Annotated in this window: 39 protein-coding genes and 1 pseudogene; 14 read left to right on the top strand and 26 right to left on the bottom strand. The window is 68.4% G+C overall.

Translation table 11 applies throughout. The features are described 5' to 3' along the window. Positions 1 to 60: 60 nt before the first annotated feature. A complete protein-coding gene (locus QXH22_RS00005; RefSeq protein ID WP_306274636.1) occupies positions 61 to 8,091 on the top strand; it encodes a hypothetical protein in 8,031 nt (2,676 codons plus the stop codon). Positions 8,092 to 8,402: 311 nt separating this feature from the next. Here the strand turns inward: QXH22_RS00005 and QXH22_RS00010 are convergent, their stop codons facing one another. The 10 genes and pseudogenes from QXH22_RS00010 to QXH22_RS00055 form a co-directional block, all read right to left on the bottom strand. Beyond that, positions 8,403 to 8,537 (bottom strand): hypothetical protein, encoded by a 135-nt coding sequence (locus QXH22_RS00010; protein WP_306240723.1) that lies wholly within the window; start codon positions 8,535 to 8,537, stop codon positions 8,403 to 8,405. Positions 8,538 to 8,628: 91 nt separating this feature from the next. After that, positions 8,629 to 10,443 (bottom strand): PE family protein, encoded by a 1,815-nt coding sequence (locus QXH22_RS00015; RefSeq protein ID WP_306240724.1) that lies wholly within the window; start codon positions 10,441 to 10,443, stop codon positions 8,629 to 8,631. 151 nt (positions 10,444 to 10,594) lie between these two features. After that, entirely contained in the window at positions 10,595 to 13,138 is a 2,544-nt protein-coding gene (locus tag QXH22_RS00020) for a PE family protein (RefSeq protein WP_306240725.1), read from the bottom strand. Between the two features lie 1,311 nt (positions 13,139 to 14,449). After that, a pseudogene (locus QXH22_RS30430) lies at positions 14,450 to 14,743 on the bottom strand (PE family protein); the annotation flags it as partial. Positions 14,744 to 14,989: 246 nt separating this feature from the next. Then, positions 14,990 to 15,685: a GTP cyclohydrolase I gene (gene folE, locus QXH22_RS00030; protein ID WP_306274638.1), complete on the bottom strand. Its 696-nt coding sequence runs from the start codon at positions 15,683 to 15,685 to the stop codon at positions 14,990 to 14,992. Between the two features lie 151 nt (positions 15,686 to 15,836). After that, positions 15,837 to 18,323, bottom strand: coding sequence for a phenylalanine--tRNA ligase subunit beta (gene pheT / locus QXH22_RS00035; protein ID WP_306274639.1), 2,487 nt, complete (start codon positions 18,321 to 18,323; stop codon positions 15,837 to 15,839). Then, positions 18,323 to 19,366 carry a phenylalanine--tRNA ligase subunit alpha gene (gene pheS, locus QXH22_RS00040; protein WP_306274640.1) on the bottom strand — a complete coding sequence of 348 codons (1,044 nt, stop codon included), beginning with the start codon at positions 19,364 to 19,366 and terminating at the stop codon, positions 18,323 to 18,325. Before pheS ends, pheT begins: the two co-directional genes overlap by 1 nt. 162 nt (positions 19,367 to 19,528) lie before the next feature. Continuing rightward, on the bottom strand, positions 19,529 to 21,100 hold the full coding sequence (locus QXH22_RS00045; protein WP_306274641.1) for a PE domain-containing protein: 1,572 nt from the start codon (positions 21,098 to 21,100) through the stop codon (positions 19,529 to 19,531). A 199-nt stretch (positions 21,101 to 21,299) separates the two neighbouring features. Further along, on the bottom strand, positions 21,300 to 22,109 hold the full coding sequence (locus tag QXH22_RS00050) for a rhomboid-like protein (protein ID WP_306274642.1): 810 nt from the start codon (positions 22,107 to 22,109) through the stop codon (positions 21,300 to 21,302). Positions 22,110 to 22,118: 9 nt separating this feature from the next. Continuing rightward, the gene (locus tag QXH22_RS00055) at positions 22,119 to 23,033 is read right to left on the bottom strand and encodes an adenylate/guanylate cyclase domain-containing protein (RefSeq protein ID WP_306240732.1); all 915 of its coding nucleotides are present in this window, start codon (positions 23,031 to 23,033) and stop codon (positions 22,119 to 22,121) included. Between the two features lie 206 nt (positions 23,034 to 23,239). Here QXH22_RS00055 and QXH22_RS00060 point away from each other — a divergent pair, with 206 nt between their 5' ends. Continuing rightward, the gene (locus QXH22_RS00060) at positions 23,240 to 24,283 is read left to right on the top strand and encodes an oxygenase MpaB family protein (protein WP_306240733.1); all 1,044 of its coding nucleotides are present in this window, start codon (positions 23,240 to 23,242) and stop codon (positions 24,281 to 24,283) included. 61 nt (positions 24,284 to 24,344) lie between these two features. Here QXH22_RS00060 and QXH22_RS00065 read toward each other — a convergent pair whose 3' ends face one another. The 5 genes from QXH22_RS00065 to infC all read right to left on the bottom strand — a co-directional run bounded on the left by QXH22_RS00065 (position 24,345) and on the right by infC (position 27,416). Then, entirely contained in the window at positions 24,345 to 25,139 is a 795-nt protein-coding gene (locus QXH22_RS00065; RefSeq protein WP_306240734.1) for a PE family protein, read from the bottom strand. Positions 25,140 to 25,291: 152 nt separating this feature from the next. Beyond that, the gene (locus QXH22_RS00070) at positions 25,292 to 26,077 is read right to left on the bottom strand and encodes an RNA methyltransferase (protein WP_306274643.1); all 786 of its coding nucleotides are present in this window, start codon (positions 26,075 to 26,077) and stop codon (positions 25,292 to 25,294) included. Positions 26,078 to 26,098: 21 nt separating this feature from the next. Next, positions 26,099 to 26,488 (bottom strand): 50S ribosomal protein L20, encoded by a 390-nt coding sequence (gene rplT / locus QXH22_RS00075; protein WP_306240736.1) that lies wholly within the window; start codon positions 26,486 to 26,488, stop codon positions 26,099 to 26,101. A gap of 88 nt (positions 26,489 to 26,576) precedes the next feature. Then, positions 26,577 to 26,771, bottom strand: coding sequence for a 50S ribosomal protein L35 (rpmI, locus tag QXH22_RS00080; RefSeq protein ID WP_055579168.1), 195 nt, complete (start codon positions 26,769 to 26,771; stop codon positions 26,577 to 26,579). Between the two features lie 54 nt (positions 26,772 to 26,825). After that, a complete protein-coding gene (infC, locus tag QXH22_RS00085; RefSeq protein WP_306244226.1) occupies positions 26,826 to 27,416 on the bottom strand; it encodes a translation initiation factor IF-3 in 591 nt (196 codons plus the stop codon). A 462-nt stretch (positions 27,417 to 27,878) separates the two neighbouring features. Here infC and lysX point away from each other — a divergent pair, with 462 nt between their 5' ends. The 6 genes from lysX to QXH22_RS00115 all read left to right on the top strand — a co-directional run bounded on the left by lysX (position 27,879) and on the right by QXH22_RS00115 (position 35,614). After that, complete coding sequence (lysX, locus tag QXH22_RS00090; RefSeq protein ID WP_306240737.1) at positions 27,879 to 31,214, top strand: bifunctional lysylphosphatidylglycerol synthetase/lysine--tRNA ligase LysX; 3,336 nt, start codon at positions 27,879 to 27,881, stop codon at positions 31,212 to 31,214. Positions 31,215 to 31,271: 57 nt separating this feature from the next. Next, positions 31,272 to 32,780: an alpha/beta hydrolase family protein gene (locus QXH22_RS00095; RefSeq protein WP_306274644.1), complete on the top strand. Its 1,509-nt coding sequence runs from the start codon at positions 31,272 to 31,274 to the stop codon at positions 32,778 to 32,780. 4 nt (positions 32,781 to 32,784) lie between these two features. Beyond that, positions 32,785 to 33,222 (top strand): DUF6653 family protein, encoded by a 438-nt coding sequence (locus QXH22_RS00100; RefSeq protein WP_306240739.1) that lies wholly within the window; start codon positions 32,785 to 32,787, stop codon positions 33,220 to 33,222. A 10-nt stretch (positions 33,223 to 33,232) separates the two neighbouring features. Beyond that, entirely contained in the window at positions 33,233 to 33,463 is a 231-nt protein-coding gene (locus QXH22_RS00105) for a hypothetical protein (RefSeq protein ID WP_306240741.1), read from the top strand. Positions 33,464 to 33,525: 62 nt separating this feature from the next. Next, positions 33,526 to 34,692, top strand: a complete 1,167-nt coding sequence (locus QXH22_RS00110) for a winged helix DNA-binding domain-containing protein (protein ID WP_306274645.1) — start codon at positions 33,526 to 33,528, stop codon at positions 34,690 to 34,692. Between the two features lie 37 nt (positions 34,693 to 34,729). Continuing rightward, positions 34,730 to 35,614 (top strand): DMT family transporter, encoded by an 885-nt coding sequence (locus QXH22_RS00115; RefSeq protein ID WP_306240744.1) that lies wholly within the window; start codon positions 34,730 to 34,732, stop codon positions 35,612 to 35,614. 1 nt (position 35,615) lies between these two features. Here the strand turns inward: QXH22_RS00115 and QXH22_RS00120 are convergent, their stop codons facing one another. The 5 genes from QXH22_RS00120 to uvrA form a co-directional block, all read right to left on the bottom strand. Further along, complete coding sequence (locus QXH22_RS00120) at positions 35,616 to 35,987, bottom strand: YbaB/EbfC family nucleoid-associated protein (protein ID WP_306274646.1); 372 nt, start codon at positions 35,985 to 35,987, stop codon at positions 35,616 to 35,618. A gap of 6 nt (positions 35,988 to 35,993) precedes the next feature. Continuing rightward, entirely contained in the window at positions 35,994 to 36,473 is a 480-nt protein-coding gene (locus QXH22_RS00125) for an LppA family lipoprotein (protein WP_306274647.1), read from the bottom strand. A gap of 93 nt (positions 36,474 to 36,566) precedes the next feature. Beyond that, entirely contained in the window at positions 36,567 to 38,411 is a 1,845-nt protein-coding gene (locus QXH22_RS00130; RefSeq protein WP_306274648.1) for an alpha/beta hydrolase, read from the bottom strand. Between the two features lie 47 nt (positions 38,412 to 38,458). Next, complete coding sequence (locus QXH22_RS00135; protein ID WP_306240748.1) at positions 38,459 to 38,749, bottom strand: hypothetical protein; 291 nt, start codon at positions 38,747 to 38,749, stop codon at positions 38,459 to 38,461. A gap of 32 nt (positions 38,750 to 38,781) precedes the next feature. Continuing rightward, entirely contained in the window at positions 38,782 to 41,688 is a 2,907-nt protein-coding gene (gene uvrA, locus QXH22_RS00140) for an excinuclease ABC subunit UvrA (RefSeq protein WP_306240749.1), read from the bottom strand. Between the two features lie 140 nt (positions 41,689 to 41,828). Here uvrA and QXH22_RS00145 point away from each other — a divergent pair, with 140 nt between their 5' ends. From QXH22_RS00145 to QXH22_RS00155, 3 genes are all read left to right on the top strand, one after another. Beyond that, positions 41,829 to 42,515, top strand: coding sequence for an MBL fold metallo-hydrolase (locus tag QXH22_RS00145; RefSeq protein WP_306240750.1), 687 nt, complete (start codon positions 41,829 to 41,831; stop codon positions 42,513 to 42,515). A gap of 133 nt (positions 42,516 to 42,648) precedes the next feature. Then, positions 42,649 to 42,879, top strand: coding sequence for a hypothetical protein (locus tag QXH22_RS00150; protein ID WP_306240751.1), 231 nt, complete (start codon positions 42,649 to 42,651; stop codon positions 42,877 to 42,879). Between the two features lie 47 nt (positions 42,880 to 42,926). Beyond that, entirely contained in the window at positions 42,927 to 43,136 is a 210-nt protein-coding gene (locus tag QXH22_RS00155; RefSeq protein ID WP_306276041.1) for a hydrolase, read from the top strand. A gap of 11 nt (positions 43,137 to 43,147) precedes the next feature. Here QXH22_RS00155 and QXH22_RS00160 read toward each other — a convergent pair whose 3' ends face one another. Further along, positions 43,148 to 43,588: a universal stress protein gene (locus QXH22_RS00160; protein WP_306240752.1), complete on the bottom strand. Its 441-nt coding sequence runs from the start codon at positions 43,586 to 43,588 to the stop codon at positions 43,148 to 43,150. 123 nt (positions 43,589 to 43,711) lie between these two features. Here QXH22_RS00160 and QXH22_RS00165 point away from each other — a divergent pair, with 123 nt between their 5' ends. Then, entirely contained in the window at positions 43,712 to 45,289 is a 1,578-nt protein-coding gene (locus tag QXH22_RS00165; RefSeq protein ID WP_306274649.1) for a glycosyltransferase family 39 protein, read from the top strand. A 13-nt stretch (positions 45,290 to 45,302) separates the two neighbouring features. Here QXH22_RS00165 and QXH22_RS00170 read toward each other — a convergent pair whose 3' ends face one another. From QXH22_RS00170 to QXH22_RS00190, 5 genes are all read right to left on the bottom strand, one after another. Further along, complete coding sequence (locus QXH22_RS00170) at positions 45,303 to 46,709, bottom strand: MFS transporter (RefSeq protein WP_306240754.1); 1,407 nt, start codon at positions 46,707 to 46,709, stop codon at positions 45,303 to 45,305. A gap of 27 nt (positions 46,710 to 46,736) precedes the next feature. Beyond that, positions 46,737 to 48,161 carry an MFS transporter gene (locus tag QXH22_RS00175; RefSeq protein WP_306274650.1) on the bottom strand — a complete coding sequence of 475 codons (1,425 nt, stop codon included), beginning with the start codon at positions 48,159 to 48,161 and terminating at the stop codon, positions 46,737 to 46,739. Beyond that, on the bottom strand, positions 48,158 to 50,314 hold the full coding sequence (uvrB, locus tag QXH22_RS00180) for an excinuclease ABC subunit UvrB (protein WP_306240756.1): 2,157 nt from the start codon (positions 50,312 to 50,314) through the stop codon (positions 48,158 to 48,160). The genes QXH22_RS00175 and uvrB overlap by 4 nt, the downstream gene beginning before the upstream one ends. 84 nt (positions 50,315 to 50,398) lie before the next feature. After that, entirely contained in the window at positions 50,399 to 52,255 is a 1,857-nt protein-coding gene (locus QXH22_RS00185) for a PE family protein (protein WP_306274651.1), read from the bottom strand. Positions 52,256 to 52,435: 180 nt separating this feature from the next. Further along, positions 52,436 to 54,418, bottom strand: a complete 1,983-nt coding sequence (locus tag QXH22_RS00190; RefSeq protein WP_306274652.1) for a serine/threonine-protein kinase — start codon at positions 54,416 to 54,418, stop codon at positions 52,436 to 52,438. Between the two features lie 150 nt (positions 54,419 to 54,568). On the opposite strand from QXH22_RS00190, the gene QXH22_RS00195 reads away from it, so the two are divergent. Together QXH22_RS00195 and QXH22_RS00200 are read left to right on the top strand one after the other, a co-directional pair. After that, positions 54,569 to 57,118, top strand: coding sequence for an FHA domain-containing protein (locus tag QXH22_RS00195; protein ID WP_371934194.1), 2,550 nt, complete (start codon positions 54,569 to 54,571; stop codon positions 57,116 to 57,118). A gap of 87 nt (positions 57,119 to 57,205) precedes the next feature. Further along, positions 57,206 to 57,670: a DUF402 domain-containing protein gene (locus tag QXH22_RS00200; RefSeq protein ID WP_306240760.1), complete on the top strand. Its 465-nt coding sequence runs from the start codon at positions 57,206 to 57,208 to the stop codon at positions 57,668 to 57,670. Position 57,671 lies beyond the last annotated feature (1 nt).

Below are 57,671 nucleotides of genomic sequence, written 5' to 3' on the forward strand. Positions count from 1 at the left end.
GGCAGCCTGCCCGCGTTCCAGGCTTCCCTGGGCGCCCTGAACGGGGCGTTCCAGGCGGCCTTGAGCGCCGCGTTCGCCGGAGCACCCGCGCTGACGGGCGCCCTGAATGCGCTGGTCACGGCGGGCCAGAACCTCGCCGCCACCTTCGCTGGTGCCCTGCCGGCGTTGGCTGCCCAGCTCTCCGGGGCCTTCGGGGCGACCCTGCCGACCCTGTCGGCCGCGTTCACCGGGGCCATCAACGCCGCCCTGTCGGGCAGCCTGCCCGCCTTCCAAGCGAGCTTGGGTGCCCTGTCCGGGGCGTTCAACGCCGCCCTGTCCGCCGCGTTCGCCGGAGCCCCGGCCCTGCAAGCCGGCCTCAACGCCCTGCTCAACGCCGGAGCCAACCTGGCCGCCAGCTTCACCGGCGCCTTCCCCGCCCTGGCCGCTCAGTTGTCGGCCGCGTTCGGAGGGGCCCTGCCCGCGCTCAACGCCGCCTTCTCCGCCACCCTGAGCGCCGCACTCAGCGGCAGTCTGCCGGCCTTCCAGGCCTCCCTGGGCGCCCTGAACACCGCGTTCCAGGCCGCCCTGAACGCCGCCCTGGCCGGGGCCCCGGCCTTCCAAGCCGGCCTGAGTGCCCTGATCACCGCCGGGCAGAACCTGGCCGCGACCTTCGCCGGCGCCCTGCCGGCCCTCTCGGCCAGCTTCACCGCCTCCCTGCCCGCGCTCAACGCCGCCCTCTCCGCAGCACTGAACGCCGCCTTCTCCGGCAGCCTGCCCGCCTTCCAGGCCTCCCTGGCCGCCCTGTCCGGCGCCTTCAACGCCGCCCTGAACGCCGCCCTGTCCGGCGCACCAGCCCTGCAAGCCGGCCTCAACGCCCTGCTCAACGCCGGAGCCAACCTCGCCGCCAACCTCGCCGCCGCCTTCCCCAACCTCTCCGCCGCGTTGAACGCCATGATCAACATCAACCTCGACCTGGCCGGACTCTCGGCGGCCTTGTCCGGGGCGCTCTCGGGCAGCCTCAACGGCCTGTCCGCGGCACTGAACGCGGCGTTCTCCGGTGCCCTGCCGGCGTTCTCGGCCTCCCTGGGCGCGATCAACACCGCCTTCCAGGGCGCCCTGAACGCCGCCCTGTCGGGCAGCCTGCCCGCCTTCCAGGCCTCCCTGGGCGCCCTGAACGGGGCGTTGCAGGCCGCCTTGTCCGCCGCCCTCAGTGGGGCCCCGGCCCTGTCCGCCGGGTTCAACGCCCTGCTGGCCGCCAGCCAGAACCTCGCCGCCACCTTCGCTGGTGCCCTGCCGGCGTTGGCTGCCCAGCTCTCCGGGGCCTTCGGGGCGACCCTGCCGACCCTGTCGGCCGCGTTCACCGGGGCCATCAACGCCGCCCTGTCGGGCAGCCTGCCCGCCTTCCAAGCGAGCTTGGGTGCCCTGTCCGGGGCGTTCAACGCCGCCCTGTCCGCCGCGTTCGCCGGAGCCCCGGCCCTGCAAGCCGGCCTCAACGCCCTGCTCAACGCCGGAGCCAACCTGGCCGCCAGCTTCACCGGCGCCTTCCCCGCCCTGGCCGCTCAGTTGTCGGCCGCGTTCGGAGGGGCCCTGCCCGCGCTCAACGCCGCCTTCTCCGCCACCCTGAGCGCCGCACTCAGCGGCAGTCTGCCGGCCTTCCAGGCCTCCCTGGGCGCCCTGAACACCGCGTTCCAGGCCGCCCTGAACGCCGCCCTGGCCGGGGCCCCGGCCTTCCAAGCCGGCCTGAGTGCCCTGATCACCGCCGGGCAGAACCTGGCCGCGACCTTCGCCGGCGCCCTGCCGGCCCTCTCGGCCAGCTTCACCGCCTCCCTGCCCGCGCTCAACGCCGCCCTCTCCGCAGCACTGAACGCCGCCTTCTCCGGCAGCCTGCCCGCCTTCCAGGCCTCCCTGGCCGCCCTGTCCGGCGCCTTCAACGCCGCCCTGAACGCCGCCCTGTCCGGCGCACCAGCCCTGCAAGCCGGCCTCAACGCCCTGCTCAACGCCGGAGCCAACCTCGCCGCCAACCTCGCCGCCGCCTTCCCCAACCTCTCCGCCGCGTTGAACGCCATGATCAACATCAACCTCGACCTGGCCGGACTCTCGGCGGCCTTGTCCGGGGCGCTCTCGGGCAGCCTCAACGGCCTGTCCGCGGCACTGAACGCGGCGTTCTCCGGTGCCCTGCCGGCGTTCTCGGCCTCTCTGGGCGCGATCAACACCGCCTTCCAGGGCGCCCTGAACGCCGCCCTGTCGGGCAGCCTGCCCGCCTTCCAGGCTTCCCTGGGCGCCCTGAACGGGGCGTTGCAGGCCGCCTTGTCCGCCGCCCTCAGTGGGGCCCCGGCCCTGTCCGCCGGGTTCAACGCCCTGCTGGCCGCCAGCCAGAACCTCGCCGCCACCTTCGCTGGTGCCCTGCCGGCGTTGGCTGCCCAGCTCTCCGGGGCCTTCGGGGCGACCCTGCCGACCCTGTCGGCCGCGTTCACCGGGGCCATCAACGCCGCCCTGTCGGGCAGCCTGCCCGCCTTCCAAGCGAGCTTGGGTGCCCTGTCCGGGGCGTTCAACGCCGCCCTGTCCGCCGCGTTCGCCGGAGCCCCGGCCCTGCAAGCCGGCCTCAACGCCCTGCTCAACGCCGGAGCCAACCTGGCCGCCAGCTTCACCGGCGCCTTCCCCGCCCTGGCCGCTCAGTTGTCGGCCGCGTTCGGAGGGGCCCTGCCCGCGCTCAACGCCGCCTTCTCCGCCACCCTGAGCGCCGCACTCAGCGGCAGTCTGCCGGCCTTCCAGGCCTCCCTGGGCGCCCTGAACACCGCGTTCCAGGCCGCCCTGAACGCCGCCCTGGCCGGGGCCCCGGCCTTCCAAGCCGGCCTGAGTGCCCTGATCACCGCCGGGCAGAACCTGGCCGCGACCTTCGCCGGCGCCCTGCCGGCCCTCTCGGCCAGCTTCACCGCCTCCCTGCCCGCGCTCAACGCCGCCCTCTCCGCAGCACTGAACGCCGCCTTCTCCGGCAGCCTGCCCGCCTTCCAGGCCTCCCTGGCCGCCCTGTCCGGCGCCTTCAACGCCGCCCTGAACGCCGCCCTGTCCGGCGCACCAGCCCTGCAAGCCGGCCTCAACGCCCTGCTCAACGCCGGAGCCAACCTCGCCGCCAACCTCGCCGCCGCCTTCCCCAACCTCTCCGCCGCCCTCAACGCCGCCCTGAGCCTCAACCTGAATCTGGCTGGTTTGTCGGCAGCGTTGAACGCCGCCCTGGGAGGCAGCCTCAACGGCCTGTCCGCGGCACTGAACGCGGCGTTCTCCGGTGCCCTGCCGGCGTTCTCGGCCTCCCTGGGCGCGATCAACACCGCCTTCCAGGGCGCCCTGAACGCCGCCCTGTCGGGCAGCCTGCCCGCGTTCCAGGCTTCCCTGGGCGCCCTGAACGGGGCGTTGCAGGCCGCCTTGTCCGCCGCCCTCAGTGGGGCCCCGGCCCTGTCCGCCGGGTTCAACGCCCTGCTGGCCGCCAGCCAGAACCTCGCCGCCACCTTCGCTGGTGCCCTGCCGGCGTTGGCTGCCCAGCTCTCCGGGGCCTTCGGGGCGACCCTGCCGACCCTGTCGGCCGCGTTCACCGGGGCCATCAACGCCGCCCTGTCGGGCAGCCTGCCCGCCTTCCAAGCGAGCTTGGGTGCCCTGTCCGGGGCGTTCAACGCCGCCCTGTCCGCCGCGTTCGCCGGAGCCCCGGCCCTGCAAGCCGGCCTCAACGCCCTGCTCAACGCCGGAGCCAACCTGGCCGCCAGCTTCACCGGCGCCTTCCCCGCCCTGGCCGCTCAGTTGTCGGCCGCGTTCGGAGGGGCCCTGCCCGCGCTCAACGCCGCCTTCTCCGCCACCCTGAGCGCCGCACTCAGCGGCAGTCTGCCGGCCTTCCAGGCCTCCCTGGGCGCCCTGAACACCGCGTTCCAGGCCGCCCTGAACGCCGCCCTGGCCGGGGCCCCGGCCTTCCAAGCCGGCCTGAGTGCCCTGATCACCGCCGGGCAGAACCTGGCCGCGACCTTCGCCGGCGCCCTGCCGGCCCTCTCGGCCAGCTTCACCGCCTCCCTGCCCGCGCTCAACGCCGCCCTCTCCGCAGCACTGAACGCCGCCTTCTCCGGCAGCCTGCCCGCCTTCCAGGCCTCCCTGGCCGCCCTGTCCGGCGCCTTCAACGCCGCCCTGAACGCCGCCCTGTCCGGCGCACCAGCCCTGCAAGCCGGCCTCAACGCCCTGCTCAACGCCGGAGCCAACCTCGCCGCCAACCTCGCCGCCGCCTTCCCCAACCTCTCCGCCGCGTTGAACGCCATGATCAACATCAACCTCGACCTGGCCGGACTCTCGGCGGCCTTGTCCGGGGCGCTCTCGGGCAGCCTCAACGGCCTGTCCGCGGCACTGAACGCGGCGTTCTCCGGTGCCCTGCCGGCGTTCTCGGCCTCTCTGGGCGCGATCAACACCGCCTTCCAGGGCGCCCTGAACGCCGCCCTGTCGGGCAGCCTGCCCGCCTTCCAGGCTTCCCTGGGCGCCCTGAACGGGGCGTTGCAGGCCGCCTTGTCCGCCGCCCTCAGTGGGGCCCCGGCCCTGTCCGCCGGGTTCAACGCCCTGCTGGCCGCCAGCCAGAACCTCGCCGCCACCTTCGCTGGTGCCCTGCCGGCGTTGGCTGCCCAGCTCTCCGGGGCCTTCGGGGCGACCCTGCCGACCCTGTCGGCCGCGTTCACCGGGGCCATCAACGCCGCCCTGTCGGGCAGCCTGCCCGCCTTCCAAGCGAGCTTGGGTGCCCTGTCCGGGGCGTTCAACGCCGCCCTGTCCGCCGCGTTCGCCGGAGCCCCGGCCCTGCAAGCCGGCCTCAACGCCCTGCTCAACGCCGGAGCCAACCTGGCCGCCAGCTTCACCGGCGCCTTCCCCGCCCTGGCCGCTCAGTTGTCGGCCGCGTTCGGAGGGGCCCTGCCCGCGCTCAACGCCGCCTTCTCCGCCACCCTGAGCGCCGCACTCAGCGGCAGTCTGCCGGCCTTCCAGGCCTCCCTGGGCGCCCTGAACACCGCGTTCCAGGCCGCCCTGAACGCCGCCCTGGCCGGGGCCCCGGCCTTCCAAGCCGGCCTGAGTGCCCTGATCACCGCCGGGCAGAACCTGGCCGCGACCTTCGCCGGCGCCCTGCCGGCCCTCTCGGCCAGCTTCACCGCCTCCCTGCCCGCGCTCAACGCCGCCCTCTCCGCAGCACTGAACGCCGCCTTCTCCGGCAGCCTGCCCGCCTTCCAGGCCTCCCTGGCCGCCCTGTCCGGCGCCTTCAACGCCGCCCTGAACGCCGCCCTGTCCGGCGCACCAGCCCTGCAAGCCGGCCTCAACGCCCTGCTCAACGCCGGAGCCAACCTCGCCGCCAACCTCGCCGCCGCCTTCCCCAACCTCTCCGCCGCGTTGAACGCCATGATCAACATCAACCTCGACCTGGCCGGACTCTCGGCGGCCTTGTCCGGGGCGCTCTCGGGCAGCCTCAACGGCCTGTCCGCGGCACTGAACGCGGCGTTCTCCGGTGCCCTGCCGGCGTTCTCGGCCTCCCTGGGCGCGATCAACACCGCCTTCCAGGGCGCCCTGAACGCCGCCCTGTCGGGCAGCCTGCCCGCGTTCCAGGCCTCCCTGGGCGCCCTGAACGGGGCGTTGCAGGCCGCCTTGTCCGCCGCCCTCAGTGGGGCCCCGGCCCTGTCCGCCGGGTTCAACGCCCTGCTGGCCGCCAGCCAGAACCTCGCCGCCACCTTCGCTGGTGCCCTGCCGGCGTTGGCTGCCCAGCTCTCCGGGGCCTTCGGGGCGACCCTGCCGACCCTGTCGGCCGCGTTCACCGGGGCCATCAACGCCGCCCTGTCGGGCAGCCTGCCCGCCTTCCAAGCGAGCTTGGGTGCCCTGTCCGGGGCGTTCAACGCCGCCCTGTCCGCCGCGTTCGCCGGAGCCCCGGCCCTGCAAGCCGGCCTCAACGCCCTGCTCAACGCCGGAGCCAACCTGGCCGCCAGCTTCACCGGCGCCTTCCCCGCCCTGGCCGCTCAGTTGTCGGCCGCGTTCGGAGGGGCCCTGCCCGCGCTCAACGCCGCCTTCTCCGCCACCCTGAGCGCCGCACTCAGCGGCAGTCTGCCGGCCTTCCAGGCCTCCCTGGGCGCCCTGAACACCGCGTTCCAGGCCGCCCTGAACGCCGCCCTGGCCGGGGCCCCGGCCTTCCAAGCCGGCCTGAGTGCCCTGATCACCGCCGGACAGAACCTGGCCGCGACCTTCGCCGGCGCCCTGCCGGCCCTCTCGGCCAGCTTCACCGCCTCCCTGCCCGCGCTCAACGCCGCCCTCTCCGCAGCACTGAACGCCGCCTTCTCCGGCAGCCTGCCCGCCTTCCAGGCCTCCCTGGCCGCCCTGTCCGGCGCCTTCAACGCCGCCCTGAACGCCGCCCTGTCCGGGGCACCAGCCCTGCAAGCCGGCCTCAACGCCCTGCTCAACGCCGGAGCCAACCTCGCCGCCAACCTCGCCGCCGCCTTCCCCAACCTCTCCGCCGCGTTGAACGCCATGATCAACATCAACCTCGACCTGGCCGGACTCTCGGCGGCCTTGTCCGGGGCGCTCTCGGGCAGCCTCAACGGCCTGTCCGCGGCACTGAACGCGGCGTTCTCCGGTGCCCTGCCGGCGTTCTCGGCCTCCCTGGGCGCGATCAACACCGCCTTCCAGGGCGCCCTGAACGCCGCCCTGTCGGGCAGCCTGCCCGCCTTCCAGGCCTCCCTGGGCGCCCTGAACGGGGCGTTGCAGGCCGCCTTGTCCGCCGCCCTCAGTGGGGCCCCGGCCCTGTCCGCCGGGTTCAACGCCCTGCTGGCCGCCAGCCAGAACCTCGCCGCCACCTTCGCTGGTGCCCTGCCGGCGTTGGCTGCCCAGCTCTCCGGGGCCTTCGGGGCGACCCTGCCGACCCTGTCGGCCGCGTTCACCGGGGCCATCAACGCCGCCCTGTCGGGCAGCCTGCCCGCCTTCCAAGCGAGCTTGGGTGCCCTGTCCGGGGCGTTCAACGCCGCCCTGTCCGCCGCGTTCGCCGGAGCCCCGGCCCTGCAAGCCGGCCTCAACGCCCTGCTCAACGCCGGAGCCAACCTGGCCGCCAGCTTCACCGGCGCCTTCCCCGCCCTGGCCGCTCAGTTGTCGGCCGCGTTCGGAGGGGCCCTGCCCGCGCTCAACGCCGCCTTCTCCGCCACCCTGAGCGCCGCACTCAGCGGCAGTCTGCCGGCCTTCCAGGCCTCCCTGGGCGCCCTGAACACCGCGTTCCAGGCCGCCCTGAACGCCGCCCTGGCCGGGGCCCCGGCCTTCCAAGCCGGCCTGAGTGCCCTGATCACCGCCGGGCAGAACCTGGCCGCGACCTTCGCCGGCGCCCTGCCGGCCCTGTCCGCCAGCTTCACCGCCTCCCTGCCCGCGCTCAACGCCGCCCTCTCCGCAGCACTGAACGCCGCCTTCTCCGGCAGCCTGCCCGCCTTCCAGGCCTCCCTGGCCGCCCTGTCCGGCGCCTTCAACGCCGCCCTGAACGCCGCCCTGTCCGGCGCACCAGCCCTGCAAGCCGGCCTCAACGCCCTGCTCAACGCCGGAGCCAACCTCGCCGCCAACCTCGCCGCCGCCTTCCCCAACCTCTCCGCCGCGTTGAACGCCATGATCAACATCAACCTCGACCTGGCCGGACTCTCCGCCGCCCTCAACAGCGGCATCACCGGCCTGGTTAACGCGGGTGGAGCACTGTCGGCGGGCCTGGCCTCGAGCCTGTCCGGCTTGACCCAGACCGGCGCGGTGATCACCAACAACCTCCTGGCGGCGCTGACCGGCAGCGGCCAGACGGGTGCCACGGTGGCCGGCATCTGGCTCAACGCGCTCAACCAGGCGGCCGCGGTCTTCAACAACGCCCTGGGCGCCAGCTTCGGGGCCAGCCTGTCGGGATTCGGTCAGACCGGCGGAGCCCTTGTCGCGGGCTTCGAGAACGCCCTGGCGGGCCTCACGCAGACCGGCGGAACACTGCTGACGTCGCTCAACAACGCCGGGTTGGGCCTGAGCGCCTCGATTCGCGACATCCTGCTGAACCTGCAGCTGGCGCTGCAGGCCGCGCTGAACGCCAGCTTCGGCGTCTCGGTCGGCACCTAGAATCTGAGCCCCCGACGACGCGGCACCGGAAATCAGGCGGCAGCTTGACGTCCGGTGCCGCGTCCTTGGGTCGCAAGTCCAGACCGCTACACCGCGGCGGCGCGCCGGGAGTAGCGCTGCAACGCCGATCGCGCTCGAGCGACCACCTCGGCTCCGTCGCGTTCGGACTCACCGTGGGAGTCGACGCGCTCCATGCGCGGGCCTACTGCAGCGCAGTCAGTTGACCGGGTTGGAGCAGGATAATTTCCCCTTCGGTCTGCGGCCGGTGCAGGAACGCAACGTCATTCCCCGGCGCCGAGCCGAGCAAGCAATCACGTCACGTAGCGCAGGCTGAGCCACGGTTGGGTCCAGTCCCCTACTCGGCCCCAGTGATCCAGTACGTCGTCGAACAGTTGCGCCGCCGCAGCGGGATCACCGTGCACGGCACGAGCTGCGGCAGCCTCCATCGACGCGATGCCGGACCACCCGGAATTCTGTACATCCCCGGCCGGGCTCGCCGCCTCGTCGAAGAGGGCCCGTGCCCCCGCTTCGGAGGTATCAGGCCGCGGTGTTGGTGTACGCCATTGATTGGGCAACCTGCTGGGGCAACGTGTTCAGCAGGAACGGAATTATCCCGCCGAACTCGGTCCCACCAAGCGGCACGGTGATGTCCGGTAGACCCGGAATCGGCAGTATCTGACTCAATTCCGCCGTAGCCGTGATGCCGTGCGGCGGAACAAGAATGCCGGTGAAGGGCAGGTGAGCGGTAACCGGGATGGTGACGGGAAGGCCGAGCAGCGTCAGAGTCACCGGCAGCGGCTGATCGAGCAAAACCTCACCGTTGAGGAAACCGTTCAGGATAAATGCCGGGGTATTGCCTATCGCGTTAGCCGCTCCCCACAGGTTGCCGGTGGCCAGCGAGCCTGAGAAGGCGTAGGCACCCTCCGCCAGCCCGTTCAAACCGGCGAACGGCGGGCCCAGGATGGCGAAGCCGAGTTGCAACGGCAAACCGAAAATGGCCTCGCCGGTCAGACTCGGAGGCAGACCCAGCGTCAGCGCGAAGTCCGCCGAGACGCCTGCGTTGGTCAGCGTGTTGATTCCGTTGGCGATGTTCTGCGCCATCATCCCCGGTATCGAGCCCGCCGGGATCAGGCTGGCGGCTCCCTGTACCTGCTGGCCAAGCGCCGTCAGGATGGGCAGCAGAGCTCCGGCCGGACCTTCGACCCCGATCGGTCCCGAGATCACAACGGAAGGCGGCAGAGCCACGTCCACCGTGATCCCCAGACCGCTCGTGTCGAACCCGGTGATGAACAGGTCAACGAGCGAGCGCGCCCCGTACTGCACCGCCTGGGAATACTGGCCCTGCTGTATCGCCAGGCCGGCCAGGTTCAGGTCCCGCTGGAAGGTCGGGAACGTCTGCTGGATGCCCTGGCCGAACTCCGACAGTTGCGTGCCCAGCGTGGTGTAGAAGCCGGTGGTGCCGTTGACGAACGCCTGAACGCCGACCGCCGGGTTGATTCTCGAAGCTTCCTGCAGAGCGAGCTGGAAGTTCGCCGGCACATTGCCCGGGAAGCCCTGGAGGTTGAGGGCGAGCGCATTTCCGGCCAACTGCGCGTAGTGGGCCTGATTCACCGCGATCTGGTTCAGGATCGGGAACGGGCGATAGTTGGCTCCGAGGTCACTCAGATTCCGGACGGTGTTGTCGAAAAGGACCTGATACGGGTTGGGGTAGGCCGCTACGCCGGGGGTGGCGACCTGCGGGAACAGCAGATTCTGCAGAGAGGTTCCCAGGCCCCCGATGATCGGGCCCAGCTGTCCGGTCGCCCCACTGAGCTCGCCGAGAACCGACGTGAGGGTGGTGGGCGACAACAGCGACGGCACCGACGGCAGAACGAAGTTGATGCCGCCCAGGTTGAACCCCCCGGTGCCGCCGGTCAGCGGGCTCAGGAGACCACCGAGCAACCCTTGTCCACCAGTGGTGGTGGTTCCGCCGGTGATGCCACCGCCCAGCAGGCCGCCCAGCAGCCCGCTGAGGGGGTCGGTGGGTGCTGCCGTCGGCATACCGGACGTGCCACTCAGCAGAATCCGCTCGACGTTGGCGAGTTCGGCGTCGACGTAGGCTGCTGCCCCGCCGTTGAGGAGGCGGATGAACTCGGCATGAAACGCCGCCGCCTGGGAGTTGAGCGCCTGGAATTCCTGTCCATAGGTTCCGAACAGTCGCGAGATCGCTGCCGAGATTTCGTCTGCGGCCGCCTGGGCGATTCCCGTCGTCGGCGCAGCGGCTGCCTCCGCAGCCGAGCCGACCGACGAGCGAATTCCATCCAGCTGCCCGGCAGCCGCGGTCACGAGATCCGGCTCGATCACGAATGACATATTCAACCCCCGTCGAAGTACACCCGATGTAGCCGCGGAGGTACCCGATTCAGGGAGATCCCAAACCTCAGTTCAGCAGGTCAGAGTGAGGCACTGGTCACTGCGGTGAGACCGTCGAATTTGAATACAAACGGCGTTCGTGGAGCAGTGGTCACGCGATGGCGTTGGCGAGCTGCGCGGGCGCGTAGCTCAGCAACGCGGGGATGATGCCGCCGGCAGGTGTGCCGCCGAGGGTGATGGAAACCTTGCCGATGACCGGGGCGTCGACGACGGCAACCAGCGGCCGCAGAGGCGCCAGAATACCTCCGACGGGTATGTCGAGCGTCACCGGAATGCCCGCCGTGGCCGACAGCGGGAGCGCCAGCGGAAGCTCGGCCTCGCCGTTGAGGAAGCCGTTGACGATATTGGCTGGGGCACCGACCAGTGCGGTCGCCGCCGCCTGCACGTTTCCGGCCCGCAAAGCATCGGTGATGGTCGTGGCGCTGTCCGCGAACGCGAGTGCGGTGGTGATGGGAGACCCCACCGCGTTGAGAGTCATCGCGAGCGGCAGTCCGACGGTGGCTGACCCGGTGAATTCCGCAGTATCGATCGTGAAGGCGATATTGGTGTCCAGCACCGTTCTGACCACATTGGTGAAGTTCTGCGCGATGTTGCCCGGGATGGCCAACGGCGGGAACAGGTCTCCGATGGTGCCGAGCAGCTGAATGTTCGCGAAGTCACTGGCGTTGATGCCGCTGACGAACAGACCCACCAACGCACCCGCCACGTCGCCGGCCCGCAGGCTCGCAGGCACATTGGCCAGCCCAATCGTGAAGTCCCGGGTGGCACTGGTGAGCGCCGTAAAGGTCAGCGACGCGTAATTGAACTGGTTGGTGAGGAACTGGTTTAGGAATGGCACGGGATCGGCCAGCCACGTATCGCCGATGCTCTGCAGGTTGGCGCGCGTGTTGTTCAGCAGGTCTTGATATGGCCCCAGAGGCGAAGCGGTGCTCGCAGCGGAGTAGGACATCGCGGCCGCACCTGGTGAGCCGCCCGTGCCGAACAGCCCGTTGGTGCCGGGGTTGCCCGGAACTCCCGCGGCGCCTCCGCCCGGGGTTCCACCGGGACCGGCTGCGCCGCCGGCGCCGCCGGTACCGAATAACGTGGCATTACCGCCGTCACCGCCGTTGGCACCGGTCCCGCCTGATGCGCCAACGCTTCCGCGGGGTCCGCCGCCTCCACCGGCCCCGCCGTCACCGCCATTGCCGTACAGCAGTCCGCCATCGCCGCCGACGCCGGCGGTGCCGCCGGCACCGCCCTTACCGAGGGTGGAACCGCCTACTCCGCCGGTACCACCGGCCCCACCTGCGCCACCGTTGCCGACCAGCAAACCGGCGGTGCCGCCGTTACCACCCGCGCCGCCCGCGCCGCCGGCGAGGGCAAGGAAGCCGCTGCCGCCGGCACCGGCGGCGCCGCCGGTGCCACCGTTACCGAACAAGCCGGCATTACCGCCGGCACCACCGTCGCCGCCGGCGCCAGCTCCGCCGATACCGCCGGCCCCACCTGTGCCGCCGGCCCCACCGGCCCCGCCGTTACCACCGAAAAGTCCGCCGCTGCCACCGGCCCCACCGAAGCCACCACTGAGACCGATGACGTTGGCAACGGCAACGCCGGCGCCGCCGGCCGCGCCATTCCCGCCGGAGCCGTAGAGCCCGACGCTGCCGCCGCTACCGCCGGCCGCGCTGGCGGCGCCACCGGCCGCACCGCCATTGCCACCCTGGCCAATCATGGTGTTTCCGCCGGCACCACCCGCACCCGCAAGGCTCGAGCCGCCGTCGCCCCCGTCGCCGAAGAAGGCGTTACCGCCGGCACCGCCGGCCGCTGTGTCACTGGACGCGCCATTGCCGCCATTGCCGAACAGACCGCCGGCCGCACCCGCCTGCCCGGACCCTGCGCCGCCGTCACCACCGTTGCCGTAGAAGACTCCCGCACGGCCCGCGGTGCCGCCGGTCGGGCCACTGCCGCCGTTGCCACCGTCACCGAACAGCACGGCATTCCCGCCGGCACCGCCGGCTCCGGTCCCGGTCGCGCCGACGCCGCCGGCACCGCCAGCACCGCCATTGCCGAACAACAAACCACCGGTTCCCCCGGCGCCGCCGGCCCCGCCAGCCGCCGCTCCACCGCCGCCGGCCCCGCCGATGCCGCCGTTGCCGATCAACCCCGCGGCTCCACCGTTGCCGCCGGCGCCGCCCGAGGGCCCACCCGCACCGCCGTTGCCGCCATTGCCGTAGAGGAGCCCGCCCGGCGCCCCGTTGGTTCCCGCGTTCGACCCGGTCCCGTCCTGGCCGTTGGCGCCGTTGCCGATCAGCGGGCGACCCAACAGCGACTGGGTGGGCGCGTTCACGGCGTCGAGCACGGCCTGCAGCGGTGACGCATTGGCCGCCTCGGCCGCGGCGTAGGCCGCCGCACCGCCGTTCAGCAAACTCACGAATTCGGCGTGAAACGCTGTCGCCTGGCTGTTGAGCGCTTGGAACTGCTCGCCGTAACTGCCGAACAACTGCGAGATGGCCGCCGATATCTCATCGCCCGCAGCAACGGCCAGACTCGTCGTGGGACCCGCCGCGGCCGAGGCTGCCGCGCCCAGTGCCGTGCGAATCCCTGCCAGATTGTCCGCTGCGGCTGTAACCAGATCAGGCGTAGCAACCAAATACGACATAGCGGGCTCCCCTCGCTGCACTGCGGTGTTCACCTGACGGTCATCAGGGCACGAGGCAGCCTAAAGCCGACGCATATCGCTGCGTGGCAAAACCGACGGATTCACACCGGAACCTTCGACTGCTCATCAACAGGAGCGTCTTGGCGCACCCGATCACACCGGCGGCAGCGGCGGGATCACCGGCGCCGGACCACCGAGTGCAGCGGCAAGGCTTCGGGGCAGGAAGTCCAGCAGGCCCGGAATGAGGCCACCGATCGGCGTGCCGGTGACGGTCGAGTTGAAGGTCAGGCCCGGGACACCGAGAAGTCCGCTGGCGTCCACGAGCGCGGTGTACGGCGCGGCAGGAACGAGCAGCCCGCTCAACGGAAGATTGAGGGTGGTTGGGGCACCCAACGCCTCTATCGTGATCGGCAGGGTCAGCTGACCGTTGAGAAACCCATCCGCAAAAGCCGCGGGCGCGCCGAAGACCGCCGCCGCCGCCCCGAATGGGTTGCCGCTCTGAATTGCGGTCGTAAACGTTGTCGCGCTGACGGCCAACGCGTGGAGGCCGTTCGCCGGGGCACCCAGCGCCTCGATGCCCAGGGCCAGCGGCAGTCCCATGTGAGCGTCGATCGTGACCCCGAGACCGAACGGGCCGTTGGGGTCGACGATCAGTCCGACCGTCGAGGTGACACCGGTATCCGTCAGGGTGTTCACCACATTGGTCAGATGCTGCGACACCTGCGCCGGGATCGAGCCCGCCGGCAGCAAGTTGGTGAAGTCCTGCGCCATCTGACCGGGAATGGAGAAGATCGGCAACAGGTCGCCGACCGCGCCAGTCGGCGTCACGGCGATGACACCATCGGCGCCGGTGACGGTGTTGAAGCCCGAGAAGAACGGGTTGAGGAACCCCCCGCCGATGAGTTGCAGGCCACCGGTGACGTCGCCGACGGCGAAGGCCTGCGAAGCAGCCTGGAAGCTCGACGGCAGCGCGCTGAACCCGGCGACGACGTCGTTGCCGGCATTCTGCAGCGACCCGGCGACAACCTGCGCGAAACCGATCTGCTGGTCGACGATCCCCTGCACCGCCGCCAGCGGGTTGATCGTCGGAAGCGCGGACAAACCGGCCTGGATACTGGCCGGCGCATTCGCCAGACCGGTCAGAATCTGAGGCCCGTAACCCGACAGGTTCGCGGCCAGCTGGCTCAGAACCGGCGCGGGACTGGCGGCCAGCACGCCACCAAGAGCCTGCAGGTTCCCGGCTGTGTTCGCCAAGAGCGCCTGGTACGGCGCGGCCACCGCGTCCGCGAACCCCGCTATGCCCGAACCGACCAGCGGCTGCGCGCCGGCCGCCTCGGCATTCGCGTAGGCGCCCGCACCGGCATTCAGCAACCCCACGAACTCGTCGTGGAACGCCGTCGCCTGCGCGCTCATCGCCTGGAACTCCTGGCCGTGCGTTCCGAACAGTTGCGCGATCGCCGCCGAGACCTCGTCCGCACCGGCAGCCAGCACCGACGTCGTCGGACCCGCGGCTGCCGTCGTCGCCTCGCCCAGCGCCGAGCTGATTCCGGCCAAATTCTGCGCCGCTGCCGCAACCAACTCCGGCGCCGCCACCACATACGACATATCCATCTCCTCACTAGCCCGTTAGTGACCGGCGGTCATCCGCCGCCGCGAAGATGAATTTAAAGCGATATGAAACGCGTGTGCAAAAGCCTCAGCAGACTCGCAGTTTCCGGTAACCAGGCAGGCAGACAGCCGATATAGCCCAACCAGGGATGATCACATTCGGCGATGGTTTACATCTAAAATCGTCATGTCGACGGCCGGGTTCGCGCCGCAGTCCGGCCCGCGGAAATGTCTCGCCGGCAGCTACCTGTCACGGCGCAGCGTGCGCACCTCGGCGAGGAACTCGCGCCGGAGTTCGGCGTCCGAGAACTCGCCGCGCCAGACGGTCGTGGTGGTTCGCGAATGCTCGGCGACCCCCCGAACATGCGTGCACAGGTGTGCGGCTTCCAGGTGCACCGCCACGCCACGAGGCTCGATCAGCGCAGTCAGCCCGTCAGCCACCTGCTCGCCGAGGCGCTCCTGAACCGTGAACCGGCGCGCGAACAGCCGGACCAATCGCGTCAGCTTGGAGATACCGATGATCTGGTCGCCCGCGATGTAACCGATGAAGGCGGTCCCGAAAAACGGCAACGCGTGGTGTTCGCAGAGGCAGTTGAAATCGATGGGCCCCTCGATGATCTGTGAGGGCGCGGCCTCGACGGCGTAGCCGCGTTCGGCGGGAAAGCTCGTCGCGAGCTTGGGATCACCGTCGTAACCGGCAGTGATGTCATAGAGCGCCTTCAGGAACCTCTTCGGCGTGTCCCGGGTGCCCGGTGTCGCCAGGTCCAGGCCGAACGCGGTGAAGATCTCGGCGATCGAGGCCTCGAACCGCTCCCACTCAAACGGGGAGATCGAACGGGACGGACTGTCGAAGCACCGACTGGTCAGGTTTGCCGTCATCCCGGCGGCCGGACCCGCCATCTCGATGACATTGTCGGGTTGGCTGGCCACGTCCGTCATAAAGCCTCCTCGCCGGTGGCGCGGGACAGCAGGATGGAATCTGTCAGCAAACTGACGAGATAAACTTACGCAGCTGCCGACTGCAGACACAACCGTCTTAACTCAATAAAAGCAACGGGCTGGGTGACCGGATCGCCGATCGCCGGCCCAGTCAGCTACGCAGTTCGGCGCCGACCCGTTCGGCCGCGCAGCGCACCGCCGCGTCACGGGCCGCGGTGGCGTCGTCCTCGGTGAGGGTGCGGTCCGGGGCCCGGAACCGCAGGGCGAATGTCAGCGATTTGCGATTCTCGCCGATCTGCGCGCCGGCGAAGACGTCGAACAATTGCAGATGCTCGAGCAACTCGCCTGCTCCGTCGCGCACCGCGTCTTCGACGGCCTGAGCCGGAACATCGGCAGCCACCACCAGGCTCACGTCCTGGAACACCGCCGGGAAAGGCGACACGCGCGGCGCGGGGAGGACGCCGCCGAGGGGAATCGCCGCCAGGTCCAGTTCGATCGCGCAGGTCCCCTTCGGAAGCCCGGCCCGTTCGATGACGGCCGGGTGCAGCTGACCCGCGTGCCCGACGACGGTGCCGCCGGCGAGAACTTCCGCACACCGGCCCGGATGCCACGGCAGGTACTGGGCGGCTCGCAGCGTGACGTCCACGCCGCCGGCTCGCGCAATGATCCGCACCGCCTCGAACGCGTCCGCGGCTTCCACGGAACGGCCCGGTCCCCAGGGACCGCGCGGCTCGCGCAATCCCGCCAGGACCGCGGCGACGTGCTGCGGTTGGCGTGGCAACGATGCGTCCAGGGTGGCGATCTCGGCATCGGTGGGCCGCCGGTGGACCGGGATGAGGTCGACGGCGCGGGTCTGGTCGGTGGGCTGCACCACCTGCGCGATGGCGAACAGCGCCACGTCGCCGAGTCCCCGGGAGACATTGCGGTGCAACGCCTCCAGCAGGGCCGGCAACAACGTGGTGGCCAGCTGCGGCCGGTCGGCTTCCAGGGGGTTGACCACGTTGGTCGTGCTGCGCCGAGGGTCGTCGGCGGGCAATCCCCAGAGATCGAACACACCCGCCGGCAGGAAGGGCGTCGGAAGGATCTCGACGTAACCCGACAGGGCCAGCGATTTCCCGATCGCCCGGCGTCGCTGCTGGGTGGCGGTCAGCCCCCGGCCCGCGGGTGCCGACGGCAGGACCGACGGGATCGCCTCGAGACCCTCGAGCCGCAGCACCTCTTCCACGAGGTCTGCGGGTTGACGCAGGTCGGGACGCCAACTCGGCGGCGTGACCGTCAGGGTGTCACCGTCTTGCGCCACCTCCGCGCCGACCTGGCGGAGCCGCCGGGCGGTGGTGCCGGGCGGGTAAGCCACGCCGGCGATGCGGTCCGGCAGGTCGGCCAGGATCTCGACCGGCGGTGGCGACCAGTCGGTACGCGGTGGATCGCCCCGCCAGTCGGTGAGAGTGGGTTCGGCGACTCCCCCGGCGATGTCGACGAGCAGCCGGGCACACCGGTCCAGGACTGCCACCGAGATGGCCGGGTCAACGGCGCGTTCATACCGGCGCGCCGCTTCGCTGGGCAGATGCAGCCGTCGCTGGGTTCGCGATATCGCCGCGGGGTCCCAGACGGCTGCCTCGAGCAGCACCTCGGTGGAGGTGGCGCGAACCTCGGTGCTGTCCGCGCCCATCACACCGCCGATCGCCGCGGTCGCGACGTCATCGACGATCAGGACGTCGACCGGTTCCAGCTTGCGTTCGATGTCGTCCAGGGTGACGACGGTCTCGCCAGGCTGAGCGAAGCGCACCCGGAATCCGCCGGTGATGCGGGCGCGGTCGTGAGCATGCATGGGATGGCCGAGTTCAAGCATCACGTAGTTGGTGACGTCCACCGCCGGCGAGGTGGCACGGATGCCGCACAGCAGCAGTCGCCGCTGCAGCCACCACGGCGACACCGCCGCAGGGTCGATCCCGGTCACCGGGCGCAGCGCGAACCGTCGCACGCCCGTGGCAGAGTCCACCGTCAGTGGCCACGCTTCGCCCTGAGCCGGCAACGGCTCCACCGCCGCGGGATCGACGAAGTCCAGGTCGTAGGCGCACGCGATCTCGCGGGCCAGCCCCCGCACCGACAGGCCATAGCCGCGGTCCGGTGTGATCGCGAGGTGGAACACCACATCGTCGAGACCGAGCACCGCAGCCGCGTCGGCCCCGGGTTCCGCGGTACCCGCGGGCAGCACCAGGATCCCGGAATGATCCGCCCCCAAGCCGAGTTCGGCGGCCGAGCAGATCATCCCGTTGGAGTTGCGGCCGTAGGTCTTGCGCGCGGCAATGGTGAAATCGCCAGGCAGCGTCGCTCCGGGCAGCGCCACGACCACCAGGTCGCCCACGACGAAATTCGTCGCGCCGCAAACGATCTCCTGCGGCTCGGGGTTGCCGACGTCGACCAGGCAGGCCCGGATCGGCTTCTTGAAGCCGCTGAGCTCCTCGATCTCGGCCACCCGGCCCACGGCCAGCGGACCCTCGACCGGACCGAGTCCGGCGACGTCCTCCACCTCGTGACCGATCCGCACCAGCGCCTGCGCCAGCTCGGCAGCACCGACATCCCATCCCGGCGCGCCGGCTGAGACCATCTCGCGCAGCCAGCTGTACGGAACGCGCATCAGGCCCCCACCCCGAACGGCAGCGAGAACCGGATGTCGCCTTCCACCATGTCGCGCATGTCGGGTATCCCGTTGCGGAACTGCAGGGTTCGTTCCAGCCCCATCCCGAACGCGAAGCCGGAATAGACCTCAGGGTCGATACCGGCGGCGCGCAGGACGTTGGGGTGCACCATCCCGCAGCCACCCCACTCCACCCAGTCGGCGCCGCCCTTCTTGCCCTCGAACCAGACATCGACCTCGGCGGACGGTTCGGTGAACGGGAAGAAGTGGGGACGCATCCTGGTGCGCGCCAACGGGCCGAATTCGGCGCGGGCGAACGCGTCGAGAGTGCCGCGCAGATGGGCCATGGTCAGTCCACGGTCGACGGCCAATCCCTCCACCTGGTGGAACACCGGCGTGTGGGTGGCGTCGAGTTCGTCGGTGCGGAACGTCCGGCCGATCGAGATGACGTAGACGGGCAACTCGCGCTCCAGCAGGGTCCGTACCTGCACCGGGGACGTGTGGGTCCGCAGTAGTTGCCGCGAGTCCTCGGGCGCGATGTAGAAAGTGTCCTGTTCGCTGCGCGCCGGGTGATCGGGCGGGAAGTTGAGGGCGTCGAAGTTGAACTGCTCGGTTTCGACTTCGGGACCCTCGGCCAGCTCCCATCCCATCGCCACGAACGTGTCGGCGATGTGCTCGGCCAGCATGGTGATCGGGTGTCGTGCGCCGGTCGGCTGGCGGGTCGAAGGCAGCGTGACATCGATGCGCTCGGCGACGAGCACTGCCGCGTCGCGCTCGGCGCGCAGGACCGCCAGGCGCTCGTCGTAGCTGCGCTGGGCTTCAGTGCGGGCCACATTGACCCGCTTGCCCGCATCGGCACGCTGCTCCTTGGGCAGGCTGCCCAGCGCCTGTCGCGCCAGAGCCAGTGGCGAGCGGTCGCCGAGATACTCGGTCTTGGCGTTCGCGAGAGCGTCCAGCGTGCCGGCGGACGCGATGGCCTGCTGGGCAGCCTCGACCGCCTTGGCCAGAGCTTCCGGCGACAGGTCGACGGGTTGATCACCCACGCGGCGGCACTCTCCTTGCTGAGGCTGGTCGGGCTGCCCGGCCTCTACCCCGCGCAATGAGCTCCAGCGCGGCCCGCGTGGTCAGCGGGAGGGGTCACGGCACGGGTATGACGCAACTGCCGATCATAAGTCATCGTCAGTTGTGTCCCGGATCACGGAAGATCAGGAATCGAATTGTTCGAAGGTCTGGGAGAACTCCCAAGGGTTCTGCGCCACTCCACTGCTGACATTCGTCAGCACACCCAGCGGGCCCGGGAAGTCGCGGTTGGCCGACCATATGTGCAGTCCACCGATATTGTTCTGCTCGGCGAAGGTGGTGAGCTTCTGGGCGTCGGCCAGGGTGAAGATCTCGGCCGGATCGTCGTTGACTCCGATCATCGGGGTCACGTCAACCATCGACCAGATCTGCGCGCTAGTTTTCGACGGGTACAACGTCGTCAATTGATCATGGACGGCGGTGGCCGCCTGAATCGCGTAGTCGCCCATCTTCCCGGCGTACGGCAGGGTCGGGTCGTAGTAATCCATCGCCATGATGTTCACGTGGCTGATCTGCACGTTACTGTCGACGGCGATCTGAACGGCCCGCAGACCGTCGGCGGTCAGGCCCGTCGGCATCACCGGCAGCGTGAACGACACCTCGACCGGCCTGCCGGTGGCGACTCCGGTGGTCTGCAGTGCTGCGATCGCCTGCGAGCGGAGCTTGAGCGAGGCCGTGTCACCCAGGGCCGCACCTTCGATATCGAAATCCAGCTTGTGAATTCCGTAGGCGTTCATCACCGAGGTGTACTTCGCGGCCAGTTCGGCCGCTGTCCCGCCGGTCAGGGCGAGTTCCTGGTTCGCCGCGCCGCCGAAGGAGATGGTGGCGTTGATTCCTGCGGCGCGCATGGCGTCCATCTGACTGTTGATCTGGCCGAGCAGACTGCCGTTCGCGACGGCGCCGCCGTTGCCGATCGTGTACTCGGTGAATCCTCCCCAAGCCGGCTGGCCGGCGGCATTGGCGGTGATGAAGCCCAAAGTGACGTCCTCGATGCTGCCGATCCGGCTGGCACCGGTGAAGTCGAACTGGGGCCACAGCGTCATGTCGACGTACGGAGAGAACACACCCGTGCCGACCGGTGGCGGCGGCGTGACGCTGCCGGGCAGCCCGGCGATTCCGGGCCGGCCGAACAGCAGCCCGGCCCGCCCGCCGGCACCGCCGGGCGCTCCGGTGCCGCCGTTACCGCCGGCACCGCCGTTGCCGAATAGTCCGGCGTCGCCACCGGCACCGCCGGCCTGTCCGCCGGCACCGGCCGCCCCCCGGCCGCCATTTCCGATCAGCAGCCCCCCGTCGCCGCCACGGCCGCCGGCCACCGACGCGTCGGCACCGTCGCCGATCAAGGGCCGGCCCAGCAGCAGTTGGGTGGGCGCGTTGACAACTCTGAGCAGCTGCTCCTGCAGGGTCTGCACAATCGAGGCGTTGGCCGCCTCGGCAGTGGCGAAGGAGTCCGCGCTCGCGGCCAGGGCCTGCACGAATCGGGCGTGATAGGCCTCCACCTGAGAGCTGAGCGCGCGGTACTCCTGGCCGTAGGCTCCGAACATCCCCGCGACCGCCGCGGACACCTCGTCGGCGGCGGCCGGCGCGAGTCGTGTGGTCAGACCTGCCGTCGCCCCAGCGGACGCCACGGCGGAGCGGATGTCTTCCAGATCCGTCGCGGCGGCCAACAACATGCCCGGATCGGCGATCAGAAAACTCATGGCATCCTCCGGTCGGTTCGGCGCGCCCGGGTTACGTTGCCACGTGCCTCGGTGATTTTCAATCGTCGCGCCTCGTCCGGCTCGTTCGACATCACTAGATCAGCCGACAGAGCAGCCAATACGGCGAAATTTCAGACCTTGGTCCGCTGGTTCAGTCGAACAAACGCGAAGCGGATTCTAGTTTGCTATTCGGTGGCGTTCAGACCGTTACAGGCTGCACGCCGGCCGCCACCTCATCCAGAACGGCGTTCTCCGTCGCGCGCGAGCCGAATCGGTTGCTCACGACATGGGCGATGAGGGCCGCGGACGCGCCGAATGCAAGGCCGCCGGCCATCCCCCACATGCTGTGCGCCAGCATCAGGAAGCCGAAGCCCGCCGACCCCAGCAGCATCAGGCACCGCACGGGCGTCCAGTGGATCGGCGCCCGGAACCGCAGCGAGACCAGGACACCCAGCGTGACCGCGACGGCGTGCCCCGCGTTGGTGAACTCGCCGCCCATGACCGCGGCCGTCACACTCACCGTGATCCACCACGCGATCCATGCTGACCGGAACGACCGCGGGATCGTGGCGGTCAACGCGCCGAGCGCCGCCAGCGCGCCGTAGCTCATTCCGACGTCGCTGGCGTGGGTGATCGACCACGGCATCCAGCCCATCTTCACCGCCGTCGCCAGCGCTGCGGCGACAACCAGGGTGGCGCCGATGTGGCCGACCATAAACGCCACGAGCAGCCGGATGGTGCGCAGGTGCAGTTCCGCCAGGACCAGCAGGCAGGTCAGAAAGGGCAGCCAGAACCACAGCGGCCCCGCCTCGACCACGAAGGCACTGCCAACCAGGGTGCCGATCCGGCCGTGCGACAGGTTGTGCAGGTTCGTGCTGGCGTGTCGGATGACGCTGTCATGGGCCTGGGGGCTCAACATCAGCATTGTGGTGCTGACAGCGAACAGCGCCGCCACGTAGCCGACCGTGAAACGGACCCGCGACCGGCGGGTGAGAAAGGTAGAAAACATCACCTTCCACTATGCATGGACGTTTGTCTCATTTGTGTTATCGCTGGTTGACAACTCTTTGTGAGTTTTCAGGCGATAAATAGCCAAGTCGGGCGGAATGCCGGTGAGTTTGCTGGCGAACATCGGCCTGCGCGCCCGCTTGGCCGTGACACCCATCGCGTCCAGATCGCTCTGAGGAATCAGGTCCAGCGTCGGGCTCGAGATCATCACGCCGCCTTTGGTGGCACGCTCCATGACCCGGGCCGCGATGTTCACGTCGACGCCCAACCAGTCCGCACCCAGCCGCTGCGGCCGCCCGGTGTGGATACCAACCCGCATGCGTGGCCGATAACCCTGCACCTCAACGGATTTGATCGCCTCCTGAGCGGCGAGCACTGCCTTCACGGCGACGGCGGGACGACGAAAGACGGCCATGATGCCGTCACCCATTCGCTTGACGATGTGCCCGCCGGCGTCCAACATCGGGGACTCGACCGCCCGGGCGACCTGGCGCAGCAACGTGAGCGCGGCGTCGTCCCCGGCCTGCAGCGACCAGGTGGAAAAACCCACCAGGTCGGTGAAGACAAGCGTCACCTCGGGATTTGCCGGCTTGCGCGAAACGGCCTCGGTCATCGCCTGCCACACCTGTAACACACCAAGGCTGACCTCGCGCGATGCCGCGTCGCGGTCGCCCAGCAGCCGGTCGGCAGCGCGTGCGGCAGCCCGGGGACCGCCCTCTCCGGCCGTCGACAAGGGATCACCGAACTCGGGGTCGCCGGGCAGCAGCCGTCGCGCCCTCTTGACGAAGGCCACCACGTTCGGACTGTGATTGGTGCTGCGAAGCCACTTTCCGGGAGAACGACGGGGCGCGGCTTCCTGGTGGGCCACCGCAGTCGCGGTCTCGTCGGGCACGCCGGACTCCGCTTCGCCAGACCCGACCTCCACTCGGCAAGGGTAGGTGGTCCGGACTGAGGCAGGCAACGAGGCCCACGCCACTTGTGTCACACGTCGCAGCAAACGCCCTGATCACACGAGTGCGGCGGCGCTGTGGAGAGTCCGTAACACAGATGCGACGCATACGCCGATGTGCTAGACAACGTACGTTGTCACCGTTTATCGTGAGCCCACAATGAGGCGCTTTGGAGGCCGTGATGACTGTTCCTGCAACGACAGCGGCTGATCCCCTCGGGCCGGACTCGCTGACCTGGAAGTATTTCGGAGACCTGCGCACCGGCATGATGGGGATCTGGATCGGCGCGATCCAGAACATGTATCCGGAACTGGGCGCCGGGGTCGAGGAGCACTCCATCCTGCTGCGCGAACCTCTGCAGCGGGTGGCCAGGTCCGTCTACCCGATCATGGGGGTCGTCTATGACGGCGACCGGGCGGCCCAGACCGGCCAGCAGATCAAGAGCTACCACCGCACCATCAAAGGCACCGACGGCGCGGGCCGACGCTATCACGCGCTGAACCCCGAAACGTTCTACTGGGCCCACGCGACGTTCTTCATGCTCGTCATCAAGGTCGCGGAATACTTCTGCGGCGGGCTGACCGAGGCCGAGAAACGCCAACTGTTCGACGAGCATGTGCAGTGGTACCGAATGTACGGAATGAGCATGCGGCCGGTGCCCAAGTCGTGGGAGGACTTCCAGGAGTACTGGGAGCGGGTCGGGCGCGAGGAGCTGGAGATCAACCAGGCGGTGCTGGACATTTTCCAGATCCGGATCCCCAAGCCGAAATTCGTGCTGATCCCGACGCCGGTCTGGGACCAGATGTTCAAGCCGATGGTCGCCGGTCAGCGCTGGATAGCGGCCGGCCTTTTCGAGCCCGCAGTCCGGGAAAAAGCCGGCATGCGCTGGACACCCGGAGACGAAATCCTGCTGCGGTTGTTCGGCAAGCTGGTCGAACTGGCCTTCCTGGCGGTGCCCGACGAGATCCGGCTGCACCCGCGCGCGCTGGCGGCCTACCGTCGTGCGGAGGGTCGGACCCGCAGTGACGCACCGTTGGTGGAAGCGCCCGCGTTCATGGCGCCGCCGCGGGACCGCCGTGGACTGCCGATGCACTACTTTCCGCCCCGGCCCCGCTCCCCCCTCGAGCCGGCCCGGGTGATCATGGAGCGGGCCGGCGCGCTGGTGCACAGCACCCTGTCGATCGCCGGGCTGCGACCGGCGCGCGGGCGCAGCCGGGCCGCCTGAGCCTGCTGAGCCTGCCCGGCCTGCGGCCGGCGCGCGGGCGCAACCCGGCGGCCCGAGGCTGCTACGCCAGCCCGAGCGGCCGCAGGAACAGCGGGACGACGCCGAACTGGTTGCCCTGGAACCAGAACTCCCAGCCCAAAGCCGTAATCGACCCCCCGGTGATGGTGGGTACGGTTCCGTTCAGCGTGACCGCAGTGGGCCCGAACGGTGTCAAGCCACCCAACGACCCCGCGAAGCCGCCAGTCGGCGATACCAGCACATTGCCGTTGGCCGACATCCACGTCAGCGGGCCGAACGCGGTGTTCAGGGTTCCGGTTGCGTTGGCGACGAGCCCCAGATTTCCACCTGTGCTCGTCGGAAAAATCGGGGTGCCGCTGAGCGAGAACGACCCGATCTGGCCGAACGGCCCGTTGAGGATCGCGGACTGATAGAGGCCACCCAGGCCATAGCTCGAGGACAGCTGCAGCGGGCCGAGATTCGAGCTCTGACTGACGGTGGAGAGGCTGATGAGCGTGTCCAGTGGGCTGGCCTCGGCGACACCGGCACCACTCGAACTCGCCAAAGTTTGCTGCACATTGGCGAATTCGGCACTCACGTACTGCGCGGCACCGCCGTTCAACAGGCTGACGAAGGTGTCGTGATAAGCCGCGGTCTGCGCACTCAACGCCTGGAATTGCTGGCCGTGCTTACCCAGAAGGTTCGAGATCGCCACCGAGATTTCATCCAGGGCTGGTGCCGCGATTGCGGTCGTTCGCGCGGCCGCTGCCGCATTCGCAGTGCGTATGCCGTCGCCCATGGACTCCAGGCACCCACTGGCCGACTTCAGAATTTCCGGAACGACGTTCAAATATGACATAGCTGCCCCCTGCCCCGACAGTCTTGCGACATCACGCCGACTATTCGACGTGTGACAAATATTAACAGTCAGGAGTGAAATTTCCGCTAACCAATTTCACATGTCTTACCAAAGTGGGGATGTGCGAATGATTTGCTAGAGCGGCTGAACGGTCAGCGTGAGGCCCGTGCGCTCAGGTACAGGCAGATGGCCGCGGCCGCGGCAACGTTCAGGCTCTCCGCTCCCCCCGCCATCGGGATGCGCAACCGGCGGTCGGCCTGCGCGGCGACCTCAGCCGGGAGTCCCTGCGCCTCCGGCCCGAACAGCCAGGCCGTCGGCCGCGCGAGGATCGGGTCGGCGTCGTCGAGGGACGTCTCGCCGTCCACCGCGGTGGCCAGCACCTGCAGCCCGGCGCGCCGCAGCGAAGCGAGCACCAACTCGGTGTCGGGAGCGACCACGACGGGGATGGAGAAGATGCTGCCGGTCGATGCGCGCAGGCACTTGCCGTTGTACGGATCGACGCTGTGACCGGCCAGAACCACCGCCGCGACGCCCATCGCGTCGGCGATGCGGATGAGTGTGCCGGCATTGCCCGGCTCGCCGATGTCCACGGCAACCGCGATCAGGCTCGGCGAGTCCGGCAGCACATCGTCCAGATTCGTCGCCGGGATCTCGCACACCGCGACCAGACCGGTCGGCGTCACGGTGTCGGACAACGCTTTTGCGGCCCGCTCGGTCACCAGATGGACGGGCGTTGCCTGCCCGGAAACCAGCGCGTCATGCCGGAGCGCCGCGTCCTCGGTGACGAACAGGTCCCGGACCAGCCCACGCTGCAGGGCCCCCGCGACGAGATTGGGCCCTTCGGCGAGGAACAGTCCCGCGCGGCGCCGGCCGACGTGACGGTGCAGTTTGACCGCGGCAGCCACCCGGGCCGAGCGTTCGGTGAGCGCGGCCTTCATGGTGTGCGGACCCGGGTGGTGTTAGGCAGCCTCTCCCGAGGGTGCGTTGACATCCTCGGGCAGCGCGGCCCGAGCGACCTCGACCAGCGCGGTGAACGCCGCGGGATCGCTGATCGCGATGTCGGCCAGGTTCTTCCGGTCCACCTCGACGCCGGCGGCCTTGAGGCCCTGGATCAGGCGGTTGTAGGTGATGTCGTTGGCACGCGCGGCGGCGTTGATCCGCGAGATCCACAGTTTGCGGAACTCGCCCTTGCGGGCGCGACGGTCACGGTAAGCGTAATTGAGCGAATGCAGCTGCTGCTCTTTGGCTTTGCGGTAGAGCCGGGATCGCTGACCGCGATAACCCTTCGAAGCTTTCAGGACGCTGCGCCGCTTCTTGTGGGCGTTGACCGCCCGCTTCACGCGTGCCATGGGTGTTCCTACTCTCGTTCAAAATCGGTCGGGGGCTGCCGAAAGCCCGCTGTCGATGGGGGTTTCGTATGGGGGATGCGATGCGGCGCTAGCCGTTGAGCAGCGAGTTGACCCGCTTGGTGTCGTTGGCCGACACGACGGTGCGACCGTCTAGACGACGGGTGCGCTTGGTCGCCTTGTGCTCGAGCAGATGCCTGCGGTTGGCTTTCTGCCGGACGATCTTCCCGGTGCCGGTGCGCCGGAACCGCTTCGAAGCCCCGCTGTGGGTCTTGGCCTTGGGCATGTTTCCTCGATTTTCCTGGTTCTGTGAGCTGTTCTGGTGGTGCTGCGGGTATTGCTAGGACGGTTGGGCGTCGCCGGCCGAATCGGCCGGCCCTCCCGCACTCCCCGGGTGTTGCGCCCTGGCGCGCGTTTTCGCGCCACGGTGCGGTGCCAGCACCATCGTCATGTTGCGGCCATCCTGCTTGGCCGACGTTTCGACGAATCCGTACTCGGCGACGTCCGCGCCCAGCCGCTGGAGCAGTCGATAGCCCAACTCCGGCCGTGACTGCTCGCGGCCACGGAACATGATGGTGACCTTCACCTTCGACCCCGCTTCGAGGAAGCGGACCACGTGGCCCTTCTTGGTCTCGTAGTCGTGGTCGTCGATCTTGGGTCGCAGCTTCTGTTCCTTGACGACGGTCTGCTGCTGATTCCTGCGGGATTCACGCGCCTTCTGCGCCGCCTCGTATTTGTACTTGCCGTAGTCCATGATCTTGCAGACCGGCGGCCTGGCATTGGGAGCAACTTCGACAAGGTCGAGATCGGCGTCCGCGGCAACGCGGAGTGCGTCTTCGATACGCACGATGCCTACCTGCTCTCCCCCAGGGCCGATCAATCGAACTTCAGGCACGCGAATGCGCTCGTTGACGCGGGTCTCAGTGCTGATGGGGCCTCCCTCGTTGGCTTCTACTTCAGTACGACCCGTGGACGGGGCCGGAAACAGCCGAGGAGGCACACCAACCATCAGCAAGAAAGCCCTGCAGATGCAGGGCCCATTGCCGACCGATCGCGGCTTGACCTGGTCAAACCGCCTGCGCAATGCACAGAACAAGCATCGTGTCGATGCCTGTGACCGGACCGGATTGCCTTGAGATATCTCGTGGCAACCGGTGGGAGTGGGACTCCTCTTCACTGTCCCTGGCCTGACGCCGGGATGGTCGCAGCGCTCAGTCTAGCAGGCAGAACGCGTGACCCTGCCAACCCGCGTGCGGGCGTATCACGCTTCCAATTATTGCGGGCGTATCGCGCTTCCATTATCAAGCCAGTTATCAAGCCAGCCTTAGCAAGTCGGCGGCTCAGCATGCCTAAGCCGGGAATTTCCTAGCTGGAGGGCATATCCTCGCGGTCTGTGACAATCACTAAGCCGCGCCCGACGCGCAGGCCGACTTCCCGGTATCACTGGCTACCCGCGGTAGCCGGCTGGACCGTCGGCGTCATCGCGACGGTGTCGCTGCTGGCCAGCCTTTCTCCACTGATCCGGTGGCTCATCCACGAGCCGCGCGAATTCATCAACAGCTATCTGTTCAACTTCCCCGATACCAGCTTCGCGTGGTCATTCGTGCTGGCCCTGCTGGCGGCGGCGCTGGCGGCTCGCAAACGCATCGCCTGGTGGGTGCTGCTGGGCAACATGGTCGTAGCCGCGGTGATCAACGCCGCCGATATCGCCGCCGGCGGCAACACTCCCGCCGAGGCGTTCGGCGAGAACCTCGGGTTTGCCTTCCACGTCGTGACCATCGTGCTGCTGGTGCTGGGCTACCGGGAGTTCTGGGCCAAGGTCCGCCGCGGCGCGCTGTTCCGCGCGGCGGGTGTGTTGCTGATCGGCGGCGCCATCGGGATCCTGCTGTCCTGGGGTCTGGTGGAGATGTTCCCCGGGACGCTGGCGGCGCCCGACCGGTTGCCCTACGTGGCAAACCGCGTCGTCGGCTTCGGATTCGCCGATCCCGATTTGTTTACCGGCCGGCCGCACGTTTTCCTCAACGCGATCTTCGGGTTGTTCGGCGCGTTCGCACTGATCGCCGCCACTATCGTGCTGTTCCTGTCCCAGCGCGCCGACAACGCCCTGACTGGTGAGGACGAGTCAGCGATTCGTGGACTCGTCGAACTCTGGGGGAAGAACGATTCGCTGGCCTACTTCGCCACCCGCCGCGACAAGTCGGTGATCTTTGCCCCCAGCGGCCGCGCCGCGATCGCCTATCGGGTCGAACTCGGGGTCTGCCTGGCCAGTGGCGACCCGATCGGCGACCCGCGGGCGTGGCCGCAGGCAGTCGCAGCCTGGATGGACCTCTGCCAAACCTACGGCTGGTCGCCGGGGGTCATGGGCGCAAGCACGGAAGGTGCCCGCGTTTATCGGGAAGCCGGCCTGAACGCCTTGGTGCTCGGCGACGAGGCGATTCTGCGGCCGGCCGAGTTCAAGTTGTCCGGCCCGGAAATGCGAGGGGTGCGACAGGCCGTCACGCGCGCTCGCCGGGCCGGGCTGACGGTGCGTATCCGCCGGCACCGCGACATTCCCCGCGACGAGATGGCGCAGACCGTCGAGCGCGCGGACGCCTGGCGGGACACCGAAACCGAGCGGGGCTTCTCCATGGCGCTGGGCCGGCTCGGTGACCCGGCTGACGGTGACTGCCTTTTGGTGGAGGCAATCGGACCTGCCAACCAGGTGGTTGCCATGCTTTCGCTGGTGCCGTGGGGCAACACGGGTGCCTCGCTGGACGTAATGCGCCGCTCCCGGGAATCACCCAACGGCACCATCGAACTCATGGTCAGCGAACTTGCGCTGCACGCTGAAAGCCTTGGGATCAATCGCATTTCGCTGAATTTCGCAATGTTTCGCTCGGCGTTCGAGCAGGGCGAGCAATTGGGAGCGGGCCCGGTTGCGCGGCTGTGGCGGGGACTGTTGATCTTCTTCTCACGCTGGTGGCAGATCGAGACTCTGTATCGCTCGAATATGAAGTATCAGCCCGAATGGGTGCCGCGCTTTGCCTGCTACGACGACGCTCGGTTGATTCCCAAAGTCGGCGTCGCATCCGCGTTCGCCGAGGGCTTTCTGACGCTGCCCTTCACCCGGCGCGACAAGATTCACACGGGCCATCACCCGGCCGTGCCGCAGCAGCTGGTGGACAGCGGGCTGTTGCACCCCGACGGCACTGCGCCCGATGTCAGCGGACTGCAGGTGGCAGACCTGCCGGCGGGCGACGACATGCGGCGTCGTCAGCCCGAACAGGTGCGGGTCCGCTTAGCCAAGCTGAAGAAGCTGCAGGACGACGGTGTCGAGGCGTACCCGGTAGGCGAGCCGCCCAGTCACACCGTCGCACAGGCGCTCGCCGCCGAGGACGGGGCTCCTGTCTCGGTGGCCGGCCGCATCCTGCGGGTCCGCAATTACGGCGGCGTGCTGTTCGCGCACCTGCGCGACTGGTCGGGCGAGATGCAGGTGCTGCTGGACAACTCGCGCCTGCAGCAGGGCCGGGCGGCCGACTTCAACGCGGCGATCGATCTCGGCGACCTGGTGGAAGCCACCGGGCAGATGGGGTTCAGCGACAAGGGGACCCGATCGCTGCTCGTCACGCACTGGCGACTGATCGGCAAATGCCTGCGCCCGTTGCCGGACAAGTGGAAGGGACTCACCGACCCGGAAGCCCGGGTTCGGACCCGCTATGTCGACCTCGCCGTCAACGCGGACTCACGCCAGCTGATCACCGCCCGCAGCAGCGCCCTGCGGTCGATTCGCGAGACCTTGTTCGCCAAGGGGTTCATCGAAGTCGAAACACCCATGCTCCAGCAGGTCCACGGCGGTGCCACCGCTCGTCCGTTCGTGACCCACATCAACGCCTACGCGATGGACCTGTTTCTGCGGATCGCCCCGGAGTTGTACCTCAAGCGTTTGTGCGTCGGCGGCGTGGAGCGGGTCTTCGAACTCGGCCGGGCCTTCCGCAACGAGGGCGTCGACTTCAGCCACAACCCCGAGTTCACGCTGCTGGAGGCCTATCAGGCGCACGCCGATTACACGGTCTGGATCGACGGGTGCCGCGAACTGATCCAGAACGCCGCCGAAGCAGCCAACGGCGCCCAGATCGCGATGCGGCCCAGAACTCAGGATGATTCGATTAGCTACGGGGCGCGACTGGAGCCAGTCGACATCTCCGGTGTGTGGCCGGTGAAAACCGTCCACGACGCCGTCTCCGAGGCCCTCGGCGAGCACATCGACGCCGACACGAACTTGAAGACGCTGCGCAAGCTGTGCGACGCCGCCCGCATTCCGTACCGCGCTTATTGGGACGCCGGCGCCGTGGTGCTGGAGCTGTACGAGCACCTGGTCGAGGACCGCACCGAGCACCCGACGTTCTACATCGACTTCCCCACCTCGGTATCGCCGCTGACCAGGCCACATCGCAGTAAGCGGGGGGTGGCCGAACGCTGGGATCTGGTGGCCTGGGGTGTCGAGCTGGGCACCGCCTACAGCGAACTCACCGACCCGGTGGAACAGCGCCGCCGCCTCGAGGAGCAGTCGCTGCTGGCTGCGGGTGGCGACCCCGAAGCGATGGAACTCGACGAGGATTTCCTGCAGGCGATGGAGTACGCGATGCCACCCACCGGCGGCCTGGGAATGGGCGTCGACCGCGTCGTCATGCTGATCACCGGCCGCAGTATCCGCGAGACCCTGCCGTTCCCGCTCGCCAAACCGCATTAGCCCCTTCTTAGCTGACGCGCCCGGGTTCAGTTAACTCACAGGAAATAGTCCGGAAACATGATTCCGGATGGGAACCCGGCGAACGAGAATGAACCTGTGACCGCGTCGACGCCTCATGCTCTGGCGCCCGCTGCGTCGGCTGAAGGGTTCTCCACGCAGGCCTTCAGCCACACCTCCCTGATGCACGGGTGGGTGCCGATCACCGTTCAGATCGTGACGGGTGTTGCGTTGTTGCTGGCCATCGGCTGGCGGACGCGAACCTGGCGGCTGCGCTGGCTGCCCCTGGCGGCGCTGGCCGGGGCCGCGGCGGCCTACGGAACCCGCGCGTACGTCAGCCGGCTGTCCACCGAACCGGCCCCGGGTGCGCTGTGGGCCTGGGCCGGGTTGGCCGGAATGGCGGTCACGGTGCTGGTGCTCGGGTGGCGCAGCGCGCACTGGTGGCGGCGCGGCATCGCGCTGCTGGCCGTGCCGCTGTGCCTGTTCAGCACGGCGCTCACGCTCAATATGTGGGTCGGCTACTTCCCGACGGTGCAAGCCGCCTGGGGTCAGCTCACCTCCGGCCCGCTGCCCGACCAGACCGATCCCGCGACTGTCGCCGCGATGATGGGCAAGGGTGTCCGCCCGTCGCACGGCAGTGTCGTTCCCGTCGTGATTCCCTCCGACGCATCGCATTTCAAGCATCGCGGGGAACTCGTGTACCTGCCGCCGGCCTGGTTCGCCAGTACGCCGCCACCACGGTTGCCGACCGTGATGATGATCGGCGGTCAGTACAACACCCCCGCGGACTGGGTACGCGCCGGCAACGCCGTGCGGACCGCCGATGCCTTCGCCGCCGCCCATGAGGGCAACGCTCCGGTACTGGTGTTCGTGGACTCCGGCGGCGCCTTCAACAACGACACCGAGTGCGTGAACGGGCGACGCGGTAATGCCGCCGATCACCTGACCAAAGATGTTGTGCCATTTATGGTTTCAAACTTCGCGTCCAGCTCCGAACAGTCCAGTTGGGGAATCGTCGGCTGGTCGATGGGCGGGACCTGCGCGGTGGATCTGGCCGTCATGCACCCCGGGATGTTCAGCTCGTTCGTCGACATCGCGGGCGACCTGTACCCCAACGCGGGAAACAAGCAGGAGACCATCTCGAGGCTGTTCGGCGGCAACGCTGAGGCCTGGGCCGCCTTCGACCCGACCACCGTGATCACCCGGCATGGCCCGTACACCGGCATAACCGGCTGGTTCGCCATCCCCGCGCACCGCGAACTGCCGATCGCCGATACCGCTGCCATGCGGCTGGCCGGCCGCGACGCGGCAGCCAATCCCAGTGACCAGACGGCGGCCGCCAACGCCTTGTGTGCGCTGGGCCGCTCCTACGACATCGACTGCGCGGTGGTTCCGCAACCAGGCAAACATGACTGGCCGTTCGCCGACCAGGCCTTTGCCAGGTCGCTGCCCTGGCTGGCCGGTCGGCTGGGCACCCCTGGCGTGCCGCCAATCCCACTGCCGGGCACCGCCACTCCCCCGGCGCCCGCCACACCGTCGAACGCGCAAGTCGTCGCAGCCGGACGGTAACCGGGTGCTTTCGGTCGCCGGGGTCCGCCGCGCCATCTTCGCGCGGCACTGCCATCCCTGGAGCGCGTGGACCCGCTGGGCGAGTACACCCCTGATCCTGATTCCGGTCTGGACCCGGCGGCGACGGGATGCGGCGCTAGTCGGGGCGTGGCTGGCGATCAATCCCTTCGTATTCGGCAAGCCGCGCGACCACCGCGCCTGGGCGACGCGGGCAATGCTCGGCGAGGAATTGTGGATCACCCGCCGCCCACGGGATGCCGCCCTGGCGGTCAGCGCGGTGACGTCGGTGGCCGCGGCGGTGGGGGTGGTCTCCGCGCGCCGCCGTCGACTGCGTCCGGCGGTGATCGCCGTGGCGGCCCAGATGGCACTGACGATGCTCTATTGGCACCAAATGGTGCGCTACCTCGAGCGGCAGGACGGTATCGGCGGCGGGCAGCAGTAACGTGGCGGTCATGCCCGACCAACCGTCCCCTCCCGACCCCGGATATGACGACTCAGGTGTGCCGACGTTCGACTCGGTGCGCGAGAAGATCGAAACGCGGTTCGGCGCAGCCCAGGGCGCCGAAGAACTCGCCGCCGAGACCGCCGAAGGCAAATCCGTCGAGGAGCAGTACGAGGAGCGGCAGCGGGCGGCCGCCGAGCGCCTGGCCAGAATTCGGGAGTCCATGCGCGCCGATGACTGACAGTCTGCCGCACCCGGCCGCGATACGGTCGGTGTCACCCGGCGCGCGGCAGCTGATGCACCGTGCGTAAGTTCAGCATCGCGGAGCGCCGGAACCGGTTGGCGCGCAGGCATTTCCTGTCCGGTGCAGGGTCAGTGTCCCGGGTCACCGCCGGTTTGATCGGGCTGCACGCGACCGATCCCGCGACCCCGTATCTGTCGCTGTGGTCGCGCTGCCGCGGCTTCTGCACCGCCGACCTGGACCGGGTGCTGTACGAAAAGCGTTCGGCGCTCAAGTATCTGGCGATGCGCAGGACGTTGTGGGTGGTGAACTCCGGTGACGTGACGCTGGTGCAGGCGGCGGCCAGCAGCCAGGTGGCCGACACCGAGCGGCGCCGGCTGATCGCGGACCTGCACAAGGCCGGGGTCACCACGGACGGCGAACAATGGCTGACCCAGGCGTCCGACGCGGTGATACGCCATTTAGCCGAGCACGGACCGGCCAGCAGCACCGAACTGCGGACCGCGCTGCCCGAACTGGCCGGCAGCTACGATCCGGCGCCCGGAAAGCGTTGGGGCGGTCTGGTTCCGGTAGCCCCGCGGGTACTGACCGTGTTAGCCGCATGCGGCGAGATCGTCCGCGGCCCCAATGACGGAAGCTGGACGGCGTCGCGTCCCCGGTGGAGCGCCACGACGGAGTGGCTGGCCGAGCGCGGCGAACCGGTACCCGAAGCCGCCGCCCGGGCGGAGTTGATCCGCCGCTGGCTGCAGACGTTCGGGCCGGCGACGATCACCGATATCAAGTGGTGGTTCGGCACCACATTGACGGCGGTGCGCGCGGCGCTGGCCACCATCGGGGCCGTGGAGGTGGACCTGCACGGCGGCGCCGGCTATGCACTGGCCAACGACCTGGCCGTCGAACCGGAGGTGCCGCCGTGGGGCGCGCTGCTCCCGGGTCTGGACTGCACCACGATGGGCTGGTCGGAGCGGGACTGGTACCTGGGCGAGCACCGCGGACAGGTCTTCGACAGCAACGGCAACGCCGGTCCCACGGCGTGGTGGAACGGGCGGGTGGTCGGCGGCTGGTGCCAGGATGACGAGGCCCGCGTCCACCTGCAGTTGCTGGAGGACGCCGGCGCCGAGGCGCAGCGGGCGTTGCAGCAACGGGCCGATCAACTCACCGAGTGGCTGAACGGGGTCCGGATCAACGCGCGCTTCCCGTCACCGTTGTCGAAGTCGGGCCTTCGGTGAGTGACATCGAAGCACGAGATATGAGGATGTCTGAGCCATGGATTGGGTGACGTCACACGCTTTAGCGATCGGCTCGGCGTTGCTGGCATCGTTCGTCGCGGCGGTGGGCATCGTCGTCCGGCAGACCGCCCTGCAGAATCCCGCGGTCGAAAGTGGAACCGCGGGTGCCGTCACCGTTCTGCGTGACCGGCTGTGGTGGGCGGGCACGGCGGCAGCCGTCGCCGCCTACGGGTTCCAGGCTGTGGCCCTGGCGCACGGATCTTTGCTGTTGGTGCAACCGATGCTGGTCTCCTCGCTGCTGTTCGTGCTGCCGCTCAGCGCAGTGCGATTGGGGAATCGGGTGCCGGGGTCCGAATGGGGATGGGCGACGCTGCTGACGGCCGCGCTCGCGGTGTTCGTGCTGGTCGGGCGGCCGCGGGAGGGACACTATCGGCCTGAGACGCCGGCGTGGACGCTGGCGCTCGGCCTGGTGGTGCCGGTGGTTGTCGCGGTGGTGGCCGCCCGGCACAGTGCGGGCAGAGTCCGGGCCACGTGGCTGGGGGTCGCCGTGGCGCTGTTGCTCGGGATGATCGCGGTGTTGACCAAGACCTGCACGCACCGTTACGCGGTGGGAGGCTGGCACGCCCTGTTCACCTCGCCGGCACCGTACGTGCTGGTTACCTTGGCGGTCGCGGCGACGGTGCTGCAGCAGTGGGCGTTTCGGGCCGGAGCCCTGCAGGCCTCCGTGCCGATCATGCTGGTCGGCGAGCCGGTCGTCGCCGTTTTGCTCGGCTCCGTCGTGCTGGGCGAACACCTGGCGGCGCATGGCATCGGGGTTGTAGCGCTGCCGGCAGCGATCGCGGCGATGCTGGCGGCCACCATCGCGCTGGCCCGTGGGGAGGGTGCTCAAATCGAAGAGGCGGCATCAACGCTGCGGCGGTGACTCAGCGATCGCGCCAGCCCCGCCGGAACCGGTCGTCGTAGTACGTGTCGTCGTCGTCCTCGCTCGCGGACCGCGCGCATTCGGCGTGCAGGCGGGCCGAATTGGCTTCGACGAAAGTGGACATCGCCTCGACGCGAGGATCGGCGCGGACCTCACGCATCGCTTGCTCGATCAAGGGGCGTACGTCGTCCACTGCCGCGTTGTAGGCGGCCAGGATGGCCTCCTCGTCCGGTGCCGTCACCGACAGCAATCGGTTCTCGGCATCGACGACTACCCGGATACCGTTGGCCGTACCGACGCCGCGGGCGTGCTCCAGCCCGTGCTGAGCCCGCTGCACCTTGCGACCAAGCTCCTCGAAGTCATTGCTTGCCACCACCGCTCACCCCGCCTTCTTGTCCCGCGGCAGCCGGCAGCCGGTGTAGCCCGCCACTCCGAGATTGCCGGCGTATCCGATCTTGATGGAGATACCGGTCGGCCCGGTGAACCAGACGTCGTGATTCCCCGGCTGGTCCTTCATGACCTGGATATCGGTGGCGCCGATCTTGGCAGCGGAATCCTTGGCCACCCTGAGGATGGCCGCCCACTTCTCCTCGGACAGCGCCACATTCTCCGCGACGCGGTGCGGCAGGATGTACCGCTGCCCGTCCGTCTGTTCGTAGGGGCGCTCACAATTGCCGCTGGATCCCTCATGGGGCGTTTGCCACGTGATCGAGGGAACCAGCGTGCTTGCGGCGGCGGTGATCTCGTCCATCGCCCGCTGCACCTGGGCCGTGGTGTCTTCGAGCGAGGGCAGGCCCTGAAGTTCGCGCAGGGCCTGGGTGGCCTCCGACGGCGGAGTGGGTTCATACGGTTGCTTCACGTGGCATCCTGTTAGCGCGAGGAGGGCTGCGAACACCGCCACCCACAGCGTGGTGTGGCGACGCGCATCGATGTGAGCTCTCATGTGATGGTTTCAGCTCCCGGGGATCGCCTGGCCGCTCAGGCCGGCCACAACGGCAGCGATGTTGTAGCCCGTCGTGCGCGGCAGGCCGTTGCCACCCTGGCGAGGGTAGTCGCTGTGGCCGTGTGCACCCTCGAGATTGAGGGTGCCGCCGTGGCCGTCCGCGATGGCGGACGGACCGGTGCCCAGGCGGGTGAACTCGGGGTTGGTGGCTGGATTGGGCCCGAAGTGACCGGCTCCGGACGCGTCCAGCACCGACAACCCGCCCAGCGCGCCGACGTTGAACGGGAATGGCAGCAGCGGCGCGCCGGCATGGACGAGCGGCGGGGTGTCGTAGGTCAGCTGAATCGGGTCGTCAGGGGTTTCCATGGCAAATACATGCCCGGGCTGCAGCTGCAACCGCTGCGGGGTCGAGGCTTCAATGCCCGGGGAGCCGTAGAACAGTGCATCGCTGACTCCGTGGTTACCGGGCTCCTGCAGGGCCAACCCCGTGGTCAGCGAGCCGTACGAATGTCCGATCGCTGTCAGATGGGCAGGGTCACCGTCATGGGCGGCGCCGATACCGTCGTAAAAACGGGCCAGATTGTGTGCTCCCACTCGGGCCATGTCGTCGTGGCTGACTCCCCAGGCACCGGCCAGCGACCTGCCCGTCTCGTCCAACCCCGGAATCTGGGGCGCGTCATAGCCGATCCAGGCAATGGTCGACACCGTGTCATGGAGATGCCCAGGCGTGTTGCCCAGTTGACGCAGGGCTTCGTCTCTGACCTGCCAGGCCTCTTCCGACATGCCGACGATCGCGCCGTGGACGGTGGTGTTGAGTCCCGGGGCGGTCACCGAGACGTGGGTGGCGGTGTCGGGATCCCCGATAGCGACGGCGGCATGTGCCTGAGCTCCGTTCTGCGTGTCGAGCAGCAGCAGCTTGCGGTCGGGCTTGCCACCGACCGCCTTGTCGACAGCTTGCAGGTCCGGCAGGTTCTTCGTTCCGGCCAGCGCGGCATCGTAGCGACGCTGCCATGCCTCATAGGCGAGGCGGTCATCGAAGATCGCCCCGGGTTCGTTGGGTGACGGGATATTGCGGCCCGCCGCCCAGTCGGGATGCTGGGCTTGGAGGGCGTCGGCCTGCGCTGCGGCGGAGTGCGCCCTGGCCAACTCGTCGCTCAGGTTCTCCCGGTTGTAGTAGTCCCGATCCACGGCGGGCATGCCGTCACGGTTTCCTATGTAGTGGTCGCGCCCATAGAGCACGTCCTTCTCGGCGGGGGTTAAGCCCTCCCAGAAGTCGTGGAACTGCTTGGGATCGGCGGGCGGCTGGGCACTGCCGTCGAGGATGGCCTGTACGTGCGGGCGGAACGGCGCGCCGTCCGGACGCTGCCGGTAACCGGCCAGGTCCTGAAGACCAGTCGAGATCGCTTGTGCCGCTTTATTTTCACCGTCTTCGAACTCAGTCAGCAGATCCTTGACGCGAGCCTGGAAATCGGCCGCCTGGCTGTCGAGCTGCGCTTGCAACAGATACGCGAGCAAGTCGCCAGAACGAGCGCCGGGCACGTGTGGGGCCTTGACATTGCCCACGTCGTCCACGGTCATGCCGGCAGCGGGAATGTCGCCGTCGACGATGCTCAGCAGCGCGGCGCGGCAGGCGCCCAACTGCGCGCCGTAGGTGTTGAACGTGTCCGCCAGCGTGATGACGGTGGAGCCGATGTGATTGGCGGCCAGCTTCTCCGACAGCGCGCGGACCGAGGTGGCGCTCGCGGCCTCGCCCTTCCAGCTGTCCATCGCGGTGTCCACGTCGCGGTTCACCTGGTCGACCCGCGCATTGAACGTATTGCTTTGCGCGCTCAGGTCTTTCGCGAAGCCGGTCATCGACTCCGGCTTACAGCCGCGAACGTGACTGATCGTGGTCACTGCGACTAGCGACCGCCGGCGTACTGACGTCGCTGGTCGGCGAACCCCCGGTCGACCGCCTCGTAGGTGGTCGCCGCATTCGTCGAGAAATCGGCCATCCGGCGGACACCGGCACCGACCACACCGAATCCCTTGATGACGGCGTCGTTGACCTGAGCGGAAGCCTCCTGCACCGGCGAACCCGGCATCTCCACCGCGGCGGTGATCTGCAATGCGGCTATTGCGTCTGCGTGCCCGGCCAGGGTGGCGCCGAGCCTGTGCAAGTTGTCCAGATCAACCTGAAACAGATCGCCCATCGCGCGAATTTTACCGGCACCGCGGCGCTGAACTACGCACTGACTTTGCGGCGCTTGGGGTTCGCACTCCGGGCGGCCGGCGGTGCGACGACTTCGGCCAGGAATTTGCCGGTGTAGCTTTCCGGCACCGCCGCCACGTCCTCCGGAGTGCCTTGCGCCACAACGGTTCCGCCGCCTGCTCCACCTTCGGGTCCCATGTCGACGATCCAGTCCGAGGTCTTGATCACGTCCAGGTTGTGTTCGATGACGATCACCGTGTTGCCCTTGTCGACAAGGCCGTTGATCACCTTCAGCAGCTTGCGGATGTCGTCGAAATGCAGCCCGGTGGTGGGTTCGTCGAGGATGTAGATCGTCCGCCCGGTCGAACGCTTCTGCAATTCGGAGGCCAACTTCACCCGCTGGGCCTCCCCTCCGGACAGCGTCGGCGCGGGTTGTCCCAGCCGCACATACCCGAGCCCGACGTCGACCAGGGTGCGCAGATAGCGATGGATGCCGCTGATCGGCTCGAAGAACTCCGCGGCCTCCTCGATCGACATGTCCAGCACCTCGGAGATGGTCTTGCCCTTGTAGTGCACCTCGAGGGTCTCCCGGTTGTAGCGGGCACCCTGGCAGACCTCACACGGCACATACACGTCGGGCAGGAAGTTCATCTCGATCTTGATCGTGCCGTCACCGGTACAGGCTTCGCAGCGCCCACCCTTGACGTTGAACGAGAACCGGCCGGGTTGGTAGCCGCGGACTTTCGCTTCGGTGGTCGCGGCGAACAGGGTGCGGATCTTGTCGAACACCCCGGTGTAGGTGGCCGGGTTGGACCGCGGGGTGCGGCCGATCGGCGACTGGTCGACCCGGACGAGCTTGTCCAGGTGGTCCAAGCCGGTGACGCGGGTGTGCCGGCCGGGCACCTGCCGCGCGCCGTTGAGGCGGTTGGCCAGCACGGCGGCCAGAATGTCGTTCACCAGCGTCGATTTACCCGATCCGGATACGCCGGTCACCGACGTCAAGACCCCGAGCGGGAACGAGACGTCGATGCCGCGCAGGTTGTGTTCACGGGCGCCGACCACGGTGATCTGGCGCTTGCGGTCGGTGGGCCGCCGCAGGGCGGGCATCTCGATGCTTTCGCGCCCGGACAGGTAGGCGCCGGTGATCGAGTCCTTGTTGGTCAGCAGTTCTTTGTAGGGACCGCTGTGCACGATGAGGCCGCCGTGTTCACCGGCTCGGGGCCCGATGTCGACGACCCAGTCGGCGTGCTCGATGGTGTCCTCGTCATGCTCGACAACGATCAGCGTGTTACCCAAATCCCTTAGCCGCGTAAGGGTTTCGATAAGGCGGCGGTTGTCGCGCTGGTGCAGGCCGATGGACGGCTCGTCGAGCACGTAGAGCACACCGACCAACCCCGAGCCGATCTGGGTGGCAAGCCGGATCCGCTGGGCTTCACCGCCGGACAGCGTGGCCGCCGCCCGCGACAGCGACAGGTATTCAAGTCCGACGTCGAGCAGGAACCCCAGCCGCGACTGGATCTCCTTGAGCACCTGCCCGGCGATCGCGGCCTCGCGGGTGCCCAGGGTCAGTGCGTTCAGGAAGTCCGAGCAGTCCGCTATCGACAGTTCACACACTTCGGCGATGGACTTCGGGCCGTACTCCCCCGCCGTCAGCATCACCGCCAGGATTTCCGGCTTGAGCCGCGTGCCGTTGCATACCGGGCACGGGATGTCCCGCATGAAGCCCTCGTAGCGTTCCTTCATCTGCTCGGACTCGGTCTGAGCCATCTTGCGTTGCAGGAACGCCAGAACGCCTTCGAACTCCGCGTAGTAGGACCGGGTGCGCCCGTACCGGTTGCGGTACCGCACATGCACCTGTTCGTCGGCGCCCTCGAGAATCGCCTTGCGGGCTTTGGCGGGAAGTTTTCGCCACGGGGTGTTGACGTCGAAACCGAGGGCGTCGCCCAGGCCGGCCATCATCCGGGTGAAGTACTCGGCGGTGTGACCCGACGACCACGGCGCCACCGCGCCGTCGGCCAGGGTCAGATCGGGATCGGGCACCACCAGGTCCGGATCGACTTCCTTGCGGATGCCCAGACCGACGCACTCGGGGCAGGCGCCGTACGGCGAGTTGAAGGAAAAGGAGCGCGGCTCCAGGTCGTCCACCGCCAGGGCGTGCCCGTTCGGGCAGGCCAGCTTCTCGGAGAAGCGCTGCTCGCGGGGGTGATCGTGTTCGTCCCGGTCGTCCGGGAATTCCAGCACCACGATGCCGTCGGCCAGATTCAGCGCGGTCTCGACTGAGTCGGTGAGCCGCTGTTTGGCGCTGGCTTTGACAGTGAGGCGGTCCACCACCACCTCGATGTCGTGTTTCTCCTGCTTTTTGAGTTTCGGCGGCTCGGTCAGGGGGTGCACCACACCGTCGACCCGAACCCGGCTGTAACCCTGCGCGTTGAGCTTGTCGAAGAGGTCGGCGAACTCCCCTTTCCGGGTGCGCACCACCGGGGCGAGCACCAGGAAGCGAATACCCTCCTCCATCGCCAGCACCTGGTCCACGATTTGCTGGGGCGTCTGCCGCGCGATCCGCTCACCACAGATCGGGCAGTGCGGAGTGCCGGCCCGGGCGTACAGCAACCGCAGGTAGTCGTACACCTCGGTGATGGTGCCGACCGTCGAGCGCGGATTGCGGTTGGTCGACTTCTGGTCGATGGACACTGCCGGGGAGAGACCCTCGATGAAGTCGACGTCCGGCTTGTCCATCTGTCCGAGGAACTGCCGGGCGTAGGCCGACAGCGATTCCACGTAGCGGCGCTGACCCTCGGCGAAGATGGTGTCGAACGCGAGCGACGACTTGCCCGACCCCGACAACCCGGTGAAAACGATCAGGGCGTCCCGGGGTAGATCAAGGTCGACGCTGCGCAGGTTGTGCTCGCGCGCACCCTTGACGATGAGGCGGTCAGCCACGCTGTCCCTTTCAGCTGAAACGTGTGCGGCCCTGGCGTTGAACGATCAGAGCGGGGGCCGCATTCCATGCTAGGTGTCCCTACCGACAGGAAGTCGGCCAAGCCGCTCGAGCCAGCCGTAACCAAGTAGCGTGCATGGGTATGACCGCTCCCAACGAGCTCAGCGACGACTACACCGGACACGTCGACCCGGGTACGGCGGCCCGACGCACGCTGCCCGGAGCGACGATCGTAAAGGCCTCGGTAGGCCCGATGGACAACAACGCATACCTGGTCACTTGTTCCGAGACCGGCAAAACGCTGCTGATCGACGCCGCGAACGACGCCGAAGTCCTGATCGACTTGATTCGACGGTACGCGCCGACGTTATCGCTGATTCTGACCAGTCACCAACACTTCGACCATTGGCAGGCCCTGGAAGCCGTGGTCGAGGCGACCGGAGCGCCGACGGCGGCCCACGAAATCGACGCGGAGCCGCTGCCGGTGCAGCCGGACCGTTTGCTGGCGCACGGCGACACAGTGCAGATCGGTGAGCTGACGTTCGACGTGATCCATTTGCGCGGGCACACCCCGGGATCGGTCGCGCTGGCACTGGACGGCGCTGCAACCGGCGGCGTGACCCATCTTTTCACCGGCGACTGCCTGTTCCCCGGTGGTGTGGGCAAGACCTGGCAGCCCGGCGACTTCGAGCAGCTGCTCGATGACGTGACCACCCGGGTCTTCGACGTCTACGACGACTCCACCGTGATCTATCCCGGCCACGGCGACGACACGGTACTGGGCGCCGAACGCCCGCACATTCAGGAATGGCGCGAGCGCGGGTGGTGATTCCCTCGCTCTAGGGTTTCTGTCTGCCAGACGGCGATCCCCGCACTGCAAGCGCATCGTCCGAACTCACGCGCCACGCGCCGGGACGTTCGACCCTATGCCCGCCACGGCCCGGAGCGAACGATGAGAAGCCATGAAGCGCGACATTCTCAAGTTCCTGTCGGGCATGTTTGCCGGGTTCGCGATCGAACATGCGGTCCTCGCCGTATACCTGTCAGCAGGCGTTTTCAACCTGCCTCAGTTCATGGGCAGGCATTGGCCCGATTGGTCTCCATGGCTGGGGGCTGCTCTCTACGCGGCCATTAGTGTCTGGCTCGGTTACTTCGGCTGGCGGAAAAAGGGCTCTGCGCATCATGAAGCGTGATGCGTACACGTTCCTATCGGGATCAGCGTTCGCGCTGGCATATGCGCATGCCGCCTACGCGGTGGCCGCGTCCAAGGGTTCCCGGGTGGTGTGGGCAGGAGCGGCCCGGCGACGCCGAGCAGCTGCTCGCCAACATCACCACCCGGGTCTTCGGCGTCTGCGACGACTCCACCGTGATCTGTCCAGGCCACGGCGATGACACGGTGTTAGGCGCCGAACGCCCGCACATTCAGGAATGGCGCGAGCGCGGCTGGTAAGTCTCCTGGTCTCAGGTGGTGTGCACGATCAGCACGTCGACCTTGGCCTTGCGCGAGACGTTGGCCGGAACCGAACCCAGGAGCCGACCCGCGATCGTGCTCAACCCGACGTTGCCGACCACCAGCAGGTCCGCTTTCTCCGACTCGGCCAGGTGCACCAATGCGTCCACGGGGGCACCCTCGATGGCTCGCTCCTCGACGTTCTTGGCGCCGGCGTTGTGCGCCCGCTCCTTGGCGTCGTGCAGGATCTCGTAAATCGGACCGGTGCCGGTGACCTTGTAACTTTCGCTCTTCAGGGCGTCGACGGCGCGAGCGTCCTCGTGCTGCGGCAAATACGCCGACGCGATGATCAGTTTGGCGTCCGACCCCGCGATCGCAGCTGCCCTGTCTACCGCGCGCAACGACGAGTCTGAGCCGTCAGTCCCTACGACCACGGTTTGATAGGCGCTCATTTACCCTCCCAGGTGTCGGTTTCCGCCAACCCAAGACCCTATCGCGTTGCTGGACGTAGACGGGAGAGGTTTGCGGCGCGGGTCACGTCCGGACCGCCCGTGCACATAAAGTTGAAACCAATCATGTCTGTGTCAATCGTCGAAAATCCCGTGGCCGACGACGCCGAGCCGGCCGCCGCGGCACACCCGAGGGGCCGCTTTCTGGACCCCTGGGCCATCGCGGCCCTGACCATGGTCATCAGCGCCGCCTGGGCGGGCCGACCGTCGCTGTGGTTCGACGAGGGCGCGACCATCACCGCGTCGGCCAGCCGCACGCTGCCGGAACTGTGGAAGTTGCTGGGCCACATCGACGCCGTGCACGGCTTCTACTACCTGCTGATGCACGGCTGGTTCGCCATCTTCCCGCCGACCGAGTTCTGGTCGCGGGTCCCCAGCACGCTGGCCGTGGGAGCCGCCGCGGCCGGCGTCGTGGTTTTCGCCAAGCAGTTCTCGGGGCGCACCACCGCGCTGACCGCGGGCACCGTCTTCGCCATCCTCCCGAGGGTGACCTGGGCCGGTATCGAGGCGCGCTCGTCGGCGCTGGTGGTGGCGGTGGCAGCCTGGCTGACGGTGCTGGTGGTGGCCGCGGCCCGGCGGAACCGGGCCGGGCTCTGGGTGTCCTACTCGCTGCTGTTGATGGTGGCCGTCCTGGTCAACGTCAACATGGTGCTGTTGGTATTGGTCTACGCCGCGATACTGCCGTTCACAGCGAGGGGGCCGGCCCCCGAAGGGGCGCGCAAGTGGCCCGCCATCTGGCTCGCCGTGGCATCGGTAGTTGCTCTCGGCGCCATGACGCCGTTCATGCTGTTTGCCCACAAACAGGTGTGGCAGGTCGGATGGATCAACGGACTCAACCGAAATCTCTTCCTCGACGTCGTGCACCGGCAGTACTTCGACCACAGTGTCCCGTTCGCGATCCTGACGGGGGTTCTCCTGCTGACCGCGGCGGGCTTGCGTGTCGCCGGCAAAGCCCGCGCCGAGAACGGCCGGCTGTTGCTCATCAGCGCCCTTTGGGTGGTGATTCCCACTGCTACCGTCCTGATCTACTCAGCCGTCAGCGAGCCGATCTACTATCCGCGCTACCTGATCTTCACCACCCCGGGCGCCGCGGTCGTCCTGGCCGTCTGCATCGTCGCCATCGCCCGCAAGCGCTGGCAGGTGGTCGGCCTCCTGGTGCTCCTGGCCATTGCGGCCTTTCCCAACTATTTCTTCACGCAGCGGGGACCGTATGCCAAGGAGGGCTGGGACTACAGCCAGGTCGCCGATGTCATCAGCGCGCACGCCTCTCCCGGCGACTGCCTGCTGGTGGACAACACGGTGCCATGGCGTCCCGGCCCGATTCGTGCCCTGCTGGCGACCCGGCCGGCGGCCTTCCGGTCGCTGATCGACGTCGAGCGGGGTTTCTACGGCCCCAAGGTCGGGGCACTGTGGGACGGCCACGTCGCGGTGTGGCTGACGACGGCGAAGATCAACAAGTGTCCCGCGTTGTGGACGATCACCAACCGGGACACGTCACTGCCCGACCATCAGGTGGGACAGGCGTTACCGCCGGGCACGGCGTTCGGGCGGGCCCCGGTCTACCAGTTCCCGAGCTACCTCGGTTTCCACATCGTGGAGCGCTGGCAGTTCCACTACTCCCAGGTCGTCAAGTCGACGCGCTGACGAAGCACCGCGGTCAGCCCGTGGCCCGGCGGTCGCGGTGGGTGGCCTGGTAGGACGCAACGAAGCCGAGCGCCGCCAGCGCCGTGAAGACCGAGAACAACCAGCGTGCGGAGGTCACCTCACCGCCGGGCGCGGTGTTGACCACCACACCGGCCAGTCCGGCCCCAAAGGCTCCGGCACTGAGCTGGATGATGTTGATCGCCGCGGCCGCCGCGCTGCTCTCCGCCTCGTCGTCAACGGCGGTCATGGCCCGCACGGCCAGGTGCGGCCACGCGATTCCGATGCCCGCCCCGGTGATGAGCAGGGCGAGCGCCCAGATCGCGACGATGCCGAGGGGCGCGTAGGGGCGCTGGGTGACGGCACCCAGGGCCAGCCCGGTCGCCATGATCAGCGGCGCGACCGCAACGACGTGCCCGATCACCTGGCGATTGGTCAGTGACGCACTGGCGATTTCGCCAATGGTCCAACCGGTGGCCAGAGCTGCTCCCAGGAATCCCGACTCCACCGGGCTCAGGTCGGCCAGTTGCTGGCCGAACAGCGGCACATAGGTGTTGGCCATCGCCGCGATCATCTGCACGGCCATCGTCAGGTAAATCCACTTCAACGGCCCGCGGCCGAACACGCTGCGCGGCAACACCGCGACGTGCATCCGCCAGTCAACCACCAGGAAGACGACCACCAACAGCACCGCGGCGGCCAGCAGGCCCAGCGTCTGCACCAGGTAATGCGGCAGAGCCGCGACGCTGACGGCCAGAGCGGCGGCCCCCATCAACAGCAGCGACCAGATGGGCACCGCGCGGTTGGGCTTTTCTTCCTCTTCCATGCCCGCCCGAGCCGTCACGACCCTCGCCACCAGCACGGCCATCAGCGCGGCGGCCAGTCCCATCACGACGAAAGCCCAGCGCCACCAACCGAATTGAGCGAAAATCCCGCCCGCGGTGGGCCCGATCAATGTCGCGACACCCCACATGGTCGACACCAGCGCCGAGCCACGGGTCCACAGGTGACGCGGCAATGCACGGTTGATCAGCGCGTATCCGAGACCGGCCAGCAGGCCGCCGGCCACGCCCTGCAGCATTCGTCCGGCCACCAGCACTTCCATCGTCGGCGCCAGCGCGGAGACGAGGCCGGCGAGGCCGAATACGGTGAGGCCCATCAGGTATGACAACCGCGCCCCGACGCGCAGCAACATGGGATTGACGGTGGTGGCTGCGACCACCGAACCAATCAGATAAAGCGTTGTCGCCCAGGAGAAGAGGCGGTCGCCGCCGATGTCGGCGACGACGCTCGGCAACATGCTGACGGTCAGAAATTCGTTGGTGGCGTACAGCGCAACGCCCCCGGCCAGCACGGTACAGGTGCCCAGGTGCTGACCGAGCAGCTCACGCCAGCTGCCGGTCTCGCTGACCGTCTCCGTCACCATTCCACCGTAAGAGGTCCGGCGGCGTTACGGCCGCAACCCCGCTGCGGCCGGACGTGCCGTTCGACGGGTCGCGCGGTAGGACGCCAGCACACCGAGTGCGGCCAGCACGGTGAACACGGCATACAGCCAGCGGGCCTCCATCAGCTCGCCGCCGGTTGCGGAGTTCACCACCACACCCGCCAGCCCCGCGCCGAAGGACGCGGAGATGAGTTGCACGGTGTTGATCGCCGCGGCCGCCGCGCCGCTCTCGGCAGGATCGTCGACGGAGTCCATCGCCCGCGCCGACAGATGCGGCCAGGCCATTCCGATGCCGGTGCCGGCGATCAGCAGCGCCAGGGCCCATACCGCGATCAGACCGGGCGATGCGTCGGCACGCTGGGTGAGGGCGCTGAATGCCAGCCCGGCAGCCATCAGCAGCGGCGCGACCAGGACGACGCGGTTGATCACCCGAGGGTTGCTGAGCGAGGCGCTGACGATCTCGCTGAAGGTCCAGCCGACCGCGAGTGAAGCACCGAGGAATCCGGCCGCGACCGGCGTCAGGTGTCCCAACCGCTGGCCGAACAACGGCACGTAGGTGTCCACCATGACGGCCATCATCAGCACCGCGAGTGTCAGGTATATCCATTTGAGGGGCCCGGTTCCAAACACACTGGGCGGCAGGACGGTTGCGCGGCTACGGCGATCGACGACGACGAATCCCGCGATCAACAGCAGGGCGACCGCGAGTAGGCCCGCGATCGCCATGGCATTGTGCGGCAACTGCGCGACGCTGACCGCCAGCGCGGCCGCGCCGACCAACAGCAGCGACCCAACCGGCACCCGAAGCGCAGGGGCCGCTGAGTCGTCCTGGTGGGTCGCGCTCGCCGCCAGGACCGCCGGGACCAGCACGGCAAGCAGCGCGGCAAGGACGGCCATCGCACCGAAAGCCCAACGCCACAAACCGAATTGCGCGAACAGGCCACCCATCGCCGGGCCTACCACCGTTGCGACGCCCCACATCGCAGAGACCAGGGCCGAGCCTCGGGTCCACAGTTCTCGCGGCAACGCGGCGTTGATCAGCGCGTAGCCCAGCCCTGCCAGGGTGCCGCCGGCGACTCCCTGCAGCGCGCGGCCCGCGATCAGCACCTCCATCGTCGGAGCGACCGCGCACGCGACGCTGGCCACTCCGAAAACGGCCAGACCCAGCAAGAACGACGAGCGCGCCCCGAACCGGCGCAGGATGGTGTTGACGGTAGTCGCCGCGACCACCGATCCGACCAGGTAGAGGGTGACCACCCAGGCGTACAGGCGGTCGCCGCCGATGTCGGCGATGGTGCTCGGTAACAGGCTGACCGTCAGGAACTCGTTCGTGGCGTACATGGCGACACCGCCCGCCAGCACCGTGGCCGTGCCCAGGTGCTGACCGAGTAGTTGCCGCCAGCTTCCGGTCTCGCTCGTCGTCTGCGTCACTTGAGACCGGCGGCGTCCATCCCGCGCAACTCCTTCTTGAGGTCGGCGATCTCGTCGCGGAACCGGGCGGCCAGTTCGAACTGCAGGTCGCGCGCGGCGGCCATCATCTGCGCGGTCAGGTCCTTGATCAGGTCCGCCAGCTCGGCGCGCGGCATCGTGGAGGTGTCGCGGCCCTCGATCACGCCGGCGCTCACAGCCCGGCCTGCTTCACCCTGCGCGCGCCGGCCGCGGGAGGCGTTGCGTCCGGATCCGCCGATCTCGACGTCCGTGTCGTCGGCCTCGCGGTAGACCTGGTCGAGGATGTCGGCGATCTTCTTGCGCAGCGGCTGCGGGTCGATTCCATTCGCCTCGTTGTAGGCGATCTGCTTGGCGCGGCGGCGTTCGGTCTCGTCGATCGCCTCTTTCATCGAGTCGGTGATCTTATCGGCGTACATGTGCACTTCGCCCGAGACGTTTCGCGCCGCACGGCCGATGGTCTGGATCAGGCTGCGCACCGAGCGCAGGAAGCCCTCCTTGTCGGCGTCGAGGATCGACACCAACGACACTTCGGGAAGGTCGAGACCTTCGCGCAGCAGGTTGATGCCGACCAGAACGTCGTACTCGCCGAGCCGCAGTTGCCGCAACAACTCGACGCGGCGCAGGGTGTCGACCTCGGAATGCAAGTAGCGGACCCGGATGCCCATCTCCAGCAGGTAGTCGGTGAGGTCCTCGGCCATCTTCTTGGTGAGCGTGGTGACCAGCACCCGTTCGTCGCGCTCGGTGCGCTTGCGGATCTCACCGATGAGGTCGTCGATCTGGCCCTTGGTCGGCTTGACCACGACCTGCGGGTCGACGAGGCCGGTCGGGCGGATCACCTGCTCGACGAACTCCCCGCCGGTCTGGCTTAGCTCATAGGGCCCCGGCGTGGCGGACAGGTACACCGTCTGCCCAATTCGGTCGGCGAACTCCTCCCACGTCAGGGGGCGGTTGTCGACCGCCGACGGCAACCGGAACCCGTATTCGACGAGGTTACGTTTGCGGGACATGTCGCCCTCGTACATGCCGCCGATCTGCGGCACGGTGACGTGCGACTCGTCGATGACCATCAGAAAGTCTTCGGGGAAGTAGTCCAGCAGTGTGGCAGGTGCGGACCCGGCCGGCCTCCCGTCTATGTGGCGCGAGTAGTTCTCGATGCCGGAGCAGAACCCGACCTGTCGCATCATCTCGATGTCGTAGTTGGTGCGCATCCGCAGCCGCTGGGCTTCGAGCAACTTGCCCTGCCCCTCCAGCTCGGCGAGCCGGTCGGCCAGCTCCTGCTCGATCGTCGAGATGGCCTGCGCCATCCGCTCGGGACCGGCCACGTAGTGGGTGGCCGGGAAGATGCGCAGCGAGTCGACCTGGCGAACCACGTCGCCGGTCAGCGGGTGCAGGTAATAAAGCGCCTCGACCTCGTCGCCGAAGAACTCGATGCGCACGGCCAGTTCTTCGTAGGACGGGATGATCTCCACGGTGTCGCCGCGAACCCGGAAGGAGCCGCGGGTGAACGACAGGTCATTGCGCGTGTACTGAACGTCGACCAGCAGCCGCAGCAGCCCGTCGCGCGGCACCTCCATGCCGACCTGCAGCTCGACGGAGCGATCCAGATAGGACTGCGGCGTGCCCAGGCCGTAGATGCAGGACACCGATGCCACCACCACGACGTCGCGACGCGACAGCAGCGACGACGTGGCGGAGTGCCGCAGTCGTTCGACGTCGTCGTTGATCGAGCTGTCCTTTTCGATGTAGGTGTCGGTCTGCGCGATGTACGCCTCGGGCTGGTAGTAGTCGTAGTACGAGACGAAGTACTCGACTGCGTTGTGCGGCAACATCTCTCGCAGCTCATTGGCCAGCTGGGCGGCCAGCGTCTTGTTCGGCGCCATCACCAGGGTGGGCCGTTGCAGCCGTTCGATCAGCCAGGCGGTGGTCGCCGACTTCCCGGTGCCGGTGGCGCCGAGCAGCACGACGTCGCGCTCCCCCGCTCTGATCCGGCGCTCCAGCTCGTCGATGGCGGCGGGCTGGTCGCCGGCGGGTTGATGCGGGCTGACCACCTCGAAGCGGGCACCGGAGCGCACGACCTCGTCGACGGCCCGGTATTCCGAGTGGGCGAGTACTGGGTGTTCGGTGGCGAAAGCCATAGCACCAGGGTAGAACCAGCCACCGACAAGCTTTGTTCCGCGCAGGAACGCTGAGCGTTGGGCCGCTACCGTTCAGTTCTGCCGCTAGGACGGCCCGTTCGCGCCGGCTTTACCGGCCAGGCTTCCGCCCCGCCCGCCGACGCCGCCGACCGCACCGCCACCGCCGCCGGCGCCGCCGTTGCCGCCGTCACCGATCAGTTGCGCATTGCCGCCGTTACCGCCGTCTTTGCCCACACCGTCGTCACCCGTGCCGCCGAAACCGGTACCACCGGCACCGCCGGTACCGCCCGCAGCGCCGCTGCCTCCGTTGCCATACAGCGCTCCGCCTTGACCGCCGTTCGAACCTGCCCCGCCGTCACCGCCGGCGCCACCGACAGCGTTGGTACTCAACCCGCCTTGAGCGCCCCTGCCGCCGGCGCCCCCACCGCCGCCGTTGCCGATCAGCCCGGTACCTCCACCCGCTGCGCCGGCTCCGCCGCTGCCGCCGATGCCGCCGTTGGGACCGTTGAAGGAATTGCCGCCCGCTGCCCCGTCACCGCCTGCTCCGCCTGCTCCACCGTCCCCGGACAGGAATCCGCCCATGCCCCCGGCGCCGCCCGTTCCGCCGTTGCCGCCGGTCTCCCCAGGCGCATCGCCGAAGTTCCCTCCGCCGATGCCGCCGTTGCCGCCACCGCCGCCGGCACCGCCGTTACCGATCAAGCCGGCGGCGCCGCCCTTTGCCCCCGCCCCGCCGGCACCGCCCTTCCCAACGAGGTCGTTAGGAGTGAAGGCACCACCGCCGCTGCCGCCCGCACCGCCGGCGCCACCGTTGCCAAGCACCAATCCGGCTGCGCCACCGTAAGCGCCATCTCCGCCGGCACCACTCGCCCCGCCGACGTCGCCGGTGCCACCCATTCCGCCGCGGCCGCCTACGCCACCTGCGCCACCGTCGCCGATCCACCCGCCCGCACCACCATGTCCGCCGGCGGCACCGGTGCCACCAGCCCCGCCAACCAGGTTGCCGGCACCACCGACACCGCCCTGGCCGCCTGCGCCACCGGCTCCGCCGTTGCCGAACAGCCCGCTGGCCCCGCCGTGCCCCCCGACGCCACCCGATCCGGCGTACCCGCCGGTGAAATTGGGGCCGATACCCATGCCGCCACTTCCGCCGTCACCGCCGGCCCCGCCCACACCGCCGTTTCCGTACAGACGACCGCCGGCACCACCCGTACCGCCCGCTCCCGCGGCACCACCGTCGCTTGCAGCGGCGCCGGCAGCGCCGAAACCACCGCTCCCACCGGCGCCACCAGCTCCGAACAGCCCAGCCGACCCACCATTACCGCCGATTCCCCCGGCGCCGCCAGCCGTGACAGCTGTTCCGCCGGCCCCGCCGGCGCCACCGTTGCCGTACAACCAACCGCCCTGGCCACCGGCTCCGCCCGCAGCACCGGCGCCGCCTGCGCCGCCAACGCCGCCCGATCCGATCAATCCGGCGTTGCCACCGGCTCCACCGGCGACCCCGTTGGCTCCACCGGCGCCGCCGGCCCCGCCGCTGCCGAATAGCCACCCGCCGTCGCCGCCGCGCTGGCCGGGCGCACCGGTTGCGCCGTCACCGATCAGGGGGCGCCCGGTCCAGGTCTGCACTGGCGCGTTGATCGCATCGAGCAACGCCTGCTGGACATTGGCGGCCTCCGCCGTCGCATACGCGTTTGCGTTCGCATTCAAATTACGAAGAAACTGTCCATGAAACGAAAGCGCCTCCGCGCTCAGCACCTGATATTGGCGAGCGTGGGCGTTGAACACCGCAGTGATGGCCGTTGATACCTCGTCGGCGGCAGCAGAAACCACATTTGTCGTCGGGCCGACCGCGCCCTCATTGGCGACTGTCAAGGACGACGCGATTCCGGCCAACTGTTCTGTCGTAGCGGCGATGAGCTGCGGCGATACCAAAAGAAACGACATTGTGACCCTCCCCAAATCAGGATGACCGCAATTTATCAACTCTGATCTCGACAATCTCGGGGAATGGAAGAAATTCTTTCGGGGTAACGAACACGGCCATCGGCTACACACTGGATAGGAGCCGAGTGACATTCAGCGGGCGGATTTCGCCTGCATTTTGAGGCGACCAATCCCACCCGATCAGCTATGCCGCGCCCATACCCGGGTGCCCGGGTTGCATTCAATCAGGTAGCCGTCGTTGGACGCCGACAGTGCGAAGACCGGAATGTCCGGTCGGTCACACGAACTGCCGGCGGCATGCACGCCGGTCGTGATCGGCGCCTTGCTCCACACTCCGCCCTCGCAGACGACCTGCTCGTTGCTGGTCTGGTCGTAGCCGAGCTTGTCCACGTCGCTGCACACCCCGCCCAACACGGGCGGCATCGGGCGGGTCGCCGGAAGCGTGGCCGCGCCGGCCACCCGCGCCGGATCGGCGAGAACCACGTTGGCCGGCGCGTCGCCCACCCGCGTCGCCACCACGGGCACCCGCAGCACCGCGCCCTGGGCACCGCATTCGTTGCTGCCGACGGTCTCGGTCTGCACGCCACGCAGTGTGCCGTCGGCCTGCAGGGCCAGCGACAGCGCCACCGTCTCCTGCTGGGTGGCTCCATCCGCCTGGTTCGCCTGGTGGCAGTGGACCCGGATCTGTTGTGCGGCCCCCTGCCAGTACCCCGCCACGAACCGCAGGGCGTCGTGCTGTCCCCCGTCGGTGGTGTCGGCGACCTGATGGGTGGCGTCATCCAGGCGGACACCGGTGGCGGCACATCCGCCGGTCGTGCACACGGAATGGAATGCCCACCAGTAGGTGGTGCCCCCGTCGTGCCGGACCGGGGTGCCGTTCGTCGTGCGTTTGGCCCGGTTGAGGTCGAGTCGATAGGTGCCGTCGAGGACCTTGCCCGGCGTAGGCGTCACGGGCGCCGCCGCCGCGGGCGGCGCAGGCTCAGCCGGCCGGGCTGCCAGCGCGGGGCTGGGCTGCGACGGGTCGGTCTCGAAGCTGTACAACGTGGACCAGGTGGCCGCCACCGCGATCAGCACCGCACAGACCAGGGCGGCCGCCATCCGCACGCGCGAGGGAACCCGTGGGCTGCGGGCACCCTGACCTGGCGGCTCGGATGGATCGACGTCGGAGGTCGGCACCGATCCTGCGCGGACCGCGGCGGCGAACATCCGGCACCGCTCGAAGCGGTCTTCCGGTTTCTTGGACAGTGCCTTGGCGAACACGTCATCGAGGTGCGCGAGGTCCGGACGGCGTTCGCTGAGCCGGGGCGGCTCGTCATGCAAGTGCTGGCTGATGACCGCGACCGGATTGGCGTTGCGGAACGGCGGTGCCCCGGTCAGCAGGTGAAACGCCGTGGCGGCCAACGCATATTGGTCGGCGCGCCGATCGATGTTGGAACCCGCCAATTGTTCCGGCGCCGCATAGGCGACGGTTCCGACCGCGACGTTGGTCTGGGTGATGCCGCTGATGTCAGCGAGGTGACGCGCGACCCCGAAGTCCGCCAACAGGATTCGGCGTTCTTGGCTTTGGTCGGTATCGGGATGGGTGAGCAGGATGTTGGCGGGCTTGACGTCGCGGTGCAGCAGTCCGCGGTCGTGGGCGTAATCGAGGGCTCCGGCAACAGCGTCCAGAATGGCGCACACGTCATCGACCGGCATCCCCTCCGGGTGAGCCTCCCGCACCAGCCGGGCGGCATCGGTGCCTTCGACGTAGTCCATGGAAATCCAGAGCTGGCCCTGGAATTCGCCGCGATCGTGCACCCCGACGATGTGCGGATGCCACAATGTCGCCGCGAGATCGGCCTCCCGGTTGAACCTTTCGCGGAACTCGGTGTCCGCGGTGATCGCCTCGGCGAGCACCTTGATCACGTCGCGGCGCGGCAACCGCGGATGAAGGGCGAGATACACCTCGGCCATTCCCCCGGCGCCGAGCTGTCGCAGGATCGTGTAGCCGGCGAACGACGCGCCGCGAGTCATCCCCGGCCGCGCCGGGCCGTCGGAACCCGAAGCGGGTGCCGAGCCGGATGCAGAGACGCGGCGCCGCCGGTGCGTGACGGTTGTCACAAGCCCGCGGCCGGCCTTGAGCCCGGCTCGAAGACGCCGGGTGGCGCCTGGTCGTTCATCCATCCGCAAGATGCCCCCTCCTCCATTCGCATGATGCATGAAAAGCATTGGTGCAGGACGGGATGCAAGCTATGAAACAGCTATGTATGACCGCCCGGGACACATAGGGACGTCACAGCTGGCACACAACCAGCAACGCAGGAGCGGGCTAATCTGGGTCTGGTGAGTCGACCAGCCCCGCCGGCACTGACGATTCGGCATGACGGGTCTCAACGTTCCTTCGCTCCCGGCCATGAAGTGGTGATCGGGCGCGACCTGCATGCCGATCTCCGTATCCCGGACCCCCGCATCTCGCGCGCGCATCTCATCCTGCGCTTCGAGCAGGGCCGCTGGCTGGCGATCGACAACGGCTCCCTCAACGGCACCTACGTCAACGGCTACCGGATGCCCGTCGTCGACGTTCACGACGGGCAGAGCATCAACGTCGGCAATCCTGCCGGGCCGCGGCTGACCTTCGAGATCGGCCGGCAGCGCCCGCAGACCAAACCACGCAGCACGTTCAACGATGGCGCCCGCCACGACAGCGGCCCGCCCACGCTGGCGTGGTCGACGAACGTCCCGCGTCCGCCTGCCCGCCAGCCCAATGGACGACCGGTGTCACCGCCGCCCAGGCGCCCGCCGGCGCGTCCAATGCCGCCCGAGGAAGTCACCACGGTGAACGCCGGGCCGCCGCCGGCCGAGGTCACGGCGATCGATGCCAAGCTGGCGGACGTATCGAGCCTGGCCACCAGGATGGTCAGGATCCTGTCACCGCGTTCGGGGATTGCCGGGGCCCCGAAGTCGACCGGCGCCATCACCATCGGTCGTGCCAACGACAACGACATCGTCGTGTCCGACGTGCTCGCCAGCCGCCAGCACGCCACACTGCGGACCACACCGCTGGGCACCGAGATCCAGGATCGCAGCGTCAACGGGACTTTCGTCAACGGCACCCGGGTCGGCTCGGCAATACTCTCCCAGGGCGACGTGGTCACTATCGGCAACGTCGACCTGCAGTTCAACGACGGCACGCTCGTCCCGCGTAGCGAAACCGCAACGCGCACCGGCGGTCTCGAGGTCCGCGGAGTCAACTACACCGTGGACAACGGCAAACAGCTGCTCGACGGCATCTCCCTGACGGCGCGGCCCGGGACGCTGACCGCCGTCATCGGCGGGTCGGGCGCCGGCAAAAGCACGCTGGCCCGGCTCATTGCCGGCTACGCCCGCCCCAGCAAAGGTTCGGTCAGCTTCGAAGGCCATGACGTTCACGGCGAATACGCGTCGCTGCGCAGCCGGATCGGGATGGTCCCGCAGGACGACGTGGTGCACCGCCAGCTCACGGTGCACCAGGCGCTCGGCTACGCCGCCGAACTCCGGCTGCCGCCGGACACCAGCAAATCCGACCGCGCGCGGGTGGTGGCCCAGGTTCTCGAGGAACTCGATCTGACCAAGCACGCCGACACCCGCGTCGACAAACTCTCGGGCGGCCAGCGCAAACGAGCTTCGGTGGCGCTGGAACTGCTGACCGGGCCGTCGCTGCTGATCCTCGACGAGCCCACATCCGGGCTGGACCCCGCGCTCGACCACCAGGTCATGATGATGCTGCGGCAACTGGCCGACGCCGGCCGGGTGGTGATCGTGGTCACCCACATGCTGTCGTACCTGGATATCTGTGACCAGCTACTGCTGGTGGCGCCTGGCGGCAAGACCGCGTACTGCGGTCCGCCCGACCAGATCGGTGGCGCCATGGGCACCACGAACTGGGCCAAGATCTTCAGCCAGGTGGGCGCCGACCCGGCGGAAGCCAATCGCCGGTTCCTCGAGCGGAGCCAGTCACAGGACCGGCCTGACCCCGACACAGCCCCGGCCGACCTGGGCGAACCGGTGCACACCAGCATGCGTCGACAGATCTCGACGGTCGCTCGACGGCAAGTTCGCCTGGTGGTTGCCGATCGCGCCTACTTTGTGTTCCTGGCCCTGTTGCCGTTCATCCTCGGCGCACTATCGCTGACCGTGCCCGGGTCGAACGGATTCCGCGCGGTCGGCGAGCACGGCGGCACTCCGGACGAGTCGGCTCAGATTTTGAACCTGCTGCTGCTGGCCGCGGCGTTCATGGGCACCGCCCTGACGATTCGCGACCTGGTCGGTGAGCGGGCGATCTTCCAGCGCGAACAGGCGGTTGGTCTGTCGACGACGGCGTACCTACTGGCAAAAACCGGCGTGTTCTGTGTGTTCGCCGTGCTGCAGGCCGCGATCGCCACAGCGATCGTCGTCGTCGGCAAAGGTGCACCGACGCGCGGCGGACTGGTGCTTGGGCATGGCAACACCGCGGCCACCTTCGAGTTGTTTCTCACCGTCGCCGCGACCTGCGTGGCTTCGGCGCTACTGGGCCTGGGCATTTCGGCGGTGGTTCGCTCCACGGAGCAGATCATGCCGCTGTTCGTGGTGTCGATCATGGCGCAGCTGGTGCTGTGCGGCGGGATGGTCCCGGTGACCAACCGGGTTGTGCTGGAACAGGTTTCCACAGTGGTGCCGGCACGGTGGGGCTATGCCGCGGCCGCATCGACGGTCGATGTGCGGTCTCTGGTACCGGGCTCGCTGGTCCCCCAGGACAGATTCTGGCAGCACACCTCCAAGATCTGGTTGCTGGACATGGGGATGCTGGTGGCGCTGTCGGTGTTCTATGCCGGCTTTGTGCGGTGGAAATTGCGGCTCCGTAGATAAGGGCGCAGGTAGAGTCTTGACATCCATCCGCCGAAGCACGAGACATTCGACCTGACCGCCCGCACCAACACGGATCCGAAAGGGATCGTGCGGGCGGTCGACGAGTACGCGGTGCATCCGTGGGGGCTCTACCTGGCCCGTCCGACGCCGGGGCGCGAGCAGTTCCGCTATCTGGAGTCGTGGCTGCTGCCGTCATTGGGTCTGCGCGCCACGGTGTTTCACTTCAACCCGGGTCACGAAAGAGACCATGACTTCTATCTCGACATCGGCGAATACAGCCCCGGGGAGACGGTGTGGCGGTCGGAAGACCATTATCTCGATATCGAGGTACGCACCGGTAGCGGCGCGGAACTGGCCGACGTCGACGAACTCTTGGACGCCGTGCACCAGGGCTTGTTGAGCCAGACCATCGCCGAACTGGCGATCCGGCGCGCCGTCACCGCCATCGATGGGTTGGCCTGCAACGGATATGACCTGACTACGTGGCTGGCGGGACAGGGTATGACGCTCCGGTGGCACGGATCTGACGCCAAAACGCTTCCTGCTCAATGAC

The organism is Mycobacterium sp. TY814 (genome assembly GCF_030755175.1).
Taxonomy (GTDB): domain Bacteria; phylum Actinomycetota; class Actinomycetes; order Mycobacteriales; family Mycobacteriaceae; genus Mycobacterium.

Excerpts from the sequence above, each read along its gene's own strand:
- QXH22_RS00010 (WP_306240723.1), bottom strand. The coding sequence starts at position 8,537 with ATGGAGGCTGCCGCAGCTCGTGCCGTGCACGGTGATCCCGCTGCGGCG.
- QXH22_RS00015 (WP_306240724.1), bottom strand. The coding sequence starts at position 10,443 with ATGTCATTCGTGATCGAGCCGGATCTCGTGACCGCGGCTGCCGGGCAG.
- QXH22_RS00020 (WP_306240725.1), bottom strand. The coding sequence starts at position 13,138 with ATGTCGTATTTGGTTGCTACGCCTGATCTGGTTACAGCCGCAGCGGAC.
- folE (WP_306274638.1), bottom strand. The coding sequence starts at position 15,685 with ATGACGGACGTGGCCAGCCAACCCGACAATGTCATCGAGATGGCGGGT.
- pheT (WP_306274639.1), bottom strand. The coding sequence starts at position 18,323 with ATGCGCGTTCCGTACAGCTGGCTGCGCGAGATGGTCTCAGCCGGCGCG.
- QXH22_RS00045 (WP_306274641.1), bottom strand. The coding sequence starts at position 21,100 with ATGAGTTTTCTGATCGCCGATCCGGGCATGTTGTTGGCCGCCGCGACG.
- QXH22_RS00050 (WP_306274642.1), bottom strand. The coding sequence starts at position 22,109 with ATGTTTTCTACCTTTCTCACCCGCCGGTCGCGGGTCCGTTTCACGGTC.
- QXH22_RS00060 (WP_306240733.1), top strand. The coding sequence starts at position 23,240 with ATGACTGTTCCTGCAACGACAGCGGCTGATCCCCTCGGGCCGGACTCG.
- QXH22_RS00065 (WP_306240734.1), bottom strand. The coding sequence starts at position 25,139 with ATGTCATATTTGAACGTCGTTCCGGAAATTCTGAAGTCGGCCAGTGGG.
- QXH22_RS00070 (WP_306274643.1), bottom strand. The coding sequence starts at position 26,077 with ATGAAGGCCGCGCTCACCGAACGCTCGGCCCGGGTGGCTGCCGCGGTC.
- rplT (WP_306240736.1), bottom strand. The coding sequence starts at position 26,488 with ATGGCACGCGTGAAGCGGGCGGTCAACGCCCACAAGAAGCGGCGCAGC.
- rpmI (WP_055579168.1), bottom strand. The coding sequence starts at position 26,771 with ATGCCCAAGGCCAAGACCCACAGCGGGGCTTCGAAGCGGTTCCGGCGC.
- QXH22_RS00095 (WP_306274644.1), top strand. The coding sequence starts at position 31,272 with ATGATTCCGGATGGGAACCCGGCGAACGAGAATGAACCTGTGACCGCG.
- QXH22_RS00105 (WP_306240741.1), top strand. The coding sequence starts at position 33,233 with ATGCCCGACCAACCGTCCCCTCCCGACCCCGGATATGACGACTCAGGT.
- QXH22_RS00115 (WP_306240744.1), top strand. The coding sequence starts at position 34,730 with ATGGATTGGGTGACGTCACACGCTTTAGCGATCGGCTCGGCGTTGCTG.
- QXH22_RS00130 (WP_306274648.1), bottom strand. The coding sequence starts at position 38,411 with ATGACCGGCTTCGCGAAAGACCTGAGCGCGCAAAGCAATACGTTCAAT.
- QXH22_RS00135 (WP_306240748.1), bottom strand. The coding sequence starts at position 38,749 with ATGGGCGATCTGTTTCAGGTTGATCTGGACAACTTGCACAGGCTCGGC.
- QXH22_RS00145 (WP_306240750.1), top strand. The coding sequence starts at position 41,829 with ATGACCGCTCCCAACGAGCTCAGCGACGACTACACCGGACACGTCGAC.
- QXH22_RS00150 (WP_306240751.1), top strand. The coding sequence starts at position 42,649 with ATGAAGCGCGACATTCTCAAGTTCCTGTCGGGCATGTTTGCCGGGTTC.
- QXH22_RS00155 (WP_306276041.1), top strand. The coding sequence starts at position 42,927 with ATGCCGCCTACGCGGTGGCCGCGTCCAAGGGTTCCCGGGTGGTGTGGG.
- QXH22_RS00160 (WP_306240752.1), bottom strand. The coding sequence starts at position 43,588 with ATGAGCGCCTATCAAACCGTGGTCGTAGGGACTGACGGCTCAGACTCG.
- QXH22_RS00165 (WP_306274649.1), top strand. The coding sequence starts at position 43,712 with ATGTCTGTGTCAATCGTCGAAAATCCCGTGGCCGACGACGCCGAGCCG.
- uvrB (WP_306240756.1), bottom strand. The coding sequence starts at position 50,314 with ATGGCTTTCGCCACCGAACACCCAGTACTCGCCCACTCGGAATACCGG.
- QXH22_RS00185 (WP_306274651.1), bottom strand. The coding sequence starts at position 52,255 with ATGTCGTTTCTTTTGGTATCGCCGCAGCTCATCGCCGCTACGACAGAA.
- QXH22_RS00190 (WP_306274652.1), bottom strand. The coding sequence starts at position 54,418 with ATGGATGAACGACCAGGCGCCACCCGGCGTCTTCGAGCCGGGCTCAAG.